A 57,671-nucleotide genomic window follows, 5' to 3' on the forward strand; every position below is an offset into this window, starting at 1 on the left:
AGAGTAGGACGTCGCCACGCTGGTGTTATTCCGGCATAGCTCAGTTGGTAGTAGCGCATGACTGTTAATCATGATGTCGTAGGTTCGAGTCCTACTGCCGGAGTTCTCATTTTGAGAAAAGAGTAATGAGCTTCTTTCACTCTGGAGAGTTGTCCGAGAGGCCGAAGGAGCATGATTGGAAATCATGTAGATGGTGAACGCTGTCTCAAGGGTTCGAATCCCTTACTCTCCGTTAGTAATATAACTGGCCCGTTGGTCAAGCGGTTAAGACACCGCCCTTTCACGGCGGTAACACGGGTTCGAATCCCGTACGGGTCATAACAATTGAATTTTGGAGGTTTAGCTCAGCTGGGAGAGCATCTGCCTTACAAGCAGAGGGTCAGCGGTTCGATCCCGTTAACCTCCATAATGAGTTGGTTCCGTGGTGTAGGGGTTAACATGCCTGCCTGTCACGCAGGAGATCGCGGGTTCGATTCCCGTCGGAACCGTCATTATTTATTCGATTGATTTAATTTCATTTGGCGCGGTAGCTCAGTTGGTAGAGCAACGGATTGAAGCTCCGTGTGTCGGCAGTTCGATTCTGTCCCGCGCCACCATGGAGGAGTAGCGAAGTGGCTAAACGCGACGGACTGTAAATCCGTTCCTTAGGGTTCAGTGGTTCGAATCCACTCTCCTCCATTTTTGTTAATAGGGGTATAGTTTAAAGGTAGAACAGCGGTCTCCAAAACCGTTAGTGTGGGTTCAATTCCTGCTACCCCTGCCATGGCGGATGTGGCGAAGTGGTTAACGCACCGGATTGTGGCTCCGGCACTCGTGGGTTCGATTCCCATCATTCGCCCTTTTTTTATTGGGGTATAGCCAAGCGGTAAGGCAAGGGACTTTGACTCCCTCATGCGTTGGTTCGAATCCAGCTACCCCAGTTCTATAAATTTTATAGATTGATAATCGTATAATGGCGGTATAGCCAAGTGGTAAGGCAGAGGTCTGCAAAACCTTCATCACCGGTTCAAATCCGGTTACCGCCTTAGTACAATTTATCGACATGCCGGCGTGGCGGAATTGGCAGACGCGCTGGACTCAAAATCCAGTGCCCGTTAAGGGCGTGCCGGTTCGACCCCGGCCGCCGGTATTACTAAGGTGTTTTCATCTTAGTTTTTTATTGGGTAATTAAATAACATATGTATGATGGCGGGTGTGGCGAAGTGGTTAACGCACCGGATTGTGGCTCCGGCACTCGTGGGTTCGATTCCCACCATTCGCCCTTTTTATTGGGGTATAGCCAAGCGGTAAGGCAAGGGACTTTGACTCCCTCATGCGTTGGTTCGAATCCAGCTACCCCAGTTGAATTAAATTAAGTTTCACTATGCCGGCGTGGCGGAATTGGCAGACGCGCTGGACTCAAAATCCAGTGACCGCGAGGTCGTGCCGGTTCGACCCCGGCCGCCGGTATCAATGAGACACCAACATGTTAAATATGTTGGTGTCTTTTTATAGAAAATTTATTTATTATACGTAGTGAAACTAAAAAGGATTGATGAGAAAATTCCTGCATCAATCCTTTTTGTATTATACGTTTATAAATTGTTCAACCATGTTTTAGCTGATTCTAGCTCTGCCATTCTTAATTCGTGACCTTGGTTGGAAGAATAGACAGAAAAAATGCTACCACTTCTTTCAAATTCATTCACTAGTTCATTAAAAGATTCTTTCGAAACAATCGGGTCCTGTTGTCCATAAGAAAGCCAGACCTTTTGTTTTTTTCCATCAATTGAATGATTGTTTACACCGAGTGACATAGGGTGAAAAAAGATTCCCTTCGATAGTCCATGTTCTCTTTCTAGTAATAGGTGGGCAGCAATGTTTGCTCCGTTAGAATAACCAAGTAGTATCCAGTTTTCTAAAGGAATCTTTTTTTCCGTACTAATTTCTTTAATTTGCTTTAATAAGTTATCTGTTTCTTTTTCTAAACTGTTGAGATCGAATTGGTTGAGAGCATGTCGCTTAAAGAAGCGATTCATTCCATTTTCTTGGATATTTCCACGAAAGGATAAAATTGTGCTGTCTGGATCAATAAACCTCGCAAGTTCGAGTAAAGAATGTTCATCTCCACCTGTTCCGTGTAGTAGAATAAATTTTGCTGCATTTTTTGTTCCTTGCTCAAAAATGTAGTCCATATTGCTCACCTCGAGTTATTGTTATTCTGTTAACGTTGTATATTCGCATCACTTGTATCAAAAGGACGAACGATTTCTTCGATGACTAGACGTTTTTCTTCAAAAGCGGGTGGTAAAGACAGCTTTTCTCCTGCATGTTTTTTTTCTTCATCTTCAAAAAAACCAGGACCATCTGTTGCTAATTCAAAAAGTACATGTGAAGAGGCAAAAAAGTATTCAGATTGAAAGTAAAAACGATCAACAAAACCGGAATCAGGTAATTCCACTTGTTGAATTTGTTGAATCCAATGACGTAAAGCTTGCTTGTCAGTAACTCGAAGTGCAAGGTGATGGATATTACCAAAACCTTCGATTGCATCGGGTAAATCATTGCGGACCTCAACAATGATAGTTGCACCATTTCCACCTTTACCAACTTCAAATTGATGGAAACTTCCTTCTTTAGCAGTTTCATGAAACCCAAGTAATTTCTTGAGAACTTGTTCAATACTTTCTAATTGTCTGACTCGAACAAAAACTGGTCCAAGACCGATAAGTGCAAATTGAGTAGGGACATTGCTTTTTGTCCAAGGAACGCCAGCAGCGACTCCTTGATTTTGTTGATCTGAAATCAATTGATAGGACTGGTTATCAAAGTCTTCAAATTCCAAGTATCTTTTACCAAAACGTTCCTTGATATCTGAGTGAGTGATTTTATACATTGATAAACGTTCATGCCAAAAATTTAGTGCAGAGTCGTTAGGAACACGGAAAGAGACACGAGAAATACTGTTTGTTCCTTTAGAGCCTTTAGATTGATAAGGAAAGTCAAAAAAAGTCATATCTGTTCCAGGTGCACCATTTTCATCGGTAAAATATAAATGATAAGTTTCGATATCATCTTGATTGACGGTTTTCTTTGCCAGTCGTAATCCCAAAACATCAGTAAAAAAACGATAAATTTTGGTTGCGTTGGAAGTCATAGCAGTAACGTGATGTATGCCTTTAATCTGTGTATCCATAATTGTTCCTCCAAAAAACACTTACGAAAAGTAAGTTAGATTTTTATAAGTATAGTAAGAATCCGCAGATAATGCAATTATTCTGTCCTTTTAACAAAATAAAAAACGGTACCCAGGTTGGGTCCGTTTTTAATTTGATTGAACATCTAAAATAGAATAGCTACGTACATCAAAACGATTGCGACTTGTTGAATATTCAATTGGTTGACCATCTTTTAAGTAAACGATTTGTTGAACTTCTAAAATAGGATCAATTGTTGAACAATTTAAATATTCTTGATCGAACGCTGTGCTTTTATCTGCAGAAATTGTTCGGTAAGCACCAGCAAAAAAAATATTTAGAGACTGATGTAAGTAATCATAGATAGAAGATAACAAGTGCTCACGTTTTAAACCGGGAACTAGATGGACAGGCATATAGGTATGCTCTAAAATATATGGTTCGTTTTCTAAAATTCGTAATCGTTGAATGTTATAAACAGGTTGTTCGGGTTGAATCATTAAATGCTCTTGTATTTGTTCATTTGGAAATTCAACGTCGAACTGGATAATTTGACTAGCTAATGACTGCTGACGACGCGCCATTTGATGACTAAGACCTTCGTATTCATTTGCTGGGGAAGTATCTTTTTTGAAAAAGGGATGGTTCAAAACTTTTGTTCCAGAACCTCTCTGAGAATAGACAAGCCCTTCCATTGCAAGAATATTGATTGCTTTTTTGATTGTCATCCGGCTAGCGTCAAATTCTTTTACTAGGTCAGTTTGATTTGGTAAAAAACTATCTGGTGGGTATTTTTTTGAGCGAATACGATCTCTTAATGTGTTCGCTATATCTTCATATTTTGGCACAACATTCACCTCTCTTTGAGTATAGCGAAAGTTGGAACAACGGACAACTACTAGAAGAGAGAAGTAAAAAGAAAAAGACCAAACTCATTAGAAACAATCCAATGTTTTGGTCTTCTTGTTGCTTTTTAAATGTCAGTCACTGGTTGTTTATCTAAAACTTTCAGGAACGGATACCAAATGAGTCCAACAATAATGAAATCAATCACTTGTAAAAGACCACCTAGCCATGAATTAGTTGCAAGAATACCACTAGCGATAATGGGGACAGTCCATGGCACAGAAACACCTGTTGGAGGAGGAACGATCCCAGCCGCCATTACTAAATAGTTTAATGTAGTAACCACAAGTGGTGCAATTACCCATGGTATCAAAATTGTTGCATTCAAAACAATTGGTAAGCCGAAAATAGCAGGTTCATTGACATTAAAAATACCAGGTGCGAGGGCAAGTCGGCCAACGTCACGGTATTGCTTTTTCTTTAAGAAAAACGCCATAATCAAAACCACGGCTAACGTCATTCCAGATCCGCCGAGACCAACAGTAAATGTTTCCATGAAAGGTTTTGTGATAATGTGAGGAAGTTCTTTACCAGCTTGATAGGCTTCCAAGTTATCTAACATTAATGTATTCCAAATTGGATCCATTACAGAATTGACAATAATTTGTCCATGAAGTCCGAAGAACCATAGAAATTGAACAAAAAATAAAGCAAGTAGGGTTGCAGGTAAGCTACTACCAAGTCCTGTTAACGGTTTTTGGATCACTTCGTAAACAACATCGTGTAAGTTAGTGTTAAATATACCAGTCACAAGTCCATTGATAAATAAGAAGACTGTTAATGTTACAACAGCAGGAATCAAAGCAGCGAAAGATTTCGTAACTGCAGGTGGCACACCGTCAGGCATTTTGATTTGCCAACCACGTTTTGTAATACGGCAATAGATTTCCGCTGCTAAGAAGGCAGCAATCATTCCAATAAACATTCCTTTTGCGCCAAGGCGATCAAGTGTAAGTACACCGGAAACTTCTTCGCCACTAGCTGTAGTCATAACAAATGGGGTCAGAATCAAGAAGCTAGCAAAAGAAACAGCACCACCAAAAATACCTTCGACGTCATAAGATTTAGATAAATAATAGCCAATACCAAATGTAACAAAGACGGACATGATACTCATTGTCGCATTCTGTCCATTTCCAAAGAGAGTCGATAGCGTTCCTTTGGTCGCGTCATTGAAAAAAGGAAGATTATTGATCACCACGACTATTGAACCAAACATTGTTAATGGAAAAGAAAGCATGAAAGCATCACGTAAAACGGTCAAGTAACGATTTTGCCCCAAAAGATTAGCTAAGGGCATGATTTTTTCGGAAAGTTTGTCCATAAATCCATTCATATTATTCACCTCTAATTTTTTTGCAATCGATTACAAACAAAATATAGCACCGATTTATATAAATGTCTAGTCATTTATATAAAAAGTATTGATTTTTGTTTGTCCGTCAGATAAGATAGCGTTATCAACTGAAAAGTGAGGATCTTTAAGATGAAAAAATATAATTTTCCAACTAATTTTTGGTGGGGATCTGCTGCAAGTGGTCCACAAACAGAAGGACGCATTGCTGGAGATGACAAAGGTGAAAATATTTGGGATTATTGGTATGCAAGAGAACCTGAAAAATTTTTTAATGAGGTTGGACCAGATAAAACATCGCAGGTTTACACAAAATACAAAGAAGACATTCAACTAATGAAAGAAACAGGCCATAATTCATTTAGGACATCTATTCAATGGAGTCGATTATTTCCAGATGGAACTGGCGCTATCAATCAAACAGCGGTTGCTTTTTATCGAGAATATTTTCAAGAATTACGAGAAAACGGGATAGCACCATTTGTGAATTTATATCATTTTGATATGCCTATGGCTTTGCAGAAAAAAGGAGGATGGTTGAATCGTCAAACAGTAGATGCATATGTGAACTATGCGAAAAGCTGTTTTGAGTTGTTTGGAGATCTTGTCCAAACTTGGTTCACACATAATGAACCGATCGTCCCTGTTGAGGGAGGTTATTTGTATCAGTTTCACTTTCCAAATCACATTAGTTTAAAGGAAGCAGTCCAAGTTGGCTATCATGAAAATATTGCGAGTGCTAAGGCAATTCAAGCTTATCATCAAATGGAACTAGCAGGAGAAATTGGAATAATTTTAAATTTGACACCAAGCTATCCAAGAGATAACGGTAATCCAGAAGATGTTAAAGCAGCAAAAATTGCGGATGCATTTTTTAATCGTTCCTTTTTGGATCCAGCTGTCAAAGGAGAATTTCCAGAAGATCTAGTTACAATTATTCAAGAATTAAATTTGCTTCCCGAAATTATTCCAGGGGATTTAACATTGATAAAAGACAATACCGTTGATTTGCTAGGAATCAATTATTATCAACCACGACGAATCAAAGCAAAAGAATCCACACCGGATAAGTTATCCTCACCGATGCCAGATGATTTCTTTGACAATTATGAAATGCCAGGTAGAAAAATGAATCCTTATCGTGGTTGGGAAATTTATGAAAAGGGAATCTACGATATTTTAACGAACACGCGAGAAAACTATGGGAATATCAAATGTTTTATTTCGGAAAATGGTATGGGCGTCGAAGGAGAAGAACGATTTGTGAATGAGTTTGGCATGATCGAAGATGATTATCGTATCGAATTTGTTAAAAATCATTTGAAATATGTTCATCAAGCAATTGAGGAAGGAACCAATTGTGTTGGTTATCATATGTGGACGTGCATGGATAATTGGTCTTGGACAAATGCGTATAAGAATCGTTACGGATTCATCTCTGTTGATTTAGAGAAAGAAGGAGCGCGTACAATTAAGAAATCTGGTCATTGGTTTAAACAAGTAGCTGATGAGCATGGATTTGATTAATTGATTAGATAAGTTATACATGTGAGAGACTGGAGGAACTGTCAAAAATTTTCTCCAGTTTTATTTTTTGCTGGGGTATTATTTCCCTTCTGAGAATATTCGCAGTAGACTAATACTAGAACGAATGAGAAAGAAGTGGAAAATATGCGAAACAAAGTAAAAAGTTCGTGTACAACGATTTTAGTTGGGAAAAAGGCGAGTATCGATGGATCAACGATGATTGCTCGAAATGAAGATAGTGAGAAAGCAATTGAACCAAAACGTTTTATTGTTGTTCAACCCGAAGCTCAACCTAAAGTTTATGAATCTAAGATTAGTCACGTATCAATACCTTTACCTGATAATCCTTTACGATACACAGCCACACCGAATGCCGATGATTCAATCGGAATTTGGGGCGAAGCGGGAATCAATCAAGTGAATGTGGCGATGACAGCAACGGAAACCATTACCTCGAATTCACGAATTTTGGGTGTAGATCCATATGTAGAAAATGGAATTGGAGAAGAAGATCTACTAACAATTGTCTTACCTTATATTTCTAGCGCCCGCGAAGGAGTTACACGACTAGGTAAGTTATTAGAAGAATACGGAACTTATGAACCAAATGCTCTCGCGTTTTCAGATAATGATGAAATCTGGTACTTTGAAACAATCGGTGGCCATCATTGGGCAGCAATCAAGGTTCCTGATGAAGCGTATGTGATTGCACCAAATCGAATGAATATTGATACTTTTGAGGTTGATTCAGAAAATACCATGTGCTCTGCAGATTTAGTCGAGTTAATTGAAAACTATCACTTGAATCCTGATCCAGAGGGAGCACTTAATTTGCGTCACATTTTTGGGAGTGCCACAATCAAAGATCATCATTATAATAATCCACGTGCTTGGTATGGCCAAAAGTATTTCACGCCAGAAATCGTACAAGATCCAATGGATGATAATTTGCCGTTCATTTGTTATGCAAATCGAAAAATATCAGTTGAAGAGATCAAATTTGTTTTGAGTTCACATTATCAAGATACTATGTTCGATGCGTATGGCACAGGAACAGAGCAACAAAGGAAAAGCTTCCGTCCAATTGGTATCAATCGTAATATCCAATGCCATATTTTACAATTGCGAAATGATGTTCCTAAATCAATTTCCGGTATTCAATGGCTAGCATTTGGACCGAATACATTTAACGTGTTGGTCCCTTTTTATACCAATGTTGAACAAACACCTGCACGTTATTCCGATACGTCGACTAGCTTTGATTTTAATCATCCTTATTGGTTATTCTGCATGGCAGCATTGATTGGTGACTATGACTATGACCGATTTACCGATATTTATGCGGACTATGAACAAGAAAGCATGGCTTCTTTTAGAAATAAACAATTGCTAGCTGATGTACAAGCAACAAAGAGTTTTAGCACCGACTATTTAGAAGAAGTCAATCAACAGCTTGCAGAAGAATGTTATGATCGAACAGTTGCCTTATTAGGTAAAATGCTTGAAAAAGGAGCTACACACATGACTTTGCGTTTTGATCTGGGAGATTAAATCATGACCACATTGGTTGTCCCCAGAAAAGAACAGTGATAAACTAAAGAAAAGGGAGGCGTTTACAATGACGGACACATATCAAAATATTTTAGTTGCAATTGATGGCTCAGAGAAAGCAGAAAAGGCATTTCTTGAGGCAATTGCGATTGCGAAACGAAACCAAGCAACTTTGCACATCTTATATGTTAATGAAGTAACAGGAAATTATTTTGGTGATTTTGCGTTTGTAACAACTAATTTACAAGCAGAGCTCGATGAAGTAGCAGAAAATCAAATGAAAGCTCATCGAAATTTAGCAATTGAAAAAGGGTGGACAGATATTGAAACGTACATCCTCTATGGCTATCCTAAGACACTCATTGCCAATTTCAATGAGTCAAAGGAACCAATCGACTTGATTATTATGGGATCAACTGGGTTAAATGCAGTGGAACGTGTCTTGGTAGGTTCGACTACCGCATACGTGGTGAACCATGCCTCATGTAATGTGTTAGTAGTAAAATAAAAAGTAAAGAAAAAAGCAATCAACAACAATTGACGAAGGTGAGCCAATCAGTGGCTTCACAATAAGATACGTCGATTTGTTGGATTGCTTTTTTTATTTTGTCTTTTTTATAAAATTGGTGATAATAGTCGGGAAATTTGTTGTTTGAATAACAGCCAGGTCGACATTTCTTTGACTGTTTCTGTCGTCATAGTAGAACAGTTTTCTTCATCTTCAAGAAACTTGTTCGAAAGTTGCTCTAAAAATTCATGATCATAAATGACTGCACTAGTTTCAAAGTTTAGACGATAGCTACGGATATCTTGATTGGCGGAACCAACCATACAGATCTCATCATCCATGATCAATGTTTTTGCGTGTAAAAAGCCAGCTTCATAAACTAAAATCTCAATGTTTTCTTTAATCAATTGGCGTGCATAGTATTGTGTAGCACGGTAAATAAATGGATGATCGGGTTTATTTGGAATCATAATCTTGACATGGACACCTGAAGCAGAAGCAATTTTTAACGCAGCAATCACACTCTCATCAAGTACCAAATAAGGTGTTTGAATCCAAATTCGTTTTTTTGCTGAAGTAATTAGTTTGATAAAAGCTAACTTGATTTGTTCACGTTCATTATTTGGACCACTTGAAACTAATTGAATATCAGCACTGCCATGTTGCTCGTTATTTTCGTCCACTTTCTTAAAAAAATAATCCAAATGATAGCCAACCTTTTTTTCTTCTGAAACAGAAACGTTCCAATCCATTAAAAAACGAAGTTGCAACAATGAAGTAGCGGCACCGAAAATTCGAATGTGGGTATCGCGCCAGTAACCGAACTTTTTGGTCGTATAGACGTACTGATTGGCAATGTTGAAGCCGCCGGTGTACCCAATTTTTCCATCAATCACAACGATTTTTCGATGATCATGATAATTTAAACGAAAACGAAGTAATGCTTCTTGAGAAGTTAAAAAGGTTTGCGCTTCTCCGCCATTAGCAATAAGTTGATTAAAATCTTTTGCTTTTGTACCATGTGAGCCAAATGCATCATACAGTAGGCGAACTTGAACTCCTTGAGCAGCTTTTTTTTCTAATAAACGTAAAACCTGATTGCCAATCTCGTCAGTTACAAATGCATAATACTCAATATGGATAGAGTGTTGAGCCTCTTCGATATCGTTTAACAAAGAAGTTAACTTTTCTTGTCCATCAGTTAGTAATGTAAGTTCATTTTTTCGAGTTAAAGGCATCTGATTCAAGGATGAAAAGAAGTCAACGAAGGCTTGTTTTTCGACTTCATTTGTCTGAGAATCGTAGTGTTCAATGGTATCATCTCGAAAGTTTTGGAAATTTTCCAGTTCCTTCAAATCACTTTGTCGCAAATAGAATTTTTTCTTGTCTGTTAAACCACGGCCAAAAAATAAATATAGAACAAAACCAACAACGGGTAGCGCAAACAGCACAAGTAACCACGCCCAAATTGCTGCAACATCGCGTGGCTTGATTAAAATAGTTATCAATGCAAAAATAGCATTAATTAAATAAATTGCTGAAACGATAGATCCTACCAAATAATTATCCTCCTTTATTTCAATAGTGATAGTATAACATGAGTCGAAAAATAAACCTATGTGTGACGACTGGTTTCAATCATGGAAAATCCAGCAAATTCGCTGAATAAATGGAATAAAATAGTTGCTTTTTGTCATTTAATACGATAGGATAATAATACAGTTGAATATCTCCTTAGGGGAGTAACCGGCAACAAATTGTTGCGATAATATCAACAGTAAGTTAACCGATGGTTTTCTGGTATTGTATGAAATGGTGAGACCTAAGACAAATGTTGATTTGTCTTGGGTCTCTTTTTTTTCAGGCAAATGATGCCAGAAGCAAAAAGATTAAATGGGGGATGAAATTTGGAAAACAAGGAACAAGCACAACGAGTGATTTATCAAGAACCAATTGATTCGTTGATGCAGCAAACAAACAGCTCAAATGATGGTTTGAGCACGACGCTTGCAAAAGAAAAACTAGAAAAAGACGGGCTAAATCAACTGAAAGAAGCACCAAAAAAACCGACTTGGAAGTTATTCTTAGAAACATTCAAAGATGCGATGGTAATTGTGTTACTGATTGTTGCGCTTATTCAAATGATCATGGGAGAATACGTTGAGTTCTTCGTTATTTTTGCAGTATTGATGCTTAACTCGGTTATCAGCGTGGTACAAGCGAAAAAAGCAGAAGGTTCATTAGAAGCATTAAAAAGTCTTTCGGCACCTGATGCGCGTGTCATTCGCGATGGCAAAGAAAAAACAGTCCCAGCAAAAGAATTAGTAGTTGGTGATTTAGTATTACTTGAAGCCGGGGACTATGTTCCAGCTGATGGTCGTTTAATCGAAGCTGGTTCGTTACAAGTAGATGAAGGTATGTTGACAGGTGAGTCGACTGCAGCTGAAAAAGAGGTTGTTGAAATCACAAATACTGTTCCAATAGGTGATCGTGTAAATATGGTCTTTAGTGGAACGATCGTGACCTATGGCCGCGGGAAATTCTTGGTTACTTCAACTGCAAATAACACTGAAATCGGACAAGTGGCTGGACTGTTAGAAAGTACAACAGAACAAACAACACCACTACAACGTGGACTAGACAAATTTAGTAAGAAGTTAAGTTTAGCCATTCTTGCTTTATCATTATTGATTTTAGGCATCCAATTATTACGTATTTTTCTTGGTGAAGGTACTGGTGATTTAACTGCTGATATTGTCAATGCTGTAATGTTTGCTGTAGCTGTAGCCGTTGCTGCAATTCCAGAAGCTTTGCAATCAATCGTTACGATCGTATTATCTTTAGGAACAAATAAAATGGCTAAACGTCATGCGATCATTCGTAAATTACCAGCAGTAGAAACATTAGGTTCAACAAGCATTATCTGTACGGATAAAACGGGTACTTTGACTCAAAATAAAATGACTGTTGTTGATTATTACTTAGCCAATGGTGATTCAGGAGACTTTACGGACAACCCAGAAAAATGGTCTGCTGATGAACGTCGCTTGATTGAAATCTCTGTATTAGCAAACGATGCGTCAATCAGTGAAGACGGAACAAAACTGGGTGATCCAACTGAGGTTGCTTTTATTGATTTTAGTGAAAAATTAAATCAGCCATATCAAGAAATCCGCTCAAACTTCCCTCGTGAAGCAGAGTTGCCATTTGATTCAGATCGTAAATTGATGTCAACGGCGCATACGTTTGATAATGAGAAATATTTGTTAGTTAAAGGTGGACCAGATATCGTCTTTAACCGTAGTAAAAAGGTCTTGTTAAATGGTGAAGTTGTACCAATGACAGATGAATTGATGACAAATTTCCAAAATCAAAACGAAGCGTTTTCTAATCGTGCTTTACGTGTGTTGGCTTTCGCTTATCGTCCAATCGATAACTTAGACTTAACATTTGATGATGAAAATGATCTGATTTTAGTCGGGATTTTGGCAATGATTGATCCACCAAGAAAAGAAGTAACACAAGCTGTTGAAGAAGCTCGTAGTGCAGGAATCAAAACAGTGATGATTACTGGGGACCACAAAACAACAGCCGTTGCGATTGCAAAAGAAATCGGCATTTTTGAAGAAGGAAACCAAGCATTAACTGGTACAGAACTAGATGCTTTATCAGAAGATGAATTGATGAATATCTTAGAAAATGTGACTGTTTATGCACGTGTTTCTCCTGAAAATAAAATCCGGATTGTTCGCGCTTGGCAAGCGAAAGGGCATATCTCTGCGATGACAGGTGATGGTGTCAACGATGCTCCTGCATTGAAACAAGCAGACATTGGGATCGCCATGGGAACTGGGACAGATGTTGCCAAAGATGCAGCGGCAATGGTCTTAACAGATGATAACTTTGCTTCAATTGTGAGTGCAGTAGAAGTTGGACGTAATGTATTTGATAATATCAAAAAAGCTGTTGCTTATTTATTTGCTGGAAACTTAGGTGCTATCATTGCAATCATCTTTGCTTTGGTTGCTGACTGGTCCAATCCATTCACGGCATTACAATTGCTTTTCATCAACTTGGTAAATGACTCTTTACCTGCAATTGCGCTAGGAACAGAAAAAGCGGAACCTGCAACAATGAGTCGTCCACCGAGAGATCCAAATACAGGAATCTTTACGGGCAGAACGTTGATTTCAGTAACTTATCGCGGAATCTTGATTGGTGTCGCTGTTATCTTTGCGCAGTGGTTAGGGATGCAACATTCACCTGGATTTGGCGTAGCAATGTCATTTACAACTTTGATTTGGTGTCGTACGTTGCAAACATTCCCAGCACGTTCAAATACACAAACTGCATTCCAAGCTGGCTTCTTCTCTAATAAAGTTGTCTTGATTGCGGTAGTTGTATGTAGTGCTTTGTTTAGCTTAACAATGATTCCAGGTCTCAAAGAAGTCTTTTCTATTCCAGCAGCCTTTGGTGTATCAGAAGTCTTGATGTGTCTAGGTATTGCAGTTGTAACAATTCTTTTAATGGAAATCACAAAATTGATTATTGTTCATGTCCAAAATGGAAAAGTAACAGAATAAGAATTGATTAGTCAAAAGTTAGTAAGGTAAAAAATAAAAAGAAGTGTGCTAAGTGATTAGCATACTTCTTTTTTGAAATTAAGGGTGAAAGAAATGGATGAAATAGCATGGGATGAATTTGCTGAAGAATATTACATTATTCAAGAAGAGTCACAGATTCCAATCGTTACAGATATTGTCGATTACTTATATAAGGAATCTGTTTTGCCTGCAGCTTCACTAGTAGATGTAGCAGGAGGAGCAGGCCGTTACCTACCTGTACTTGCTGAACAGGTAGACAAGTACGAGCTAAATGATTTTTCAGCAGTGATGTTAAAGTATGCGCAACAAAAAGCAAAACATTCTAAAGTGTCGAATGTGGTGTTCAAGAAACAAACGTTTACTGCGTTTTTGAATTCAACGGAGCAGTATGAAGTGATTTTTTCAGCGGCGAATCCAGCTTTTACTAAAACAGAACAAGTGGAAAAGTTAATGAAAAAAGCAAAAAAATGGTGCGTTATGGTACGAGTGATCAAATCAGAAGATGATCTTTTTACAGCAATTGATGACGAGTTAGGCTTAGCAGTAGAAGACCCAAACAGTACACCCACTATCAGTAATCGGATAGAAGCATTTTTACAGCGTAAGAAAATTTTAGTTAAGAAAAAAGACTTTACGTATCAAATCAAAGAAACGATTTCAAGAGAATTTTTGACTGAATACTACGAAGCAGAGATGACAGCTGAATTGAAAGAAAGAATCGAAAAGTTATTTAACAAAAAAAATGAACTTATCAGTACAACGACCGTAACTTATCGGTTGTTACTTTGGCAGATAACAGAGGAATCTTCAAAAGCTTAATAAGAATAGATCGTACGTTTTGCAGTAAGGGTAGAAAGTAAGTTATCTTTTTAACGTATATATGTAATTGAAGACAGAAAAGCCCCGTACAAATCTTTTTTGATTTGTACGGGGCTTTTGATGTTTATTCTGCTTCTTTATAATAACGAATATCGTTTTCTACTTTATAAATTGAAAATGGTACGTTACTGTTGTATTCTGCCTGTTGGCCATGTTCTGGTAGTGTTTCAGTAAAAATTTGTTCATATTCTGCTACAGAAACTTGTTGGCGATTATCAAATAAAGCTTGATGGTCTTCTTTGTCTAGGAAATCTTGGTAATTTTCTTCCAAAGTACCAGTGAAGAATTCACTGACAGCTCCAGAACCATAACTAAATAGTCCAACGCAATCACCGGCACGTAAAGATGTTGAATTTTCAAGTAAGGAAATCAAACCAAGGTAAAGCGAGCCAGTATATAAATTACCAACACGACGACTGTATTGGATACTTTCATCATAACGAGTCAACAAACGTGATTGGTTTTCTTCATCTGTTTCAGTTAGAACACTTTGCAATGCTTTTTTTCCCATTTTTGTATAAGGAATGTGGAAGCATAATGCTTGATAGTCTTCCAAGGTCAAACCAGTTTGTTTTTTATGTTGTTGCCAAACTTTTTGGAAAGATTCGATATAGGTCGCATTTGATAACGGACCATCAACAACAGGAAATTCGCTGTAATCTGGGCGCCAGAAATCATAGATATCTTCCGTTAAAAAGACACTGTCATCTTCAATTGAAAGAATTCTTGGATTTGCAGTGACCATCATCGCAACAGCTCCAACACCTTGGGTAACTTCTCCGCCAGTTGCTAAACCATAACGAGCAATATCACTAGCAATCACTAAAACTTTTCGTTCCGGATGATTGTGGACGTATTCCTTTGCCATATGTAAAGCGGCAGTTCCCCCATAACAAGCTTCCTTTACTTCGAAAGAACGAGCAAATGGTTGGATTTTTAATAAATGATGAATAATGACTGCACTTGCTTTTGAATGGTCGACGCCGGATTCTGTTCCGACGATGACCATGTCGATTTGTTCACGGTCTTCGACTGTAACCAATTTACTAGCAGCATTCGCTCCTAAAGTGATGATGTCTTCTGTTGCGCGGTTAACCGCCATTTGATCTTGCCCAATACCAATATGATACTTGGCAGGATCATCTCCACGACTTTCAGCTAACTCTGTCATGTCTAAATATAAATTTGGAATAAAAAAGGAAAGACGATCAATCCCGATTTTCATTTCAACACCTCTTCACTCATAATTAAAACTTACTTTAATAAAGTATCATAAAATGTTTAAAAGAAATATAAAAAAGACAATATTTAAGGATTGTTAAAATTTTTAAGTGGAAAAAATGATCGATAGTGGTGAGCTATTTGTTTTTACTTGAAAGAATGTTATATTTTTGTAGGAGGTGGCTTACTTGAAAGAAGTCGTAATTATAGATGCTGCAAGAACCCCCATAGGTAAATACCGTGGGAGCTTGAGCCGTTTTTCTGCTGTCGAATTAGGAACGTTGACTACGAATGAATTATTGAAAAAAACTGGTATCAACAAAGAACAAATTGATCAAGTCATTTTTGGAAATGTTTTACAAGCCGGTAATGGCCAAAATGTTGCTAGACAAATTTCTATCAATAGTGGGATTCCTACAAGTGTACCTGCAATGACTGTCAATGAAGTATGCGGTTCAGGAATGAAAGCAGTTATTTTAGCACGTCAATTGATCCAATTAGGTGAGGCACAAGTCGTTATCGCTGGTGGGACGGAAAGTATGTCCAGAGCACCTTTGCTTCAATCCTATGAATCTGAAACAAATAGTTATGGTGAACCAATTTCAAGCATGGTCAACGACGGATTAACCGATGCTTTTTCAAATACTCATATGGGATTAACAGCTGAAAATGTTGCCCAACATTATCACGTTACTAGAAAAGAACAAGATGAATATGCGCTTACTTCACAACTTAAAGCCGCTAAAGCAACAGAAGCTGGAATTTTTTCGGAAGAAATCATTCCAATCGAACTTGCGGAATCACAATGGCTAGCAAAAGATGAATCTGTTCGCGGAAACAGCACGGTAGAAAAATTAGGAACACTGCGTACTGTATTTGCTGAGGATGGCACCGTGACGGCAGGAAATGCTTCACCATTAAACGATGGAGCCTCTGTATTGATCCTGGCTTCAAAAGAATACGCTATCGCGAATAATCTTTCTTATTTAGCAACAATCAAAGCAGTAGCAGAAGTTGGCATCGATCCATCAATGATGGGCGTTGCGCCAATTACTGCCATCAATCATTTAATGGCTAAAACAGATGTTTCTTTAGCAGAGATTGGTTTATTTGAAATCAACGAGGCCTTCGCAGCTTCCTCATTTGTTGTGAATCAGGAACTCCAGTTGGAAAGTGATAAAGTAAACATTTATGGAGGTAGTATTGCTTTAGGTCATCCAATCGGTGCAAGTGGTGCTCGGATCTTGACGACTTTAGGTTATGGGTTATTAAGAGAAAAAGAGCGTTACGGAATTGCTTCATTATGTATCGGTGGGGGACTAGGATTAGCGATGCTGCTGGAAGCAAATTTAGAACTAAATGAGGAGCAGTCTTTGCAAAAAAAAAAATTCTATCAGCTGACACCAATGCAACGCCGGGCTCAATTAGTTGAAGAAGGAGCGTTAACGGAAAACACTGCTGACCTATTTGCTCAACAAACATTACCTGAAGAAATAGCGAATCATCTGATTGAAAATCAAATCAGTGAAGTTGAAATTCCTTTAGGAGTCGCACAACATTTTCAAATTAATGGAATTAAAAAATGGATTCCAATGGCTACAGAAGAACCTTCAGTGATTGCAGCAGCCAGTAACGGTGCAAAATTATGTGGCGATATCAAAGCAGAAACACCACAGCGATTGATGCGTGGACAAATTGTTTTGACTGGTCAATCAGAGTATCAAGAAATCATTCAAGCACTTGAAGAGCGCAACGAAGAATTAATTTTGTGCGCAAATGAGAGCTATCCCTCCATCGTGAAGCGTGGTGGGGGTGTTCGGAAAATTACAAGTCGCGAGTTTCAAGGTGAAGACCAAGCTTACTTGTCAATTGATTTCTTAATTGATGTGAAAGATGCGATGGGTGCCAACATTGTCAATGCTATTTTAGAAGGTGTGGCAACAAAACTTCGGGGATGGTTTCCAGAAAGAGAAATTTTATTCAGTATATTAAGTAATTTAGCCACTGAATCTTTGGCGACAGCTCGTTGCATCATTCCCTTTGAACATTTAGCTGCTGATCGTCAAATGGGCGAGCAAATTGCTAAAAAAATCCAACAAGCGGCAGAATATGCTCAATTAGATCCTTATCGTGCAGCAACGCATAACAAAGGAATCATGAATGGAATTGATGCAGTTATTTTAGCAACAGGAAACGATACTCGCGCAACAAGCGCAGCTATCCACGCCTATGCTGCTAAAAATGGTCACTACGAAGGTTTGACGCAATGGCGTGTAACTGAGGATGGTTTGGCTGGAGAAATCACGTTGCCATTAGCTGTTGCAAGTGTTGGTGGTGCATCAAAGGTATTGCCAAAAGCTGCAGCTTCTTTTGACCTACTAAAAGTGGATTCTGCAAAAGAACTTGCACAACTAATTGCGGCTGTTGGTTTGGCTCAAAATTTAGCGGCGTTACGTGCTTTAGTGACTGATGGTATCCAAAAGGGGCACATGGCACTTCAAGCAAGAACATTAGCGATGACTGTTGGTGCTAAAGGAATTGAAATCGAACAAGTTGCACAAGCGTTAAGAAGTAAGGAAAAAATGAACCAAGAAATCGCTAAAAATCTTCTGGCAGAGATTCAGCGAACAAAATAACAATTAGTTGAGTAAAACGATTCATACAAAACAGCAGAAAAAAACTGGGGGAATCAATTCCCCCAGTTTTTTCTGCTTTCTAATCTGTTATCTAATGTAGTAAGAAGAGTTTTACATTACTGTTATATAACCTTTTTATAACATCTATTTATTTTCTGGCTTTTCTGTAATGCTTAATTTGTCGCTTTGTTTATTGGATTTGTTGATGATAAAATAATCATGTGACAAAAATAAATAGGATTGGAGAAAGAAAGTGAAAAAGAAAATAGGAGGACTGTTCCTTCTCGGAATCGTTTGTCTCGGGTGTCTAATTCCAGTCATCCAAGTAAGTGCTGAGATGAGTGATTTTTATTGGGTAGGTCGAGAGAAAAATCGCTATTGGATGAGTAGTATCAGAGAGGATGCTCGCTTGTCTGAGTTGTCGATTCCAGGAACACATGATTCAGCAACAAACGGGATTAGAGATATTGTAGGGATGGGGTATGTGAAGACGCAAAGTATTGACATCACTCGACAGTTGAATAACGGGATTCGTTTTTTAGATGCGCGGGTGTGTGAAACAAATGGTTCTTTTGCTATGCACCATGATAGTTATTACTTGAATCAAATGTTTGGCGATGTTTTGAACAAAGTAACGAGCTTCCTGACGAAAAATCCAAGTGAAGTGGTTTATATGCGTTTGAAACAAGAAAATAGTTCAGTGAATGATCAAGTGTTTAATCAAGTTTTAAATGAGCAGTATCTAAAAAAGAGTTGTTGGAAAAATTTCTTTTATTATGGTGGAAGTAATCCAACTTTGGGTGAAACCAGAGGGAAAATCGTTATTCTACGCAACTTTTTGGGAAACAATGTTGGAATTCCTTATCCGGATCAATTTGATATTCAAGATTATTGGGAACCTGTAGACCCTGCAGATAAGCGCTGGGCGATTGAGCAACAATTGGTAAAATCAGCAAAAAATCAAGGAACAGATCAGATTAACTATATTAACTATTTAAGTGCGACGAATTTCTGGTATCAAATTAAAGGATTTGCACAAGAAATGAATCCATTTGCCTTAAACTATATTCGCAACAATCAAATAAAGCATGTGGGAATCGTAGTAGCTGATTATCCCAGCAACGAGTTAGTGAATACGATCATTGATCTAAATCATCGGCTTATCAAAAATCCAGATGAGCTTGGAAAATATGATGGCTCGATTGTAGCAATCCAAACCTTGTTGGATACAAATAAAGTTGTCGACTGGTACAAAGACTATGATTTGGGTATTATTTATCCAAATAAAAACGGAAATAATCAAAAATGGCAAATGTGGTATGACGCAAAAGCAAAAGCTTATCGCATCCATACGTATGATTTTGGTCATTTGGCATTGGTACAGGCAGCGACGCCTTATGATAACCCACGATACAAGGTCGTGATTGATCGCTCAAGTGAAGAGGATCGAGGGTTATGGCAGCTAATTCCAGTAAGCAAAAGTGGAGATAATAATACTTATTACTTAAAAAATTGTGCAAGCAATCTTTATTTGGATGTCAAAGAAAACATACATAATCCATCGGGTGACCTGATTACTTTTCCTTATACCGGGAGAACGAATCAACGATTTGTTCTAAACATACTTAGATAAACAAAGTTGTGGTGCAAAGCAATCAGCTCTGAAAAAATAATTCACACCTGGCAAAAATAGGTTTTCATATTTTTAGACAGGTGTGAATTATTTCGAGGAGTTGCTTTGGGAACACCGTTTATTCGGAAAAAGGGACTGTGACAGTATTGTCACAGTCCCTTTTTGATTAGCGGTTAGCGATTGGCATTGCCGCAAATTGTTCAATCAATGGTACAAGCGTTAATTTCACTTTATATTTTCTTTCAAGTGCTTTTTCAACTGTAAATTCATTTTCAGTAGTCATTGAGACCTCAGCTAGTTGACGTGGTTCATCTGCTGTTTTTTCAAAGATGATTGCAGTGTCTGCCGTTTTTTCGACATAAAATTTTGGGTATTCTGCAACAGCCGCTGTAAACTGATCAAAGGTCAAGTCAGAAGTAGTTGCTGGTGCTTCTTCAGTGACAGGCTCTACGTTGACTTCTTCAGCCGCAACTGATTTTTCTGTTGTTTCTTCTTTTGCTTCAGTAACAGGAGCCACTGGCGTTGAAACAACTTCAGCAGTTGGTTCATTATTTTTCATTCGTTGATCGTTCCAATAAGAAACGATTTCGATCAATAGGTTATCACGAAAACGTTCGAAGATATCTTTTTCGCCAGAACGAATACGTTTCAACACGCTCGTAAAGTTATCATCAATAGGTACATTGATACGGGTGGATTCATTTGAATTTCCAGCCAACCCGATTGTTAAGATCTGACGATTTTTTGGATCAAGCATTACTTGTAAAGGTAAGCCGTAACGACGCAAACTTTCTTCTTCTAATGAATTGAATAGTTGAGTTCTAATTCCATCTAAAGAGGGACGAAATTGATTTAATAATTTTTGTTTTTGTTTTTTCTTCATATTTTTGATTTCTCTCCTTCACTCATACCTTATCGATTATAAGAAAAATTTTGCCAATTGAAAAGGATTTAAAGGAAAAAACTTACGTAAGTACGCATAATGGTCCAATAATCGTTCATTTTTGTCGAAAATTTTTGGTTTTTTTAAGTTTAAGTGGAAAAACCAATAAAAAAGTTTTCTTAAAAAATAAGAGAAGAAGAGAAATGGTCAAAAAAGAAAGCTTGGACAATTTTTTGTCCAAGCTTTCTTTACTCTTTTGGTAGTACCGCAAAAACGTTTAGTTCTGGCGAGTAAATAATTTCATGATCTTTCCAGTAAGTCACCATCAGCGAATGATCCAAGCGTTTTTTGACTTCTTGGATTTTTTGATTATGTGACATATTTCTGGCTGGAAAATGTTGGATTTTATCTGATTCAATCAAAAAGATAAAATCTGGATGAAATGTTTGAAGAATCTCTGCGGGTAATTCTTCTAATCTTTGGATAGGGTTCATACGTTCACCTACTAAATTAAAATTCAGTTGTATCAGGATTTTTAGCTTTCCCCACGACGCCATTTAACGAATCGATTTGTGCCATTTCTGTTTCAGTCAATTCAAAGTCAAATAATTCTGTGTTTTCTTTGATTCGACTTGGTGTGACCGATTTAGGTAAAGGTAAAAAGCCATGTTGTAAAGACCAGCGTAACGAGATCTGTGCAATTGTTTTTCCATGTGCTTCAGCAATTACTTGCATTTCAGGAACATCAAAGATTTTTCCTGTTCCTAAAGGACTGTAAGCTTCAAGAATCATGTTATGTTTTCGTGCATAGTCAACGACTGCAGGTTGTAGTTCACCAGGTGCTAAGAAAATTTGATTCACCATTGGCATGATGTTTGCTGTTTTGGCTAAAGCATCTAAATGATGAGGCAAGAAATTACTTACACCAATTGCTTTGATTTTTCCTGCTTCGTATAACTCTTCAAAAGCACGCCAAGTTTCAGCATTTGCTTCTTCCCAGTTTTCACGGAAGGTGACTGGATTTGGCCAGTGAATAAGAAAAAGATCAAGATAGTCTGTTTGTAGTTTTTCTAAAGACTCTTCAAAAGAAGACATTACTAGATCATAGCTATGATTGGTATTCCACAATTTTGTTGTTAAGAAAATTTCTTCTCTAGGAATACCACTTTCTTTGATTGCTTGACCAACACTTTCTTCATTTTTATAGCCCTGTGCTGTATCAATATGACGGTAACCAGCTGCTAATGCTTCTTTTACGGAGGCAACAGCTACATCGCCATCCGGTGTTTGCCATGTACCAAAACCAACGACTGGGATTTCATAACCATTTGCTAAACGATACGTGCTTGTTAAGTTTTCCATATTCACATCTCCATTTCTCTTTTCTTTCTCTAGTTTAGCGCATTTTTTACAAAAAGTAAGGCATCGTGCTTTGATTTTTCTAGAGAAAAAGGAAAAAAATATGGAGAAAAATCTTTTTGGTGATGCTAGCTTTTTTTTATTTTTTCAGTAAACTAGAAAAGAAGGGAATGAGCACATGGATATTTATTTAAAGAAGGCAATCTTGCATATTATTGATCGCGAAACAGGTTCACCTGTTTTTTCACAAAAAGAATTAGACTTAACGAAGGACTTCATTCGTGATTTTTTACAAAAAAAAATTCAAAAAATTTCTTCTGCGCAAACTAAAACGGGACATTTGGCAGAAGACAGCCAATTTGCTAAAAGTATCCAACATTTTTCTGAGGATTTTATTGTAGCAAGTGAAGAAATCGTAACGCGCTGGTATGAAATTTATCAAGAAAGTGAAGAAGCACCAAGCGCTGATGTATTTGTTGTGATGTATGAAGTAGATACAGAACTATATGTAGCATTATTAAAAGTAAACTATCGTGAAGCATATACTCATTTTGTTGATGCAGATGAAACGGGGATTGAAAATAAATTGATCTTGAATCGTGCAATTTTAGGCTCTAAATCCCAAAAAGCTGATGAAGCAATTGCAGTCAATCTGCGGGAGTTATCTTATGAACTCTTGGAAAAAAAATATGAATTTTCTGGAAAAAAAGAGTGGTATTTCTCAGAAAAAGTAATCGAAAGTGTACCAGCACCTTCGTTGGAACAAAATGTCAAAGTAATCCAAAAAGTGGCGAAACAAATAGGTAAGAAATTTGAGACGGAAGAGTTTGATATGGTTGCAGACCTGAAAGAAGCTGTTTACGATACCATCGAAGAAAAAGGTCGTCTTGATCACGAAATGATTGCTGAAAAAGTATTCAAAGAAAATATCTCTGCTAAGATGGCTTTTAAAGAAGAGGTACAAGAGCATGGTTTTGTTCCAGAAGCAATTCCCGTGAAAGAAGTACAAGAAATCTCAGAGAAAAAATTTGGCAAACAAAAATTCAAGTTATCTAATGGAATTGAATTGATTGTTCCAGTAGACGTTTATCGTAATCCAGATTTGATCGAATTTGTGAACAATCCAGATGGAACGATTTCTGTCATGATCAAGAATGTCGACGAAGTTTTGAATCGACTATAAGGAAAGTTAGATCGATCCACGATAGCGGAAATAAAAAGCAGTTCAGATATATCTGAACTGCTTTTTATTTCAAGACCATGAGACGTTACTCCATTTTTTCTAAAGCTTCTTTAGGAATATCAGTTTCTTTGACTTCTTCCCAACTCATGACGCCTTTACGTGGATTGACCTTAAGTTTTAAATAAGCATTTAGTTTTAAAGGACGTTCTCGCGCTTCATTTAAAGTAACTCGTTTGGCTTCTCCGTTTTTATTGTAAGCATTTTGTTTATACGTATAGGTGGTATAAGATTCTCCGTTATCAGAGAGTTCAGTATGCTTTTCCCCATTTGTAGTAATTTCAGTATAGTAAGTTTCGCCACCATAAAAATAATTATAAGCGAACATACTTCCACCAATAAAGACAGCGAGTAGGGCAACTAGTCCAATTATTTTTTTCATATTTTTCACCTCTGTTCTCTATTATTCCTGAAAAATTATGATTCGTCTATTGAATCTTCTCAAACTAGTTTTATTTATAAAAAAGTATACAAAAAAGGGCATTGGAAAAGTGAATGTGAAGGAAAGTGTTCGTAGTTGACTTTGACCAATTTTGACGTATAATAATCATTGTTCCAACCTTACAAAAAGTAAGGAGGACATATTCGTTTTTATTTTATAAAAAAAGGACTATAATAAAAACGTGAGAGCTGAAAGTTCAGTGATCTATATTATTTAGGAGGTTTGTAAATTATGGCAAAAGAACATTATGACAGAAGTAAACCACACGTTAACATTGGTACCATTGGACACGTCGATCATGGTAAAACCACTTTAACTGCTGCAATCACAACAGTATTAGGGAAAAAAGGCCTAGCAAATCCTCAAGACTATGCAAGTATCGATGCAGCTCCTGAAGAACGTGAACGTGGAATTACAATTAATACAGCACACGTAGAGTATGAAACAGACAAACGTCACTACGCACATATTGATGCACCAGGACATGCGGATTACGTTAAAAATATGATTACCGGTGCAGCTCAAATGGATGGTGCAATCTTAGTAGTATCTGCTACTGATGGCCCAATGCCTCAAACTCGTGAACACATTTTGTTATCCCGTCAAGTTGGCGTTAAATATCTAATCGTTTTCTTAAACAAAACAGATTTAGTTGACGATGAAGAATTAATCGACTTAGTTGAAATGGAAGTTCGTGAACTATTAAGTGAATATGGATTCCCAGGCGATGATACACCTGTAATCAAAGGTTCAGCTTTGAAAGCTTTACAAGGTGATCCAGATGCTGAAGCTGCAATCATGGAATTGATGGATACAGTTGACGAATATATTCCAACTCCAGAACGTGATACTGAAAAACCATTATTATTACCAGTGGAAGATGTCTTCTCTATTACTGGTCGTGGTACGGTTGCATCAGGTCGTATCGACCGCGGTGCCGTTCGCGTTGGTGATGAAATTGAAATCGTTGGTATCAAACCAGAAACTCAAAAAGCAGTTGTTACAGGTGTTGAAATGTTCCGTAAAACACTTGATTATGGTGAAGCAGGAGATAACGTAGGTGTATTACTACGTGGGATCCAACGTGAAGATATCGAACGTGGACAAGTAATTGCTAAACCAGGTTCAATCACACCACATACAAAATTCAAGGCAGAAGTTTATGTATTAACAAAAGAAGAAGGCGGACGTCACACACCATTCTTCAATAACTACCGCCCACAATTCTACTTCCGTACAACGGACGTAACAGGTACAATCGTATTGCCAGAAGGTACAGAAATGGTTATGCCTGGCGATAACGTAACAATCGACGTAGAATTGATTCATCCAGTCGCAATTGAAAATGGTACGACATTCTCAATTCGTGAAGGTGGACGTACTGTTGGTTCAGGTATCGTTACTGAAATCGAAGCATAAAAACCTTCAGAAAACAATTTGATTACAACTAAAAAGGATTCCAGAAATGATTTCTGGAATCCTTTTTTTGCTATTTTTTAAACCATTTTTTAAATCCTTTTTGTAAAGGGCTCATTTTCCCATTTTTTTCAACAGGGGCATTGTCGATAATCAGTAACGCAATCATGACATACGCAATCCAACTGTCTCGAGAATAAAGCGTATATCGAGGGGTCCAATGTGTTGCATATTTTTCTTTGTATTCACGCAATCCGTGGAAAGAATAAAAATGGGAACCAAATTCATAAACCAAGTAAGCAATTCGTTCTTGAAGAAAACTTTTTCTCGACGTGCCCACATTCGAAAGAGGAGCCATTCCTAAGTTGAACCATTGAACCCCCTGTTCTTTCATATGATTGAACAAGTGGATGAATAAGAAATCCATGCTACCAGAAGGCGCCTTTTTTGGATCATAACGCATCAAATCGATTGTTCCAACTTTGTTATCCGTATAAGTTGGCATAATATTCGCAAAGGCAACGATTTCTTGTTCCGAATTTCGGACAACAGCAATAGGTCCACGTTGGAGATAATCTTCAGCAAAAAATCCTAGCGAAAACCCTTTTTCTTTGCGACTACCAAGCCAGTTATCGGAAATTTGTTTAAATGTTTGCATTTGTTCCGCTGAAAATGGAGGAGAGAGGACTTCAAATGTGTAGCCATCCCGTTCGATTCTGTTAATGACTGCCCGAGTTCCCTTCATTTTTTTCCCAGAAGTAGTGAATTCAGGTAGCTCAACGTACGCTTCTTCTCCCATTTTGATAAAATCATAGCCTACGTCATGGAGAATCATTACAAGTTCTTCACTTGACTCATAAAAAACAGGTAAGTAGCCAAGACGATCTGCTTCTGTGATAAATGCTTCAATTGCTTTTGGAAAGTCTTCTTTTTTCCCAGAAGGATCCCCCATAACAACACATTTATTATTATGGGAAGCAAACTGCAATAACACAGTTGGCTCACCATTTGATTCGTAAGTGAACATCCGTTTATCTTTCAAGAAAATCAGTTGACTATCGGAATTTCCTCCATAATTAGCCAACACAGCTGTTGCTTTTTCTTCATCAAAAACTTCACCAACTAATTTCTTTTTCCCTTGTAAGAAATGAACAAAGAGGATCATGATTAAACTAACGGTAACAATTGCTAAGAAACCAGAGAGCCAAATTTTTTCAGATGGAAATAAAAAGAATGAAATAAAGTGATGCTTCCGATGTGGAAATGTTGGCAGGTTATAGACGCCAATTACTAGATATAAAATAGTCAAAGTGCCAATTATCAAGCCGTCGACGGTTAACCATTCCCAAGAATAAACTAGTTGTTCTCGAAAGAGTTCATTTTTTGAAGCAATGATGATTACTAATAATAAGGTCAAGAAAATTGATCCAGTTAAGGTGAAATCGCCAAGGATAACGTACATTAATGCAAGACCTACAATGATAATTGTTGGTAAATAGGCACGAGTGACTCGTGCAGCAATTCCGCGTCCCATAATTAATAGTAAGAAACCTAAAATAATGCTTGGAAATTGCACGATAAAGTGGAACTTAAGTGGGTTCAATGTGTGCAGCCAATGAAACTCCGAAAAGGCTTGTGGAATTGTAGCTGATAAGACGAGCATGATTCCAGAAAAATAAAGTAAAACAACAACAATTTTGTGCGCAATTTCTGTCGCCAATTGTCTAGGGATACCAGAATATCGCTGATTGAAAGAGGCACCAATATTTTTGAAGAAAAAGACGATACCTAATAAAAATGGAATAAAGTAATAAAAAATCCGAAAGAGTAAAATCCAGACCACTACAATTTCACGAGGAATCCCGATTGCTGATAACCCGAGAATCATCATTACGTCAAAACTTCCAATCTCACCGGGGATCATCGACACGATCCCAATCACAGATGCCGCAATAAATAAAGGAATTGTCTGCCATAAATCAATCGGAATCTCCATTAAAAAACCGACCGAAAGAAAACTGAGCAGCACACCTGTCCATTCTAAAATAGAAACAAGAAGTAGTTGCCCACGCAATTTCCAAGTCAAACCACCCAAGTATCCTTCTTTTTTTAAGGTAGTGACTAACAAGACAACCGGGAAATAGAGCCCACCACCAATTAACCAAATCCAATATTGTTTGATGAAGGGAGTAACAGGGGTAAAAAGCACCAGCAAAAATGACAACAAACTATAGATAGAGAGTCCTGCCATCAAAAATAAGAAAATTTTCGAGAGGGCCTGCATGACTTTTTTTCCATCTTTTTTCTGCCCATAAAGTTCTGAACGAAGACCGATACTTACAAAACCACCAAAGCCTGCTACATTGTTAATCGTATTGATCAACCAACTAGTTTCGAGTAAATAGCTCCACGATAATTTTTGACCTAATAAACGATTTAAGATTACATCATAACCAATCATTGGTGCGACACAAAGTAACCCAATGATGAACATCAAAAATGTTTTCCAAATCGGAATATTGGAGAAAGTTTGAGCTAGCTGATCGACAGACAAAGTTTTACCGATTGATAAGAGTTCTCCAAAAATAATCACAACAACAGAAATTAAAAAAATTGTTTTAAATAGTCCTAAATGATTCTTAAACCATTGAAGGGCTGTTTTTAACACATAAATCACCTACTATTCTTCTAAAAAATTGAGTACTTCTTGATTGAATCGTTGTGGATCCTGGCGTGCTAATTGATGGCCACTTCCTTTTACAAGTACAAAGGAAGCATTAGGCAAAGTTTTTGCTAAGAAAAGCGAGTGCTTAAGCTTAATCACATCTTTTTTCCCAACTAAAATCAATGTCGGACAAATAATTTTGCTTAATTGTGTTTCAGTCAAACCAACATTATGTAACAGTAAAGAAATCACTGCTAATTTTTTTCGTAATTTTGGCCAAAACAAGGAAGCAATCCAAATTATGCCATAGTGAAGATAGCTACCAACCAATGGAAGTAGGCGGACACCCTGAACTAAGGTATTTCCGGAATTTAAAATCAAACGATGAACATTTTTTGGATACGTACTTGCGAAAACCAAAGCTAAATTAGCACCATCGCTAAATCCTAAAATATCCACTTGTCGAATATTTTCCAAAGCTAAAATCATCGCTAAGTCTTCTGCCATTAAATTGAAGCTCAAATTAGCTGATTCGTTGGTTGAATGTCCTTGACCACGACTATCAATTAAATAAACTGTGAAATGTTGTTCAAAGAGTGGAACTTGTTGTGAAAAAAAAGTTCCATTACCTCCATTACCGTGAAGTAAAAAAAGAGGGAATCCACTACCACTTTTTTCATAATAGATTTGACTGCCGTCTGCCATTTTTGCATATTTCTTTTCTTTTTTCACATTATCACCTACTGTTTAAAGTATAACGATTTTTTCTGTTTTTAGACAATTGTTTTTCTTGAAACTTATCGATCAATTTTGTAAGTTGACAAATTTTTATGGAAAAATTTCATTTTTTATTAAGTAATTTACAGAAAACAAATAAGAAATGGCGAATCTTGAAAAGAAATAGTAAGATAAAAAAAGATGTCTAAATAACTAGGTGATGTATGATGAAGAAAAAAAGATTTTCAATAGGGAAAGCTTTCTTTTTTACGATACTACTCGTGCTCGTTGGAGGCGCAATCTTTTTTGCTAATCGGACGTACCAATCTGTAAAAAAAGTAGAAGCTTATCAAACAGAAATAACAGAAGCTACACAAAAATACCAAATGGAAAATGACGAAACGTTAATCAAAGCGATTATTTTGACGGAATCAAAAGGTTCTGGGAAAGATTTGATGCAGAGTTCTGAAAGTGCGCATGGTGAAGCGAACGTGATTGATAGTCAGCAAGAAAGTATCAATCAAGGTGTGAGCTATCTGGCAGAAATGATCGCGGAAGCTAAAAAACAGGGATGTGATTTAGCAACCGCTATCCAAGCGTATAATTTTGGCAAGGATTATATTGCGTACGTAAAAGAAAACGGTGGTGAAAATACGGTTGAATTAGCTGAAAAATATTCTAAAACAATTTTGAGTCCATTGTTAGGAAATGAAGAACAGACACAATATCGCTATTGGCGAGTCCAATCTGTTTTGTACAATGGTGGCTATCTTTATCATAATGGAGGAAATATGTTCTATGCAGATATTGTGATGATGAATGAAAAAATAATCCAAGCGTACGAAAAGATAGTTAATTAAGTAAAGATGAAAGCATTATCTGTCTGAATTTTTATTTAGACAAATTTGAGAAACAGACTTTATTTTTTTAGTGGAGAATCTGTTTAAACCTTAAAAACAAGTTGTTTTTAAGTCAGGAAACCGCTAGACTTAAAGACGTGATTATTTTTGAAAGTTGGCGAAAAATGGAAAATAAAAAAATGATGGGTCTAACACAGGAAGAAGTTAGGCAAAAGCTGGCTTTAGGTCAGCAAAATGACTATCAAGAAGATGCTTCAAAAACAACTAGACAAATTTTCAGCGATAACATTCTGACATTATTCAATTTTCTGAACTTTGGGATTGGAGTCTGCCTACTTATGGTTGGTGCTTACTCCAATATGGCTTATATCGCAATCATTGTCATGAATATCGTTATCGGAATCTATCAAGAGATTCATGCAAGAAATCTTGTTAGAAAGTTGTCGATTGTTTCTCAATCTGAAGTAACGGTTGTACGAGAGGGAAAAGAGCAAGCGATTTCGACAAAAGAGCTTGTGCTGGATGATTTAGTGAAAATTGGTGCAGGAGAACAGATTCCTGCAGATTTGGAAGTGCTGAGTGGCCGAGCAGAAGCAAATGAGGCTTTATTGACGGGCGAATCAGATCTAATCGTTAAGGAAGCTGGAGCAGAATTACTTTCTGGTAGTTTCTTAACAAGTGGTTCAGTCTTTGCAAAAGTGATTCGGGTTGGGGCAGACAACTATGCAGTTCGTTTAACGAGCGAAGCTAAAAAACATAAAAAAATTCAATCTGAATTAGTTGACTCAATCAGAAAAGTATCAAAGTTTACCAGTTTTGTCATTATTCCATTAGGGATTATTTTATTCTTACAAGCATTATTCATTAGAGATGCGTCAATCAAATTATCAGTTGTTGCTTCAGCTGCTGCGTTACTAGGAATGTTGCCAAAAGGATTGGTTTTATTAATCAGTATTGCTTTGACAACTGGAGTTACAAAGTTAGCAAAAAAACGGATACTTGTTCAAGACATGTACGCAATTGAAACATTAGCTCATGTCGACACACTTTGTTTGGATAAAACAGGAACAATCACGGAAGGAAAAATGAGTATCCAACATGTAGAAGCATTAGATAAACGTTACGAAAAAGCAATTCCAGAAATTATTGGGACTTATTTAGCAGAAAGTAATGATAATAATGTGACGATGCAAGCGTTACGTAATTATTTTGCTATTTCCAATCGCTATCAGGTAGAAGACGTCTTAGCATTTTCTTCTGATCGAAAATGGGGGGCAATGGAATTCCCTGAATTAGGTGTAGTGTACGTTGGGGCACCAGAACGATTAGTTCCACAAAGTCAGTTGCCAGAACGATTAATGTCTGCACAAGCAAATGGTTATCGTGTCTTGATGTTAGGTGTTGCACCTAATCAGAAATTATCTGAGGATAAACCAACTGGCATTGAGCCCATTGCTTTATTTGAAATTGACGACCCTATTCGGAAAAATGCACCAGAAACATTGACCTACTTACATGAAGAAGGGGTGGATCTAAAAGTTATCTCTGGTGATAATCCTTTTACTGTTTCTAATATTGCGCGACGTGCGGGCCTACCTAACTACGATGCATATATTGATCTTTCAGATTTAATGAACGAGGAAGATGTTCGACAAGCCGCACATGACTATACAGTTTTTGGTCGAGTAAGTCCTCAGCAAAAGAAAACTCTTGTCAATGAGTTAAAAGAAAGTGGCCGAACAGTTGCGATGACAGGTGATGGCGTAAATGATGTATTAGCACTTCGTGAAGCTGATTGTAGTATTGCAATGGCAGAAGGAGATGGGGCAACTCGTCAGATTGCTAACTTGGTTTTACTTGATTCAGATTTCACCACATTGCCAGAAGTTTTGTTTGAAGGCCGCCGAGTGGTTAACAATGTGACTAAAGTTTCGGGAATTTTCTTTATCAAAACAATTTATTCTTTTATTTTGTCTATCTTATGTGCGATTACAGCAGTGGGATTCCCCTTCATTCCAATTCAAATCACACTAATTGATTTAGCTATCGAAGGGTATCCGTCATTCTTCTTATCTTTTGAGCAAGATAAACGAAAAGTGAATTATCGCTACTTGCCAACAGCGCTTATCAATGCGTTACCAAATGCAATTTTAGTTGTTTTAAATGTTGTGACGGTTTATCTGTTGGGACAACGATTGGATTGGTCAAGTGGCGAAACGACAACATTGATGTATTATTTATTGATCGGAATTAGTTGTTTAGCTGTAATTAAAGCATGTTATCCTTTCAATCCATTACGAATTTTCTTAGCTGTAACGACGATTGTTGGAATCTATGTGGCAGCGATGCTTTTCCATGGCATTTTAGAAGTAAACTTAGGCGTGGGAAATCAACTTGGTTTATTCGTCGGGTTCATGGTAATAAATATTGTTCTTCGTCTAGCGTATTGGCGTGCTAATATTCAAGAAAAGCTTTTGAATAAGTTTGCTTAAATGATTCATTAACTTGTTAGAACGTTATACTTGAAAAAGAACAGGAATATGATACAATCAAACATGTATAATTGTGTCCTTTAAAATCGCGCTGATTTCGGTTGGTGCGATTTTTTACCGGTTATTCTCCTGATAGATTTACTCGATTTTTATGGAGTATACAAATGAGGGGGTGGAAACAATGGTTCAGCGAATTCCTCAGGAAGTGATTGAAAATATTCGGAGTCAAACGAATATTGTTGAGGTGATTGGACAATATGTTCAATTAAAGAAATCTGGGAAAAATTATTTAGGACTTTGTCCCTTTCACGAAGAAAAAACACCTTCGTTTTCCGTAGCGGAAGATAAACAGATTTTTCATTGTTTTGGTTGTGGAAAGGGTGGAAACGTCTTTACTTTTCTTCAAGAACTTGAAGGATTGACTTTTCCAGAATCAGTTGTAAAGGTCGCAGAATTTGAACAAATTCCCTTAGCAGATCAATGGAAACAACAAACGTATGTTGCTAATGAAACAGATTCAGCTACTAGCAAACTACTTGCGGCACACGAAAAAGCTGTAGAAGTTTATCACCATATGTTGTTACACACGAAAGCCGGACAGCCTGCACTTGATTATTTACTGAAGCGTGGTTTAACAATGGAACTGATTGAAACGTTTAAGATTGGTTTCGCACCAAATGAACGTTCCTTTTTAGTTCAAGTGTTCAATAATGAATCTTTATCGAGTGATGTTTTTGAACGTTCAGGATTGTTTATCAAGCATGATGATGGTAATTTTTCTGATCGATTTTATCAACGCATTATGTTTCCAATCAATAATCCACAAGGTCGAACGATTGGTTTTTCTGGTCGATGGTTAGCACCAGAGAAAGGGCAAGAAAAAGATCAACCTAAGTATTTAAATAGTCCAGAAACAGAACTATTTAATAAGCGCCAAGTTTTGTTTAACTTGGATAAAGCAAGAAGTGACATCCGAAAAAGTAGTGAAATACTACTGTTTGAAGGATTCATGGATGTGATTGCAGCCTGGCAAGCTGGAATCAAGAATGGCTTGGCTTCAATGGGAACTAGTTTGACTGCTCAACAAATCCAGCAAATGGAGCGTTTAACAAAAGAGCTTGTGTTCTGTTATGATGGTGACCAGGCAGGGTTTGAGGCTACCAATCGTGGAATCGAACTTCTGCGTGAAAATAGTCGATTACAGTTATCTATCGTGGTTGTACCAGAAAAACTGGATCCTGATGAATATTTACGAAAATATGGTGAAGCATCCTTTCAGGAATTGATTCAACATGGTCGTGAAACAGTCTTTACATTCAAAACACGTTATCTGAAACAAAATAAGAATTTAGATAATGAAAAAGATAAATTAGATTATCTGCAAGAAGTGTTGATTGAATTAAGTAAAGTAGTCTCGCCAATTGAGCAAGATATGTATTTATCACAGCTGACAAATGAATTTCAAGTTAGTCGCGAAACGATTCAAAAACAATTACGTGAGTTGAAGCGAGCCAACCGGCAAGAACAGCAACGGACTGCCGAACCAAACATACCAATGGTCAAGCAGGAGTTACCGCAACAAAAACAACCGCTGACACAAGTTGAAAAAGCGGAGCAAATGTTGTTGTATCGTGTGTTCAAAGAAATCTCTGTTCGGAATCTATTAAAAGAACAAGAATTTCAATTTATTCATGATGAGTATGCAGAAATCTATTTTTTGTTCGATGCTTATTTATCACAATATGAAGAGTTTAACCTTGCAGATTTTTTAAACTTTTTGCAAGATGAAAAAATTAGGCGTTTAGTGGTTGAGATTGCTTATTTGCGAGTGGCTGAAGAAAGCTCTACGCGAGAAATTCAAGATTTACTGGCTGTTATCAGTAAATCTGGCTTAGCTGATAAAATAATCGAAAAAAAACAATTGCAGCAGGAAGCCAGGCGTACAGGTAATAAACAGTTAGAATTAGAATTGACAATCGAGATCATTAATTTAACGAGACAGTTAAAACAAGCCAAATAGCTACTTGAAGGGGGCCTTCTTTTATGGCAAATGTAACAGATAAGAAAAAATATGAAGCAGCAGTAACAGCTTTCATCAAAGAACACAAACCTAAAAGACAAGTTGTTTATGACGATTTATCAAACAAGCTTGCTACACCATTCACATTGAATGCTGAGGAAATGGACAAATTGATCCAAAAAGTGGAGGATGCTGGAATCAGTGTTGTTGACGAAAATGGTGAGCCATCCATCCACAGTCTAAAAAGTGGTGAGAAAAAAGCTGAAAAAGCAAAAACAGAAGATCTATCTGCACCAACTGGTGTAAAAATCAATGATCCAGTTCGTATGTATTTAAAAGAAATCGGCCGAGTTTCCCTTTTAACAGCTGAAGAAGAAGTAGCACTTGCCTTAAAAATCGAAGAAGGCGACCAAGAAGCCAAACAACGTTTAGCTGAAGCAAACTTACGTTTAGTTGTAAGTATTGCGAAACGCTATGTGGGTCGTGGTATGCAGTTCTTAGATTTGATCCAAGAAGGAAATATGGGCTTAATGAAAGCCGTTGAAAAGTTTGATTACCGTAAAGGATTCAAATTCTCAACTTATGCAACTTGGTGGATTCGTCAAGCAATCACACGTGCGATTGCTGACCAAGCGCGTACGATACGTATTCCAGTTCATATGGTCGAAACAATTAATAAATTGATTCGTATCCAACGTCAACTACTTCAAGATTTAGGTAGAGAACCAACGCCTGAAGAAATTGGAGCAGAAATGGACCTACCTACAGAAAAGGTACGCGAAATCTTAAAAATTGCTCAAGAACCTGTTTCATTGGAAACGCCAATTGGTGAAGAGGATGATTCACATCTTGGAGATTTTATTGAAGACCAAGAAGCTACAAGTCCTGCTGAACATGCGGCTTATGAATTGTTAAAAGAACAATTAGAAGATGTATTGGATACACTGACAGATCGGGAAGAAAACGTGTTGCGTTTACGTTTCGGTTTAGATGATGGTCGAACAAGAACTTTAGAAGAAGTAGGGAAAGTTTTCGGCGTAACACGTGAGCGGATTCGTCAGATTGAAGCAAAAGCCCTAAGAAAATTACGTCATCCTTCACGTTCAAAACAATTAAAAGATTTCTTAGAATAAAAAATAAAAAGCTGGCACAAAACGAACCAATGTTTTGTGCCAGCTTTTTTAGTTGCTCAAATAAAAAATTTTCACACAATATTTATTTTCTAAAACTTGTGCCAGAGTTTAAAAAAGATTTTTCAATACACAAAAACTTTTTAATTCTTATTTTTAACGTTCGATTTACTTATTTGTTAGAAAATCGTAAAGATAAACTATTGGCTGATAGGTCAGAATGTGATAGATTAAATGTTAGCGTTAAACTTAGTTAAAGGAGCCGATCACTAAGTGAAAAAAAAATGTCCAAAATGTGGATCGAAAAAGATTAAGGGCCAAAAAGTTTGTCCAGATTGTGGCTTTAGCCTTGAAGAAAATGATCAGCACATTCAAAATAAACGAGATGTTGTCGAATCAAAAGACCAATCTCTTGAACAACTTCCTGAAGAGAACAACCAACCGGATTTTCCAGATACAGAGTTAAATGACCCGATTGAATGGGCAGAACTAAAAGATTTACCACTTGAATCCGTTATGGAATTGTTTGATGCTTCGGAAAAGCCAGAAGCAGCAACGGAAAAAGAAACTGCGGATGAAAGAATGGAAGAAAAGAAAGAGAAAGCTGTCAAGCCTATGAAAAAAAATCGAGATAAGCAACCAAAGGATCAAAATGAAATCAACACTGAAAAAGGACTTTCAGTTGATGAAGTGGTTGAAAAAGAAAAACAAGAACGTATTACACAACTAAAAGAAAATGTTAAAAAAGAAGATGATCAATCAATTCTTGCAGCTTATATCCAAGCACATCGTGAAGACGTGGATGAAGAACAATCAAAAGAATTGATGCAAATGATCCATGAAAAGATTGCTGCTGATCAGACACCTGAGATTGCAGAAGGTGCAACCAACATCAAAGAAGAAAAAAGCACTGACACAGAAGCTGTCGTATCTGACTCTGTTAAAAGTGATGACGAAAAAGAGAAAAAAATAGAACGTCCAGAAGATTTGGCCACGAAAGAGAAAACTGTTGAGTCAGTTGTTGAAGAGCAGGAATCTAAAGTTGACGAAGCGGAAAAAACAGTAGAAGAACCAGTAACTGTTTCTCAGAAACAATCAGCAAAGGATGAATCTTTAAAGATTGCTAAAGAGGGTTCAAATGAGAATTTAAAAAAAGCTTCAAAAAAAGAAAAAGTGAATTCTCCCAAACGGGATGCTATCGTGAATCAACCAGCGGAAGCGGAAGAGCCGGCTGAACAAATGACTAAAAAGCCTGCTGTAACATCTGTTAAAGCAGATCAAAAAACTAGAAAAGAACCAGCAACGATAACTCCAAATCCAGAACAACCAACTGAAAAATCCAAAAGAGTTAAAAAAGGACCTTACCTACTGTTAGCTGCAGTTATTCTATTAGGTGTTGGCGGTTGGGCATATTATGACAATCAACAAAAAGTCGAAGCTGAACGAATTGCTGAGGTAGCCAGACAAGAAAAGCAAGTCTCTGAAATCAAAAAGGAACTAGCTAGTTTTTACGTTGGTGATACAAATGAGTTCATTCGTACAGACCACTTGAATCAAGATTTGTCGAAAATCAAACAAGAGTTAAACGAAGTGGATTCTACAAAAGATTATCAAGAATTAAATGAAACGTATAATGATATTCAGGCAAAGATAATCAATATCAAAAAAATAAATGATTTATTTATTGATCCAGTAATTGAAGAAGATCATTTAGCTGAAAAACCAGTGCTAAGAAGTACTGATAAAATCGAAGCAATTGAAACAGATGATTCAGATTTTGGGAAACTTATTCAAAAAGCACAACAAGAGGCGCAGAAACAACTCGAACAAATTGAAACAGCCAAAGAAAAGACAAAAGTTGTTTTTCAAGATGAAAAAGTCGTTGATTCAGCTACACGTGATCAATACAAAGTAGCGAAAGAAGCTGTTGATAAAATTGCAAACAAAGAACTTGCCGATCCTTTCAAGCAACAATTAACAAAAGTAGATCATCAATTAGCGGAGAAAGAAAAAGAAGCAGCTGAGAAAAAAGCCGCAGAAGAAAAAGCAAAACAAGAAGCAGAGCAAAAAGCAAAAGCAGAACAAGTTGCTGCGGCTCAAGCAGCCCAAGCAGAAAAAGCAGCTCAGGAAGCTGCGAAAGCGAACGCAGCTTCTAGTACCACGACTGTGGGTTCAGGATCGACAGCGAATCAACCAATCATGGGAACGAATGCAAGTGATGTGGCAGATAGTTCTAATGCTGCGTGGAACTGGGCGTCAGGAGTGAGAGAAAGCGTCATTGCTACTTGTATTCAACGAGGCTATATTGTTGAAGGCGGTTATAAGTTGGAAAAAGCACAAATCAGAAATGGCGAAGGCTATTACAATCTGTATGCAACTTCAACTAAATCGTCTCTAATGAACGGGATTGGGGAAAGTGCTTTACCATTTTATATCGTGACAATCAACTGTAAAACAGGTTGGTTTGGTGGAAATGGAAGTAACTAAAAAATTTACTAATTAAATAAATGAATGGCTTAGGCGAATCAAGATAGATAATCGCCTAAGTTTTTTTTATGCTGTACTGCCTGGAACATTGTTCTTGATGAAAGCTGTATGTTATGATAGCAGAGAAAAGTGATGGGAAAACATAGCCTTTCAATTAAAAGGAGATCGAAATGAATAATTTATTAGCAAATATATTTACAGGAATTATTATTGATGAAAATGAAAAAAATTATTTTGTCCAAAAAAATGGGCAAACTTTTGGTTTAAGTAAATCGGAAGGCGAGCATCAAATTGGTGAAGCGGTTGAAGGATTTGGGTATCAAAATCAAAAACATGAAAATCGTTTAACAACGTTGATTCCCAAAAGTCGTATTGGTCATTATGCCTTTGGAACAGTAACCGCAACTAGAAGAGATCTAGGTGCTTTTGTTGATATTGGCTTGCCAGATAAAGATTTTGTTGTTTCTTTAGATGAATTACCAACAATGACAGAATTGTGGCCTAAAAAAGGAGATCGATTAATGATTGCCTTGAAGGTGGATGCAAAAGATCGTATTTGGGGTGAGATTGCGGACGAAAAAATCTTTAAATCATTGAGTAAGCATGGAAATGAAGAACTAAAAAATAAAGATGTTTCGGGAACGACTTATCGTTTGAAATTAGCAGGAACATATGTCTTGACCGATGATTTTTATGTGGCGTTTATTCATCCATCTGAACGTTACCAAGAGCCACGCTTAGGTGAGCATGTGAGTGGGCGTGTTGTTGGTGTTCGGCCAGATGGTGTTTTAAACATCTCTCTGAAACCACGCGCCCATGAAGCAATCAGTGATGATGCACAAATGATTTTGACGATTTTAGAACGTTCAGTAGAAAAACAATTACAATTTACGGACAAATCAGAGCCAGAAGATATTATGAAAACTTTTGGAATCAGTAAAGGCGCTTTCAAACGTGCAATGGGAAATCTGATGAAGCAAGGATTGATCAAACAAGAAGACGGTGTTACAAAATTAATCGAAAAATCTAATTGAGAATACCTTGCATGTTTTTCTTAACTAGCTTATAATTATTATAATTTAACAGAGTATTATCATTTGCTTATTTATAATTATTATAAATTGTTGGAGTTGAATGGATGAATGAATGCTATATTGGCAATGAAGAAAACGAAACAACAATTACATGAATCGGGTTTTAAATTGACTCCGCAGCGAGAGGCGACACTGCTTGTGCTCTTAGAAAATGAAAAAGAGCATCTGTCTGCCGAAGAAATCTTCTTTTTAGTTAAGAAAAAAAGTCCAGAAATTGGTCTTGCAACGGTTTACCGCACGTTAGAAATTTTGACTGATTTAAAAATTGTCGATAAAGTGAGCTTTAATGACGGATTAGCTCGTTATGATTTACGAAAGGATGGTGCGAAACATTTTCACCATCATTTGCTATGCCTTAATTGCGGTGCTATTGAGGAAGTCGAAGAAGACCTTTTGGGAGAAGTCGAACAAGTTGTTGAAAAAAGATATCATTTTTTAGTGAAAGATCATCGTTTGACCTTTCATGGAATTTGTCATGATTGTCAAGAAAACGAAAAGAGAAAGTAGCCCGTCTGTTGAAAGACGGCTTTTTCTTTGTGCAGATAACGTAAATGGACTATCGAAATAAAGGTGTATCTGATATGATAGAGAAAGCATGAGGTGGGTTATAGTATGAAAGAAGAACTAAGTGAGTACCTTCATTATTTGAATATTGAACGTGGACTCTCTGCCAATACGCGTAAAAGTTATGAACGCGATTTGGAACAATATTTGCATTTTATGGAAGAAAAGAAGATTACCTCTTGGCAAATGGTCGATCGTTATTTAGTTATTCAGTATTTAGAAAAATTACATGAAGAACAAAAAGCGACTGCAACAATTACCCGAATGATATCTAGTTTAAGAAGATTTCATCAGTTTTTGCGACAAGAACGCTATACAGACCATGATCCTATGCAACATATTGATACACCAAAAAAAGCACAAAAATTGCCAAGTACATTGACGCTTAAAGAAGTCGAAACATTGATTGAGACCCCGGATACTTCAAAAACATTAGGAATTAGAGATCGGGCAATTTTGGAAGTAATGTATGCAACTGGCATGCGTGTTAGTGAATTGATCAATCTAAAACTTGGGGACCTTCATCTTTCTCTCGGTTTATTGCAAACAATTGGTAAGGGAGATAAGGAACGGATCATCCCTTTAGGAGATTATGCAATCCAATGGCTAGAACGTTATTTGGATGAGGCACGTCCTTTGTTGGTGAAAGATACTTCTGAACTACATGTATTTGTAAACAATCATGGAAAAGGACTTTCTCGACAAGGAATCTGGAAGAACTTAAAGCAATTAGTACAGCAAGCAGGTATTCGTAAAGATGTTACACCACATACTTTACGTCATAGTTTTGCTACGCATTTGTTGGAAAATGGAGCAGACTTACGGACTGTACAAGAATTATTGGGACATGCAGACATCTCAACAACACAAATCTATACACATATCACGAAAAAAAGAATGACAGATGTTTACAAGCAGCATTTTCCAAGGGCTTAATTAGAGGAAGGTGAAACAATGTTAACACATTACCGAAAAGAGAACCGAAAAATTGCAATGGGCTTGTTAAGCTTCCATAAAAAATTATCGGATCAAGCAGATTTGCTAAAAGAAATCGATGTTTATGAAGCAGAAAATGAGTATGAATTATTTTTCTTCACCCCAGAAGACTCGACGAACATCCAAGGAATCATCGGTATTGAATGGATAGGTAAGGATCAATTGATCATTCATGATATTTCGTTGAATCCTTCTTATCGCGGAGAGAATATGGGCTTTCTGATGCTGAATGAGCTTCAGGAAAAATACCCCGAAGTGACCTTTTTAGCGACCGAAGTGACGAAACCTTACCTATCTAAATGGCAATGAAGCATAACTAAGAAAGAGTGAAACATTTGACTGAAATCAATATTAAACTAGATATTTTTGAAGGACCACTGGATTTATTGCTTCATTTGATTCAGCAAATGGAAATTGATATTTACGATATTCCAATTGCGACGATTACGGAGCAGTACATGAACTATATTCATACGATGAAAACAATGGAGCTAGCTTTAGCTGGAGAATATTTGGTAATGGCAGCCACACTGATGGCAATCAAGAGTAAAACATTACTGCCCGTCCAGGAGCTAGCGATTGAAGATGATCTGATATGGGAAGAAGATCCACGTGACGAATTGGTTACACAACTTTTAGAGTATCGAAAATATAAGTATGCAGCGGAAAAGTTGGTTGAAAAAGCTGAAGAACGCAGTTTGTATTATTCGAAAGAACCAACTATGGTAGAAGACTTGGCAGAAAAAGAATTGCCTCTCAAACGAGGGCAAGTAAAAAAAGTCGATTTATTTCGAGCAATGCAGGCTATTTTGGAACGGAAACAATTTTCACAAAAAGTGGAAAAAACGATTGCCCCAGATGATACGACAATCGAAGAACGTATGAGTTTTATTAAGGAAAAGTTAGTGAACAGTCAATCAGGCTGTACATTTGAGTCATTTTTTGAAGCACCAACAAAAGCAGAAGTTGTGACGACCTTCATGGCGTTACTTGAACTGATGAAAAACGGGCAGATTTTTGCTGAACAGGCAGAAAATTATGATTCAATCATGCTTTATCCAGTAGTAGGAGATACAACGAATGACAAAATTAAGTGAGTTAGAAGCTATCCTTTTCGTTGCCGGTGAAGCAGGAATTGGCAGTGACGAGTTAAGTTATTTATTGAATATTGACAAACAAGAATTATCTGAATTGCTTGTGGCCTTAGAAAAAAAATATCAAGCGACTCTTGATTCAGCGTTACACATTTTTGAAACTGAGGACCATTTCGTTTTAACAACTAAAAAAGAATTAGCACCACTCTTAAAAAAATATGCACAGGGTTCATCAAATACGTTATCACAAGCAGCAGTAGAAACATTAGCAATTATTGCTTATAAACAACCAATTACACGTACAGAAATCGAACAAATCAGAGGTGTCCAAGCTTCTGGTCCCGTTCAGCGATTGGTTGCTCATAAATTAATTGAAGAAAAAGGGCGCGTGGAAGGACCAGGCCGTCCAATTTTGTATGGAACGACAGGCTATTTTCTTGATTATTTTGGGTTAAAAGACTTAACAGAGTTGCCAGATACACAAGAACTAGAAAACGCGTTAAAAGATGATGCATCATTGGATTTATTTTTTGATGGAGTGAGCGAAGGAGAACAAAAGTAATGGAAAGATTACAAAAAGTAATTGCACATGCCGGAATTACTTCTCGAAGAAAAGCAGAAGAATTTATTTTGGCTGGTCGTGTAAAAGTCAACGGCACAGTTGTAAGAGAATTAGGTGTAAAAGTTGGCAAACACGATGTTGTCGAAGTAGACGAAGTACCTATTTATCAAGAAGAATATGGTTATTATTTACTTTATAAGCCAAAAGGAGTTATTTCTGCAGTATCAGATGATAAAAATCGAAAAGTCGTTACTGATTTACTGCCGATGGTAAAAGAACGAATTTATCCTGTAGGACGTCTGGATTATGATACATCTGGTATTTTACTATTAACAAATGATGGCGAATTTGCACAACGCTTGACACATCCAAAACATGAGGTTGATAAAGTATATGTTGCAAAAGTAAAAGGGATTGCTACAAAATCAGGGTTATCTCCTTTAACGAAAGGGATCAAATTAGAAGGCCGAAGAACGGCACCTGCTAAAGTTCAAATCTTATCAGTGGATCCTAAAACGAACCATAGTATTGTTGAGTTAACAATTCATGAAGGGCGCAATCACCAAGTAAAAAATATGTTACAGGCAATTGGCTTACCTGTGCAAAAACTAAAACGAGAAAGATATGGCGATTTGACTCTTCAAGGGTTACGTCCAGGAGAATATCGTGAGCTAAACAAAAAAGAAATTAGTACGTTACTCAATCACTCAAAATGATAGCTTACTTTTTGTAAGAGATAAATGTTGCATTTTTTTCAAGGCTATGTATAATGTAAGTGTAAACAAAATAATATAAAAGGTTCGTCTTCAGGGGCAGGGTGCAATTCCCGACCGGTGGTTATAGTCCACGACCTATTTCTTTAGGAAATAGCTGAATCGGTGAAATTCCGATACCGACAGTAAAGTCTGGATAAAGAAGATAGAGCTTATTTGACTAATCATTTATCAGATAACTCTAACTCTATTTTCCCTGTGAAAGTAGAGTTTTTTTGTTTGAAAAAATTAGTTGGATAGTTCGCTGAAGAGGAGTCCTAACAGGAGGATTTCAAATGAAGAACACACGGGTACAAAAAATGGTCATGGTAGCGATGTTCGCTGCAATTGGATTGGTCTTGCAATTTATTGCTTTTCCAATTATGCCGGCATTTAGTTTTTTAAAAATTGATTTCAGTGATATACCTGTCTTGATCAGCATGTTTTTATTCGGTCCAGTAGCTGGTGTAGCCACGGCTTTCTTACGCTCATTGTTACATCTGGTGACAACAGGATTTTCACCAGACAATCTAGTGGGGGATGTTGCAAGTTTCTTGGCAACGACCATTTTCACATTACCGATTTTCTACTTCTTCAAAAAAAATAAAAAACATGCAAATAGAAATAAAATTTTCGGTGTTGTTTCCGGAACTTTAGCAATGACGCTTTTTATGAGTGTCGCAAACTATTTTGTTATTACACCCTTATATCTGATGTTCTTCGGATTGAACGCAAATCAAATGCTAGGTATGCCACTGGTTAATTATGTATTGATTGGGATTGTTCCATTTAACTTGATCAAAGGATTTATCGTTAGTGCCGCGTTCTTAGTTTTACACGCTAAGTTATTGCCTTGGTTAAGCCGTAAACAACATGCCTTAGAACAAAGACATACGATTTAAAAATGAATATTCAAAAGGACCAGTAATTTTTTGGTCCTTTTTTTTTGAAAAAAAATGCAATAAAACCGCAAATGTAAACGTTTTATTAGTTGTTACTGAGTATTTTATTTTTTTATGTATAAACATGAATTTGTAATAAATGAATGTGAAATTCTTCTCTTTTTGAATGACGAATAGGCTTGTTTACAAAACAAAGAGACAGGCTACAATTACTTTGAAAGAAGTATCTTAGATGAAAGGAGGCAACGATTCGTCACTATTAATGGATTTATGAACAAAAAGTATCATTTATTCGAGATATTATTTTTGTTCTGCCACTCTTTTTGATAAAATAACGATAGAACCAATATTACTTGATTCTAAAAAATGAAAAAGGGAAAGGAAGAAGAAAATGGAACAAAAAAAGAAAAAATTTCAGATGCCGTCAGCGTATACGGTCTTATTCATTATCATTGCAATTATCGCTGTCCTTACTTGGTTCATTCCAGCTGGTCACTATAGTGTAGATGATGCAGGCAATATCATCGCTGGATCGTATCAACGAGTAAAACAAAATCCACAAGGTCTTTGGGATATTTTTATGGCACCAATCAATGGGATGTTGGGGGTTGAAGCAGGTGAGCTAACAAGTGCGACGCCAGCAGCTATTCCGATTTCATTCTTTATCTTGATCGTGGGTGGATTTTTAGGAATTATCAATAAAACGGGTGCATTAGATGCTGGAATCGCTTCTGTCGTTAAGAAATTTAAAGGCAAAGAAAAAATGTTGATTCCTGTTTTAATGATTTTATTCGCTTTAGGTGGTTCAACTTACGGAATGGCCGAAGAAACAATTCCTTTTTATGCGTTACTAATTCCAGTTATGATGGCTGTTGGTTTTGATACTGTAGTAGCCGTTGCAATCGTTTTAGTTGGTTCACAAGTAGGTTGTTTGGCTTCGACAGTTAATCCGTTTGCCACTGGGGTAGCCTCACAAGCTGTTGGTATCTCTATGGGTGAGGGAATTGGCTTACGTTTCTTAATGTTTGTGATCTTATTAGGTATTTCAATCGTTTATGTTTATCGTTATGCTTCAAAAATCGAAAAAGATCCAACCAAGTCTTTGGTTTATAACCAACGACAAGAAGACATGAAACACTTCGATATCGAATCGATTGGCCGTCAAGAAACCATTACAAGCAAACAAAAATCTGTTAACATCTTATTCTTTATTACTTTTGGCATCATGATCATCAGCTTGATTCCTTGGACAACGTTGAATGAAAACTTTACTATTTTTGAATCATTAACAAACTGGTTAACAGGTCTTCCTGTAATTGGTACAGTATTAGGGATTGACATGTTACCACTTGGTGACTGGTACTTCCCAGAAATCACTATGTTATTCCTAGTTATGGCAATCGTTGTTGCATTCACATACGGCATGAAGGAATCTGAATTCATTTCAGAATTCTTAGCTGGTGCATCAGACTTGATTGGTGTAGCAATCGTTGTTGCTGTTGCTCGTGGTATTCAAGTTGTTATGAACAATGGGTTGATTACAGATACTATTTTACACTGGGGAGAACAAGGATTGAGCACATTATCTTCAAGCGTGTTCATCATTATCACGTTCATCTTCTATATTCCAATGTCATTCTTGATTCCATCAACTTCCGGTTTAGCTGCGGCTACAATGGGAATCATGGGTCCTATGGGTGAGTTTGCTGGCGTAGGTAAAGACTTAGTTATCACTGCTTATCAATCTGCTTCTGGATTGGTCAACTTGATTACTCCAACTTCTGCTATTGTTATGGGGGCGGTTGCGATCGCTCGTTTTGACATCTCAGTTTGGTGGAAATTTACCGGTAAGCTGATTGCTATTTTATTTGTAGCTATCTGTGTGATTCTCGGCGTTGCAGCAATGATTTAGTTTTGCCTAGACAAAATGAGCGGAAACATCTATCATTGAATAATAAAGTAAACAAAGCTAACTGAGTTGGCTTTAAGAAGACTCGGTAGGCAAACTATCGGGTCTTTTATCTTATTAGGAGGTAAGCGTAATGAAACAATTTGTTACAAAAGAACATCATGAACAAGCATTACAATCACTTAATGAACTAATCAGAATCCCTTCTGTATTAGATGAAGAGGATACTGGGAAAGGACATCCTTTCGGGACAAAAGTTGTTGAAGCATTAGATAAGGTTTTAGCAATCAGTGAAGAGTTAGGATTCCGTACATTCAAAGACCCAGAAGGCTATTATGGTTATTCAGAAGTTGGTTCTGGTGATGAATTGTTTGGTATTTTGTGTCACATGGATGTTGTTCCTGCGGGGGATGAAAAAAATTGGGATACAAAACCGTTTGATCCAACTGTAAAAGATGGTTGGTTGATTGGACGTGGATCACAAGATGATAAAGGACCATCGATCGCAGCAATGTATGCTGTCAAATCATTGATGGATGCTGGTATTGAGTTTAAAACACGAATTCGTTTTATTTTTGGGACAGATGAAGAAAACTTATGGCGCTGTTTAGATAAATACAATGAAAAAGAAGAAGGAATCACACAAGGTTTTGCACCAGATGCTGAATTCCCATTGATTTACGCTGAAAAAGGATTACTACAAGCCTATCTAACAGGTCCTGGTACTACTGATTTTTCTGTGAAAGCAGGTGGTGCATTAAACGTGGTTCCTGATGCTGCTCCATATTCTGGTGAAAAATTAGAAGAAGTGAAAGAAGCATTAAACAAACTTGGTTTTGATTTTGAAGATCATGGAGATTCAATTATTGTTCTTGGAAAAAGTATTCATGCGAAAGATGCACCGGAAGGCGTGAATGCTATTTCACGTTTGTCTATGGCTTTAGCTGAAGTCTTCGATTTTGCACCAATTGATTTCTTAGGAAAATTGGTGAAAGAAAATGCAACTGGTGAACATGTTGTTGGAAAAACGAAAGATGAACAATCTGGCGAATTAACAATGAACTTTGCTAGCTTAGAAATCACACCAGAACAAACAAAAATTGGCGTGGACATGCGTATTCCCGTAACATTCAAAAAAGATGATCTGGTAGCAAAATTAACTGAAACAGCGAAGAAATATGAATTAACTTATGAAGATTTTGACTTCTTAGATTCGTTATACGTGCCACTAGATAGTGAGTTAGTAAAAAATCTTTTGCAAACTTACCGTGACATTACTGGTGACATGACTGAACCATTTGTATCAGGTGGCGCAACTTTTGCTCGTACAATGAATCAATGTGTGGCATTTGGAGCGATGTTCCCAGATACACCAGATTTCATGCACCAAGCAAATGAACGTTGGGAATTAAGCAGCATGTATAAAGCAATGGAAATTTATGCTGAAGCTGTTTATCGATTGTGTGCAAAATAAGTAGCTTGTGAGTAATCTTATAGAAACATCTTAATTCTATGAGAGGAAATTTTTGTACAATGTTTAATCAAAGAGGTGTGACGATGCTGTCACATCTCTTTTTTTGAAGCAATTAAGAAATTTCTTTCGTCATTTTTTTGAAATACACGTATAATAAACTAAAAGATGATTGAAGGAGGATGGAAGCTTGAAAAAATTAGGGAAAATATTCTTAGGCATGCTGATTGTTTTAAGTTTGATTGGTATTGGAAGCTATTATTATTTAAAAGAAAATACTTATGAACCAAACCAAACAGCATTAACAACCAGTAAAAAAGCAATTGATAACAAGGAGTATCTTTTATTTGAAAGTCCAAAAAAGAAGCTTGCAAAACAACACCCAATCATTATTTTTTATCCAGGTGCTTTAGTTGAGCCAGCGAGTTACAGCGTTTGGGCAAGCAAACTTTCTGAAACTGGCTATGACGTGGCAATCGTCAAGATGCCACTTAATCTAGCGATACTAGATAAAAATCGCGCAGAAAAAGTGATTGAAGATTTTCCAGATCGTACCTTTGTTTTTGGCGGTCATTCGCTTGGTGGAGTAATGAGTAGTCGGTATGCTTCTCAAAATGTGACAGATAAGAATAAAGGTATCTTTTTCTTAGCAAGTTATCCTGACAAAAATGGGACATTATCTCAGTCAAAAATCCCGGTACTTTCAATTACTGCATCAAAAGATCAAGTATTAAATCATGAAGCATATGAAGATGCTAAACAATATTTGCCTACGCAAACAAAGTACGTGGTGATTAATGGCGGAAACCATAGTGGGTTTGGTTCGTATGGGGAACAGAAAAAGGATGGACAAGCCGAAATTACGAATGAGGATCAGCAAATTGTTCTTGTGAATACGATTGAAAATTGGTTAAAGCAAAATGGTTGGTAGTTTGTTACTTTTGACCACTAGTAAATAAAAACGTGAGCCTAGCGAAACAGTTTAAAAAAGTAGCAATTGAGCTAACTTTTTTGAGAAGTTTCTGACTGGACTCACGTTTATTTTGAGCAAAATTTTTGCTCATTCTATCTTGATAGACAAATCTTTCTATAAAATTCATAATTGATTTGTCGAAGGAATGATAAATTATGTTTGTTCTTCCAATAGTATTGCTCGAACGGGACACTTCTGATAGGCTTTCTTTACATGCTCAGTTTCTGCTTCGGTGACGAATTGTTGATGTGCTTCTGGTTCTTGTGCAAAGAGCACGATTCCTTCTTCATCGTAATCAAAAATATCAGGAGCCTCAATTTGACAAAGGCCGCAAGCGATACAACGTTCGGGTACAAGTTTACATAATAATGACATTTTTAACCATCCTAACTTAAGGAGAATTGCTATGCTTTTATTTATTCTATCTTTATTTCCCTCAAGAAACAAGTTGAGGATCAGTTCTTTTTATCAATTATTGACAGGCAAAAAAACAACCTCCGTATTGATTTTTGGGTTTTTAAATGAATTGTTGCCGGCCCACAACAGTTTACCAGAACTAACTCAGAAAACCTATCAAGAACGATTAACTGAGTTAGAAAAATCCGGTTTGATTCAGATTGAAGAAAATGAAGTTTTCTTGACATCTAAAGGGAGAGAACGCCAAAAAAAATTGAATGTCTTGTATCCAGATTTACATTTTGAGCGCTATGGTAGAAATTGGGAAGAGGCCTGGCGATTGGTAAAATTCGCTATTCAAGTCGTTTCTCATTTAAATGCGCATCAGTCAGAGTATTTACCAACAGAAACTAGCCCATTTTATACCACTAGAATCAAATCGTGGCTAGCTCATAGTGGCCGTTCAAAAGAACAGTTAGCTGATACTTTTTATCATGAATTATCGACTTGTTTAGGTAAGTTAACAAAGGAACAAGCTAATTTATTAGCCAATCAGTTTTCTGGGTATGAACAAATCGGGTTACTGCCCTATCAACTAATTGAGCCAAGTGAAGATGAAACGACAGTCTATTTGCAACAGGCACAAGCTGTTCACGCTTTTTTCAACCAATTGCAACAGTTTCCAGATTTTTTATTCAGTCAGTTGTTGTTACCTATTTTAGAACAAAATTACAATCAAAGTATGCTAATCACGCGACAACTTTTTCTGCAAGGGTATTCTCTCTCTGAAATCATGGTACGCCGTCATTTGAAAAAAGGGACAATAACGGATCATTTAGTTGAATGGGCATTGTTCTTAGACGATTTTCCATTTGACCAGCTGATTTCGAAAGAGACGAACCAATTATTAGCTAGTCAAACAACACCTGTCCAAACTTGGCGTTATCAAGAGGTAAACAAAATGGGTACACTTGATTATGGTGAATTTCGTTTTTACCAAATACGAGCTTTAAAAGGAGGCCGAAAAGATGAATTTAACAGCTGAGTTAAAACGTTATTTTGGCTTTTCAACTTTTCGCCCAGGTCAAGAGGAAATTATTCAAACATTGCTGAACAAAGACGATGTATTAGCTGTTCTGCCAACGGGTAATGGGAAAAGTTTATGTTACCAGTTAACAGGTTATCTATCCGAAGGGTTGGTCGTTGTGGTTTCACCATTGCTATCACTAATGGAAGATCAAGTTATGCAGTTGCAAAAAATGGGCGAAAAAAGAGTTGTGGCCTTTAATAGTTTACTGACCTTTTCAGAACGCAAATATGTTATGGATCATTTATCTCAATATAAATTTTTATTCTTAAGTCCGGAAATGTTATTGCAATCAGAAATGTTAACTCAATTAAAAAAGCAAAAAATCGGACTTTTCGTTGTTGATGAGGCACATTGTGTTTCACAATGGGGCATCGATTTTCGCCCGGAATATCAACGTTTGGGCGAAGTAAGAACACAATTGGCAATTCCAGTGACCTTGGCGCTTACAGCTACAGCAACAAGTGCAGTCCAACGAGATATAGAAACGGTTTTATTTACGAATAAACCTAAAATCGTTAAGCATTCAGTGAATCGAGAAAACATAGCTCTATTTGTCAGGGAAACGACTCAAAAGACGGAAGAGTTAGAGTCGATTATGAAAGAAATCAATGGTGCGACCATCATTTACTGTGCAACGAAAAAAGAGGTGGAACGTTTATATACAGAATTGCGTGGTCGATTCTCTATTGGCTACTATCATGGTGGTCTAGATGCGAGCCAAAGACGCCAATTACAGCAACAATTTTCTCAAAATCAATTGCAATTTTTAATTGCAACAAACGCATTTGGCATGGGAGTAGACAAAGCAGATATTCGTTATGTTATCCATTATGATTTGCCAGATAGTTTGGAAAATTATGTGCAAGAAATCGGACGAGCTGGTCGTGATCAAAAGCCAAGTACAGCCATTTTGTTGTACCAAACGGGAGATGAAGCGATACATCATTTTTTTAATCAATTAGCGAAAGAGCAACGTCAAGGATTTGAAGTTTATTTAGCACATCAGCAAGAGCTAGAACGACCCTCTGATGAACTTCAACAAAAATGGTTAGAAATTGTCAAAACAACAAATCAACCAGATCGATGGATGGAAAAATTAAAGCTTCAAGAAAAAGAGAAACAGTTTCGTTTGTACCAAATGTTACGATATATCCATGCAACTACCTGTCGCAGAGAATTTATTTTGAACTATTTTGGCGAAAAATTGACAGCGAAACCAAAAAATTGTTGTGATTTTGACGAAGCAGCATGGTTTCTTTCAGCGGAAACAAAAGTAAGAACAAGTCATTTTGAGAATAACTGGGAAGAGATTTTACTAAATTTATTTAAAAAAAACGTAGAGGGATAATTTTTTTCGGCATGGCCCATTTTCCTATGGTATAATACTCACGAAAGAATTTAGGAGGTAGCAAAGGTGAGCAGAAAAGATAGACATCAATCATCAGAAAATAACGAAACACAAGAACCATGGGAGCAACCGATTTATGATACTGAAGATGAAAATTCTTCAAGAAGCTCTCAAAGACAGCAAAAGAAAGGAAACACTGTTTTCTTATCACTCTTTTTGTTTTTATTAGTACTTTGTATCGCAATCCCGGCAGGAGCTTACTTCTGGATTAGAAATGGTTCAAGTAATAACGCAGCAAGTTCGTCTTCAACATCGACAACTTCATCAATCGTTGAAAGTTCAACCATGAGTTCAAAAGAAGAGTCAACAACCGTTTCTTCAACTGCTGAAACAGTTCAAAGCTCTGAAACTGTAGAATCAAGTATCGCTGAACCAGAGACTTCAAGTTCAGTTGCACCAGTTATACCACCAGCTTCAAGTGAAACAGTCCCACAAGAAACAGAAACAACACCTTCTTCATCAACAGAAGCAGCGGCTGGTTCAACGACAGTTGTTCAAGCAGGTGAAGGACCAAAACAAGTAGCTGAACGTGCTGGAATCACGATTGATCAATTATTCCAATTAAATGGAATGGATCCAAATAATTATATGTTATATCCTGGACAAGAATTACGAGTGAAATAATGTGAGCCGCATTTTGCGGCTTTTTTTTGAGGAGCGTTTTTATGACAAAGATTAGTATTGCAATTGATGGGCCGGCTTCTTCTGGCAAAAGTACTGTAGCAAAAATTTTAGCAAAAGATTTTCAATATATTTACACCGACACAGGAGCTATGTACCGAGCAGTGACGTATTTGGCAATCAAGCATCAAATTCCTTTTGCTGACGAAGCTGGATTAGTTACTTTGATTAAAGAAAATCCGATTTCTTTCCAACAACAAGCAGATGGTCAGCATGTGTTTGTTTCAGGACAAGATGTGACAGCTGAAATTCGACAACCAAATGTGACAAAAGCTGTTTCAGAAGTTTCTGCACACGGAAAAGTCCGAGAAGAGCTTGTTGCTATTCAACAACAAATTGGTGAAGATGGTGGCGTGGTAATGGATGGGCGTGATATTGGCACAGCCGTTCTACCCCATGCAGAAATCAAAATCTTTTTAGTAGCAAGTGTTTCTGAACGAGCACAACGCCGTTATAAAGAAAATCAAGAAAAAGGAATCCCAACTGACTTAGAAACCCTAACAAAAGAAATTCAAGAGCGTGATCATTATGATTCCACACGTGAAATTTCTCCGTTGAAACAAGCAGAAGATGCAGTACGAATTGATACAACGGGAAAATCTATTTTAGAGGTGGTAGCAATGATTAAAGAAGTTGTTTCCGAAAAAGGCTATCAATTATAAGTATTGGTTGGAAAAAACGATGAAATGAGCGGAAAGTCGAGAATTTTCAAATAAACCGGGCGAAATCGCTTTATTTTTTTTTAAGAATCAATTAAACTTAAATTAGTACCGTACTTACGGCATAATGTTGGTTAGGAGGACAAGTGTTATGACAGAATTTGATCAAAATCAAGCAGATAGCAATCAGTCAATGGAAGATGCAATGAAGAGCGTTCAAGAAGTTAGTGTTGGCGATGTAGTTAAAGGTGAAGTTTTAGCTATTGAAGACAAACAAGTAATTGTTGGAATTGAAGGTGCTGGCGTTGAAGGTGTCGTTCCAGCAAAAGAATTATCGACATTACCTGTAGATGACATTGATGAGCTTGTTCATGTCGGCGATCTTTTAGACTTAGTTGTTATTAGTACAATTGGTAAAGATAAAGAAAACGGAAGTTATTTATTATCAAAACGCCGTTTAGATGCAAAAAAAGTTTGGGAAGATATCGAGAAAGATTTCCAAGCTGGTAAAATTATCGAAGCACCAGTAACAAACGTAGTTAAAGGTGGCTTAGTTGTTGATGTTGGCGTACGTGGATTTGTACCTGCATCAATGGTTGAAGATCACTTTGTAGCTGATTTTTCAGATTATAAAGGTCAAACGTTGAGCTTCAAGATTATTGAAATCGAACCATCAGAAAATCGCTTGATTCTTTCTCATAAAGCAGTGGTTGAATCTGAAAAAGAAGAAAAGAAAAAAGAAGTGTTAACTGCTATTCATGAAGGTGATGTCATTGAAGGACGTGTTGCACGTTTGACTGACTTTGGTGCCTTTGTTGACTTAGGCGGAATTGACGGACTTGTTCACGTTTCAGAAATTTCTCATGGTCACGTAGCAAAACCAAGTGATGCATTAGCTGTTGGGGATGAAGTAAACGTAAAAGTTTTATCAATCAACCCTGAACAAGAACGTGTATCACTATCAATCAAAGATACATTGCCTGGACCTTGGACAGACATTGAAGCAAAAGCACCAGTTGGAGCTGTTTTAGAAGGCACAGTTAAACGACTAACAAGTTTTGGCGCTTTCGTAGAAGTTTTCCCTGGGGTAGAAGGTCTTGTTCATATTTCTCAAATTTCACATAAACATATTGCGACACCTCATGAAGTACTTCAAGAAGGTCAAACAGTTGATGTGAAAGTGTTAGAGGTTAATCCAGATGAACATCGGATTGCTTTAAGTATCAAAGCCTTGGAAGAAAAACCTGCTTCTGAAGAAGAACCAAAAAATATTGAATCCTATGAATTGCCAGAAGAAAATACTGGATTCACAATGGGTGATATTTTAGGCGATGCGTTAAAAGAAGAAGTGGAAGAAACAACAGGCGACGAATCAGATAAATAATTAAGTAACGTCAGTTTATGACTGGGACGAAAGTGAAAGCTTTTGTCTTGGTCTTATTTTTTTCGTTATTGATTACAGATAATCAAGAAAAATGTAAAATAGTTGGAGGAATTGAATAACTAAGCTTGAAAGTTTGGGGTTCATTCGTTAAACTAAGTAGGATTGGAAACTTGTGAGGAGGAAAAAATATGGCAAATCCAACAATTGCAATCGTTGGCCGTCCGAACGTCGGTAAGTCTACGATTTTTAACCGCATCGCTGGCGAGCGTATCTCGATTGTCGAAGATACTCCAGGAGTGACTCGTGATCGTATTTACGCAAAAGGCGAATGGTTAGGTCGTGAATTCAGCGTGATCGATACAGGCGGGATTGATTTAGGTGACGAACCATTTATGGAACAAATCAAGCATCAAGCAGAAATCGCGATTGATGAAGCAGATGTAATTATTTGTGTAGTTAGTGGACGAGAAGGTATCACTGATGCGGATGAAATGGTTGCAAAGATTTTATATCGTAGTAATAAACCTGTTATCTTAGCAGTTAACAAAGTAGATAATCCTGAAATGCGTAATGATATTTATGAATTTTACGCATTAGGACTAGGTGATCCATACCCTGTTTCTGGAAGTCATGGTCTGGGAATCGGTGATATTTTAGATGAGGCAGTCAAATATTTTGCCACTGATACGGAAGAAGAAGACGATGATACAATCAAATTTAGTTTAATTGGTCGTCCAAACGTCGGCAAATCTTCTTTAATCAATGCAATTTTAGGTGAAGATCGCGTAATTGTTTCAGACATTGAAGGAACAACTCGTGATGCAATTGACAACCATTTTGTATCGGAAAGTGGTCAAAAATTCTTGATGATCGATACAGCGGGGATGAGAAAACGTGGGAAAGTGTACGAAAATACTGAAAAATACAGTGTTATGCGTGCTATGCGTGCCATTGATCGTTCAGATATCGTTTTGATGGTCTTAAATGCCGAAGAAGGAATCCGTGAACAAGATAAACGTGTTGCGGGGTATGCACACGAAGCAGGTCGCGGAGTCATCATCGTGGTGAATAAATGGGACTTAGTGAAGAAAGAAACGAATACCATGCGTGATTTTGAACAAGAAATCCGTGATGAATTCCGTTATCTTGACTATGCACCGATTGTTTTCGTTTCTGCAGTGACAAAACAACGTTTGAATCGTCTGCCAGAAATGATTGAAGATGTTAGCATGAATCAAAATCTACGCGTTTCATCCGCAGTGTTGAACGACATCATCATGGACGCTGTAGCAATCAATCCAACGCCAACAGACAAAGGCAAACGCTTGAAGATTTTTTATGCAACACAAGTGGCTGTTAAGCCGCCAACCTTTGTGGTATTTGTTAATGAAGAAGAATTAATGCATTTTTCTTACGAACGATTTTTAGAAAATCAAATTCGTAAGGCATTTACTTTTGAAGGAACTTCGATTCGAATCATTCCAAGAAGAAGAAAATAGGCATTTTACCATAGTCATTCTTTTTTTTCAAAGGATAAAGGTACTTTCTTTTATTACGTTTTAATGACCAAAAAAAGCACGTTAAAATCAGTAAAAACCTTGCCATTAAGCGGTTTATATGATATCGTGATAACAGAATATTGAAGTAAGTCAATATTTCTATTAAACTTTCTGGACCACTCAGATTGTTTAATTGGTTGATGTTTTACATCATATCTCTTGTTGAGGAGGTGAATCTAATCCATGGCAAACAAAGCAGAATTAATCGAAAAAGTTGCTTCAGCTACTGATTTAACTAAAAAAGACGCAACTGCAGCTGTAGACGCTGTATTTTCAACTATTCAAGATGCTTTAGCTAACGGCGAAAAAGTTCAATTAATCGGTTTTGGTAACTTCGAAGTTCGCGAACGCGCAGCTCGCAAAGGTCGTAATCCACAAACTGGTGAAGAAATCGAAATCCCAGCTAGCAAAGTACCTGCATTCAAACCAGGTAAAGCATTGAAAGACGCAGTTAAATAATTGTGTAATAAAAAGCGCTTGTAGCCTTAAGGCTACAAGCGCTTTTTATTACACAATTACATTATTGATTAGTAAAAATAAAGAGTCACAAAAAATATTCAATTAATGTAATGTGTCTCCGAAACGTATTTTTTATTTCAGATGACACTCCCAACCTAACCCCAAATTAAATTCTTCTAGCACACTTGTGTAATTGAATTGCCCATCATTTTCTTGAATCAAATAATTGATCATCGAAGTATTCGCTTCGTTTTCCATTTTTGAGTGGAAGACAGGATTGCTATATAATGCATTGAATTCTGAATGGTTTAGTGCATGATAAAGTTCATGAAGAATCACTTGTTTTTGCTTTTCTTCTGATTGATTTTGATTGATGACCATTAGATTCAAGTCATCAAAATAATAGCCTCTTTTTTCTAATTCCATCACGACTAGCTCAATTCCATGACTAGCGAGTAGCTCCTTTACTTTTTCCATAAAAAAGACTCCTTACTTACTCATTCGCCCTTCTAAAAATGCACGAATGGCCTCTCTGTCATTGTCCGTCATCGGTTTTCCATCAAAGCTTTTCACATTGTCTAAGATTTTATTGAGATCCTCAGGTATCGTTTGTTTGGTGCCCAAAGAAGGTGTATCTGTTCGTCCAAGTAAATAATCTGTTGAAACGTGAAAGTATTCTGCGACTTTTTCAAGAGTTTCCGCTTTTGGACTACTTGTCCGCCACTGATAAATCACATTTTTTGACAGCCCAATATCTTCTGCAAGCTTATTTAAGCTGATTCCTTGTTTTTTTGAAAGATCCGAAACTCTTTCGTATAAACTCATTATAAAAACTCCTTTTTATATTTTTTTATAAAAATATTGAAAATTATAAAGTAATGGGATAGTATTATTTATAGATTATACATACAAAAACAAAGTGAACAAGAAGTGTTGTTTTTGTTACTTTTATTTTATAAAACTTTATGATTGAAGTCAATGTAAGTTTAGATTATTCAGTTAATTATATTTTTTTATGAAGATAGTAAGAGAATGATGTCAACAAAATATTTTACCTATATAAAATTAGTTAGGAGTGGAGCATTTTGCGAAAATCAACATTTAATTATATTAAGGATATTTTATCCGATTATTATCAAACAGATGCGTATATTAAACAAAGAGAAGAAGAATTACGCCATCCATTTATAGAAGCCGATTTAAATAACTCTATTCGTGGACAAGGAAACCATAGCATAGCGACTGAAAGGATGGCCATCACCATTGCAATGGATCGTCGACTTTGGAATTTAGAAAGAAACCGTGATGTAGTGAAAGATTGTTTGGTGCGCGCGGATGAAAATACGAGAGAAATCATCGAAAAACTCTATTTACAAAAAAATGCAACAGTCAATTTATTGGGAATGAGTCAGCGTTTGTTTATTAGTAAGAGTAAGGCTTACGAACTAAGAAATGAATTTTTTGAAGCTGTTGCAGATGAGCTAGGTTTGTAACTCTGGAAAAACTCAGGAATTTTTTTCGTAGTCAACAGGCTAAAATAATATCATCAAGAAAATCAACATTTCAGAATGAACTAACTTGCTTCTTTAAAAATGAAGAAAACTAAATTAGAATTGAAAAATTTTCTTGAAGTTATTACAAGGTGGTGGTTTCTACTTAGATCAACGTTTTTTGTTTCAAAAAATCTTCAAATAAGATAGTCAAAAACAGCTCTATTTTGTTTGAACCAAAAACAGGAGGAAGAAAAATGGAAGCATTAAAAGGAATCGATGTTATTTTGCTTTATCGTTTATTAAGTAAATCAAGTGAAGGGCCCGCATGGAAAATGGCGTTTCAAACAGAACATGAAAATGGCTTAACTCGTGAGTCAGAAGCAACTGTGACTAAGGATGGAAATGTTCATACTTTGAGTCCCGTTGAATATGATTTCTCTGCAACTTCGATTGTTGCCAAAGGAGATACACATGTTGACGAGATGAAAAAAGCATTGTTGGACGGCGAAATTGTTGAAA

At 36.9% G+C, this 57,671-nt stretch carries 49 protein-coding genes, 15 tRNA genes and 1 riboswitch (1 of these 65 running past the window's edge); of the genes, 49 read left to right on the forward strand and 15 right to left on the reverse strand.

Annotation, left to right across the window (positions count from 1 at the left end):
* Window positions 1–29: 29 nt before the first annotated feature.
* The 15 genes from JZO71_RS06405 (at window position 30) to JZO71_RS06475 (ending at window position 1,449) form a co-directional block, all read left to right on the forward strand.
* A tRNA-Asn gene (locus tag JZO71_RS06405) sits at window positions 30–103 on the forward strand.
* 40 nt (window positions 104–143) lie between these two features.
* A tRNA-Ser gene (locus JZO71_RS06410) sits at window positions 144–232 on the forward strand.
* 14 nt (window positions 233–246) lie between these two features.
* Window positions 247–318, forward strand: a tRNA-Glu gene (locus JZO71_RS06415).
* Window positions 319–333: 15 nt separating this feature from the next.
* Window positions 334–406 (forward strand) — tRNA-Val (locus tag JZO71_RS06420).
* A 9-nt stretch (window positions 407–415) separates the two neighbouring features.
* Window positions 416–488, forward strand: a tRNA-Asp gene (locus JZO71_RS06425).
* Window positions 489–520: 32 nt separating this feature from the next.
* Window positions 521–596 (forward strand) — tRNA-Phe (locus JZO71_RS06430).
* 1 nt (window position 597) lies between these two features.
* Window positions 598–678: transfer RNA gene (locus tag JZO71_RS06435), tRNA-Tyr, on the forward strand.
* A gap of 11 nt (window positions 679–689) precedes the next feature.
* Window positions 690–763: transfer RNA gene (locus tag JZO71_RS06440), tRNA-Trp, on the forward strand.
* A 2-nt stretch (window positions 764–765) separates the two neighbouring features.
* Window positions 766–838, forward strand: a tRNA-His gene (locus JZO71_RS06445).
* Between the two features lie 10 nt (window positions 839–848).
* Window positions 849–920: transfer RNA gene (locus tag JZO71_RS06450), tRNA-Gln, on the forward strand.
* Window positions 921–954: 34 nt separating this feature from the next.
* A tRNA-Cys gene (locus tag JZO71_RS06455) sits at window positions 955–1,025 on the forward strand.
* Between the two features lie 19 nt (window positions 1,026–1,044).
* Window positions 1,045–1,129, forward strand: a tRNA-Leu gene (locus JZO71_RS06460).
* 59 nt (window positions 1,130–1,188) lie between these two features.
* Window positions 1,189–1,261 (forward strand) — tRNA-His (locus JZO71_RS06465).
* 8 nt (window positions 1,262–1,269) lie between these two features.
* Window positions 1,270–1,341: transfer RNA gene (locus tag JZO71_RS06470), tRNA-Gln, on the forward strand.
* 24 nt (window positions 1,342–1,365) lie between these two features.
* Window positions 1,366–1,449: transfer RNA gene (locus tag JZO71_RS06475), tRNA-Leu, on the forward strand.
* 125 nt (window positions 1,450–1,574) lie between these two features.
* Here the strand turns inward: JZO71_RS06475 and JZO71_RS06480 are convergent.
* The 4 genes from JZO71_RS06480 to celB form a co-directional block, all read right to left on the reverse strand.
* Window positions 1,575–2,174 carry an alpha/beta hydrolase gene (locus JZO71_RS06480; protein WP_206898723.1) on the reverse strand — a complete coding sequence of 200 codons (600 nt, stop codon included), beginning with the start codon at window positions 2,172–2,174 and terminating at the stop codon, window positions 1,575–1,577.
* A gap of 29 nt (window positions 2,175–2,203) precedes the next feature.
* The gene (locus JZO71_RS06485) at window positions 2,204–3,175 is read right to left on the reverse strand and encodes a ring-cleaving dioxygenase (RefSeq protein WP_206898724.1); all 972 of its coding nucleotides are present in this window, start codon (window positions 3,173–3,175) and stop codon (window positions 2,204–2,206) included.
* Window positions 3,176–3,304: 129 nt separating this feature from the next.
* A complete protein-coding gene (locus JZO71_RS06490) occupies window positions 3,305–4,024 on the reverse strand; it encodes a UTRA domain-containing protein (RefSeq protein WP_206898725.1) in 720 nt (239 codons plus the stop codon).
* A gap of 125 nt (window positions 4,025–4,149) precedes the next feature.
* Window positions 4,150–5,418, reverse strand: coding sequence for a PTS cellobiose transporter subunit IIC (gene celB, locus JZO71_RS06495; RefSeq protein ID WP_206898726.1), 1,269 nt, complete (start codon window positions 5,416–5,418; stop codon window positions 4,150–4,152).
* 150 nt (window positions 5,419–5,568) lie between these two features.
* Here celB and JZO71_RS06500 point away from each other — a divergent pair, with 150 nt between their 5' ends.
* The 3 genes from JZO71_RS06500 to JZO71_RS06510 all read left to right on the forward strand — a co-directional run bounded on the left by JZO71_RS06500 (window position 5,569) and on the right by JZO71_RS06510 (window position 9,022).
* Complete coding sequence (locus JZO71_RS06500; protein WP_206898727.1) at window positions 5,569–6,963, forward strand: glycoside hydrolase family 1 protein; 1,395 nt, start codon at window positions 5,569–5,571, stop codon at window positions 6,961–6,963.
* Between the two features lie 144 nt (window positions 6,964–7,107).
* Entirely contained in the window at window positions 7,108–8,514 is a 1,407-nt protein-coding gene (locus tag JZO71_RS06505; RefSeq protein ID WP_206898728.1) for a C69 family dipeptidase, read from the forward strand.
* 67 nt (window positions 8,515–8,581) lie between these two features.
* Window positions 8,582–9,022: a universal stress protein gene (locus tag JZO71_RS06510; RefSeq protein ID WP_067484785.1), complete on the forward strand. Its 441-nt coding sequence runs from the start codon at window positions 8,582–8,584 to the stop codon at window positions 9,020–9,022.
* Window positions 9,023–9,129: 107 nt separating this feature from the next.
* On the opposite strand, the gene cls is transcribed toward JZO71_RS06510, so the two are convergent.
* Window positions 9,130–10,581 carry a cardiolipin synthase gene (cls, locus tag JZO71_RS06515; protein ID WP_206898729.1) on the reverse strand — a complete coding sequence of 484 codons (1,452 nt, stop codon included), beginning with the start codon at window positions 10,579–10,581 and terminating at the stop codon, window positions 9,130–9,132.
* A gap of 348 nt (window positions 10,582–10,929) precedes the next feature.
* On the opposite strand from cls, the gene JZO71_RS06520 reads away from it, so the two are divergent.
* A complete protein-coding gene (locus JZO71_RS06520) occupies window positions 10,930–13,605 on the forward strand; it encodes a cation-translocating P-type ATPase (RefSeq protein ID WP_206898730.1) in 2,676 nt (891 codons plus the stop codon).
* Between the two features lie 93 nt (window positions 13,606–13,698).
* Window positions 13,699–14,445 carry a class I SAM-dependent methyltransferase gene (locus JZO71_RS06525; protein WP_206898731.1) on the forward strand — a complete coding sequence of 249 codons (747 nt, stop codon included), beginning with the start codon at window positions 13,699–13,701 and terminating at the stop codon, window positions 14,443–14,445.
* Between the two features lie 124 nt (window positions 14,446–14,569).
* Here JZO71_RS06525 and JZO71_RS06530 read toward each other — a convergent pair whose 3' ends face one another.
* On the reverse strand, window positions 14,570–15,730 hold the full coding sequence (locus JZO71_RS06530; protein WP_206898732.1) for a hydroxymethylglutaryl-CoA synthase: 1,161 nt from the start codon (window positions 15,728–15,730) through the stop codon (window positions 14,570–14,572).
* A gap of 184 nt (window positions 15,731–15,914) precedes the next feature.
* Here JZO71_RS06530 and JZO71_RS06535 point away from each other — a divergent pair, with 184 nt between their 5' ends.
* The gene (locus JZO71_RS06535; protein WP_206898733.1) at window positions 15,915–18,362 is read left to right on the forward strand and encodes a hydroxymethylglutaryl-CoA reductase, degradative; all 2,448 of its coding nucleotides are present in this window, start codon (window positions 15,915–15,917) and stop codon (window positions 18,360–18,362) included.
* 253 nt (window positions 18,363–18,615) lie between these two features.
* The gene (locus JZO71_RS06540) at window positions 18,616–19,995 is read left to right on the forward strand and encodes a phosphatidylinositol-specific phospholipase C domain-containing protein (protein WP_347401338.1); all 1,380 of its coding nucleotides are present in this window, start codon (window positions 18,616–18,618) and stop codon (window positions 19,993–19,995) included.
* Window positions 19,996–20,161: 166 nt separating this feature from the next.
* Here JZO71_RS06540 and JZO71_RS06545 read toward each other — a convergent pair whose 3' ends face one another.
* The 3 genes from JZO71_RS06545 to JZO71_RS06555 all read right to left on the reverse strand — a co-directional run bounded on the left by JZO71_RS06545 (window position 20,162) and on the right by JZO71_RS06555 (window position 22,240).
* Complete coding sequence (locus JZO71_RS06545; RefSeq protein ID WP_206898734.1) at window positions 20,162–20,878, reverse strand: hypothetical protein; 717 nt, start codon at window positions 20,876–20,878, stop codon at window positions 20,162–20,164.
* Window positions 20,879–21,126: 248 nt separating this feature from the next.
* Window positions 21,127–21,372, reverse strand: a complete 246-nt coding sequence (locus JZO71_RS06550; protein WP_206898735.1) for a hypothetical protein — start codon at window positions 21,370–21,372, stop codon at window positions 21,127–21,129.
* Between the two features lie 16 nt (window positions 21,373–21,388).
* The gene (locus tag JZO71_RS06555; protein WP_206898736.1) at window positions 21,389–22,240 is read right to left on the reverse strand and encodes an aldo/keto reductase; all 852 of its coding nucleotides are present in this window, start codon (window positions 22,238–22,240) and stop codon (window positions 21,389–21,391) included.
* Window positions 22,241–22,415: 175 nt separating this feature from the next.
* On the opposite strand from JZO71_RS06555, the gene JZO71_RS06560 reads away from it, so the two are divergent.
* Window positions 22,416–23,420 carry a nucleoid-associated protein gene (locus tag JZO71_RS06560; RefSeq protein WP_206898737.1) on the forward strand — a complete coding sequence of 335 codons (1,005 nt, stop codon included), beginning with the start codon at window positions 22,416–22,418 and terminating at the stop codon, window positions 23,418–23,420.
* Between the two features lie 85 nt (window positions 23,421–23,505).
* Here the strand turns inward: JZO71_RS06560 and JZO71_RS06565 are convergent, their stop codons facing one another.
* Window positions 23,506–23,859 (reverse strand): YxeA family protein, encoded by a 354-nt coding sequence (locus JZO71_RS06565; RefSeq protein ID WP_206898738.1) that lies wholly within the window; start codon window positions 23,857–23,859, stop codon window positions 23,506–23,508.
* A gap of 291 nt (window positions 23,860–24,150) precedes the next feature.
* Between JZO71_RS06565 and tuf the strand changes: the two genes are divergently transcribed.
* A complete protein-coding gene (gene tuf, locus JZO71_RS06570) occupies window positions 24,151–25,338 on the forward strand; it encodes an elongation factor Tu (protein ID WP_206898739.1) in 1,188 nt (395 codons plus the stop codon).
* Window positions 25,339–25,408: 70 nt separating this feature from the next.
* On the opposite strand, the gene mprF is transcribed toward tuf, so the two are convergent.
* Window positions 25,409–28,003, reverse strand: a complete 2,595-nt coding sequence (gene mprF, locus JZO71_RS06575) for a bifunctional lysylphosphatidylglycerol flippase/synthetase MprF (RefSeq protein ID WP_206898857.1) — start codon at window positions 28,001–28,003, stop codon at window positions 25,409–25,411.
* A 12-nt stretch (window positions 28,004–28,015) separates the two neighbouring features.
* Window positions 28,016–28,732 carry an alpha/beta fold hydrolase gene (locus JZO71_RS06580; protein WP_206898740.1) on the reverse strand — a complete coding sequence of 239 codons (717 nt, stop codon included), beginning with the start codon at window positions 28,730–28,732 and terminating at the stop codon, window positions 28,016–28,018.
* A gap of 212 nt (window positions 28,733–28,944) precedes the next feature.
* Here JZO71_RS06580 and JZO71_RS06585 point away from each other — a divergent pair, with 212 nt between their 5' ends.
* The 16 genes from JZO71_RS06585 to JZO71_RS06660 all read left to right on the forward strand — a co-directional run bounded on the left by JZO71_RS06585 (window position 28,945) and on the right by JZO71_RS06660 (window position 47,981).
* The gene (locus JZO71_RS06585; protein WP_206898741.1) at window positions 28,945–29,577 is read left to right on the forward strand and encodes a lysozyme family protein; all 633 of its coding nucleotides are present in this window, start codon (window positions 28,945–28,947) and stop codon (window positions 29,575–29,577) included.
* Between the two features lie 179 nt (window positions 29,578–29,756).
* A complete protein-coding gene (locus JZO71_RS06590) occupies window positions 29,757–32,069 on the forward strand; it encodes a cation-translocating P-type ATPase (protein WP_206898858.1) in 2,313 nt (770 codons plus the stop codon).
* Between the two features lie 181 nt (window positions 32,070–32,250).
* Entirely contained in the window at window positions 32,251–34,089 is a 1,839-nt protein-coding gene (gene dnaG, locus JZO71_RS06595; RefSeq protein ID WP_206898742.1) for a DNA primase, read from the forward strand.
* A gap of 23 nt (window positions 34,090–34,112) precedes the next feature.
* Window positions 34,113–35,222 carry an RNA polymerase sigma factor RpoD gene (gene rpoD / locus JZO71_RS06600; protein ID WP_206898743.1) on the forward strand — a complete coding sequence of 370 codons (1,110 nt, stop codon included), beginning with the start codon at window positions 34,113–34,115 and terminating at the stop codon, window positions 35,220–35,222.
* Between the two features lie 270 nt (window positions 35,223–35,492).
* The gene (locus JZO71_RS06605; RefSeq protein WP_206898744.1) at window positions 35,493–37,706 is read left to right on the forward strand and encodes a cell division site-positioning protein MapZ family protein; all 2,214 of its coding nucleotides are present in this window, start codon (window positions 35,493–35,495) and stop codon (window positions 37,704–37,706) included.
* 170 nt (window positions 37,707–37,876) lie between these two features.
* Window positions 37,877–38,740, forward strand: a complete 864-nt coding sequence (locus tag JZO71_RS06610) for a CvfB family protein (protein ID WP_206898745.1) — start codon at window positions 37,877–37,879, stop codon at window positions 38,738–38,740.
* A gap of 108 nt (window positions 38,741–38,848) precedes the next feature.
* Window positions 38,849–39,307: a ferric iron uptake transcriptional regulator gene (gene fur, locus JZO71_RS06615; protein ID WP_277988603.1), complete on the forward strand. Its 459-nt coding sequence runs from the start codon at window positions 38,849–38,851 to the stop codon at window positions 39,305–39,307.
* A 105-nt stretch (window positions 39,308–39,412) separates the two neighbouring features.
* Window positions 39,413–40,300 (forward strand): site-specific tyrosine recombinase XerD, encoded by an 888-nt coding sequence (gene xerD / locus JZO71_RS06620; RefSeq protein WP_206898746.1) that lies wholly within the window; start codon window positions 39,413–39,415, stop codon window positions 40,298–40,300.
* 18 nt (window positions 40,301–40,318) lie between these two features.
* Complete coding sequence (locus JZO71_RS06625) at window positions 40,319–40,669, forward strand: GNAT family N-acetyltransferase (RefSeq protein WP_206898747.1); 351 nt, start codon at window positions 40,319–40,321, stop codon at window positions 40,667–40,669.
* 17 nt (window positions 40,670–40,686) lie between these two features.
* On the forward strand, window positions 40,687–41,457 hold the full coding sequence (locus JZO71_RS06630) for a segregation/condensation protein A (protein ID WP_206898748.1): 771 nt from the start codon (window positions 40,687–40,689) through the stop codon (window positions 41,455–41,457).
* Window positions 41,441–42,016 carry an SMC-Scp complex subunit ScpB gene (scpB, locus tag JZO71_RS06635; RefSeq protein WP_206898749.1) on the forward strand — a complete coding sequence of 192 codons (576 nt, stop codon included), beginning with the start codon at window positions 41,441–41,443 and terminating at the stop codon, window positions 42,014–42,016. Before JZO71_RS06630 ends, scpB begins: the two co-directional genes overlap by 17 nt.
* Complete coding sequence (locus JZO71_RS06640; protein WP_206898750.1) at window positions 42,016–42,732, forward strand: pseudouridine synthase; 717 nt, start codon at window positions 42,016–42,018, stop codon at window positions 42,730–42,732. The genes scpB and JZO71_RS06640 overlap by 1 nt, the downstream gene beginning before the upstream one ends.
* 82 nt (window positions 42,733–42,814) lie before the next feature.
* A riboswitch (FMN riboswitch) is annotated at window positions 42,815–42,940 on the forward strand.
* A 124-nt stretch (window positions 42,941–43,064) separates the two neighbouring features.
* Entirely contained in the window at window positions 43,065–43,670 is a 606-nt protein-coding gene (locus JZO71_RS06645; protein ID WP_206898751.1) for an ECF transporter S component, read from the forward strand.
* Between the two features lie 391 nt (window positions 43,671–44,061).
* Entirely contained in the window at window positions 44,062–45,582 is a 1,521-nt protein-coding gene (locus tag JZO71_RS06650) for a YfcC family protein (protein ID WP_206898752.1), read from the forward strand.
* A 130-nt stretch (window positions 45,583–45,712) separates the two neighbouring features.
* A complete protein-coding gene (locus tag JZO71_RS06655) occupies window positions 45,713–47,053 on the forward strand; it encodes a M20 family metallopeptidase (RefSeq protein WP_206898753.1) in 1,341 nt (446 codons plus the stop codon).
* Between the two features lie 187 nt (window positions 47,054–47,240).
* Entirely contained in the window at window positions 47,241–47,981 is a 741-nt protein-coding gene (locus tag JZO71_RS06660; RefSeq protein ID WP_206898754.1) for an alpha/beta hydrolase, read from the forward strand.
* Between the two features lie 195 nt (window positions 47,982–48,176).
* Here the strand turns inward: JZO71_RS06660 and JZO71_RS06665 are convergent, their stop codons facing one another.
* Window positions 48,177–48,398 (reverse strand): ferredoxin, encoded by a 222-nt coding sequence (locus JZO71_RS06665; protein WP_206898755.1) that lies wholly within the window; start codon window positions 48,396–48,398, stop codon window positions 48,177–48,179.
* A 31-nt stretch (window positions 48,399–48,429) separates the two neighbouring features.
* Between JZO71_RS06665 and JZO71_RS06670 the strand changes: the two genes are divergently transcribed.
* From JZO71_RS06670 to JZO71_RS06700, 7 genes are all read left to right on the forward strand, one after another.
* Window positions 48,430–49,464 (forward strand): helix-turn-helix domain-containing protein, encoded by a 1,035-nt coding sequence (locus JZO71_RS06670; RefSeq protein WP_206898756.1) that lies wholly within the window; start codon window positions 48,430–48,432, stop codon window positions 49,462–49,464.
* Window positions 49,448–50,857, forward strand: a complete 1,410-nt coding sequence (locus JZO71_RS06675; protein ID WP_206898757.1) for a RecQ family ATP-dependent DNA helicase — start codon at window positions 49,448–49,450, stop codon at window positions 50,855–50,857. The genes JZO71_RS06670 and JZO71_RS06675 overlap by 17 nt, the downstream gene beginning before the upstream one ends.
* A 66-nt stretch (window positions 50,858–50,923) precedes the next feature.
* The gene (locus JZO71_RS06680) at window positions 50,924–51,541 is read left to right on the forward strand and encodes an SAG1386/EF1546 family surface-associated protein (protein ID WP_206898758.1); all 618 of its coding nucleotides are present in this window, start codon (window positions 50,924–50,926) and stop codon (window positions 51,539–51,541) included.
* 41 nt (window positions 51,542–51,582) lie between these two features.
* Window positions 51,583–52,260, forward strand: coding sequence for a (d)CMP kinase (gene cmk, locus JZO71_RS06685; protein ID WP_206898759.1), 678 nt, complete (start codon window positions 51,583–51,585; stop codon window positions 52,258–52,260).
* A gap of 148 nt (window positions 52,261–52,408) precedes the next feature.
* On the forward strand, window positions 52,409–53,641 hold the full coding sequence (gene rpsA / locus JZO71_RS06690) for a 30S ribosomal protein S1 (protein WP_206898760.1): 1,233 nt from the start codon (window positions 52,409–52,411) through the stop codon (window positions 53,639–53,641).
* A 188-nt stretch (window positions 53,642–53,829) separates the two neighbouring features.
* A complete protein-coding gene (der, locus tag JZO71_RS06695; protein WP_206898761.1) occupies window positions 53,830–55,140 on the forward strand; it encodes a ribosome biogenesis GTPase Der in 1,311 nt (436 codons plus the stop codon).
* 243 nt (window positions 55,141–55,383) lie between these two features.
* Window positions 55,384–55,659: an HU family DNA-binding protein gene (locus JZO71_RS06700; RefSeq protein ID WP_002290178.1), complete on the forward strand. Its 276-nt coding sequence runs from the start codon at window positions 55,384–55,386 to the stop codon at window positions 55,657–55,659.
* Between the two features lie 132 nt (window positions 55,660–55,791).
* Here JZO71_RS06700 and JZO71_RS06705 read toward each other — a convergent pair whose 3' ends face one another.
* Both JZO71_RS06705 and JZO71_RS06710 read right to left on the reverse strand, forming a co-directional pair.
* Window positions 55,792–56,136 carry an ImmA/IrrE family metallo-endopeptidase gene (locus JZO71_RS06705; RefSeq protein WP_206898762.1) on the reverse strand — a complete coding sequence of 115 codons (345 nt, stop codon included), beginning with the start codon at window positions 56,134–56,136 and terminating at the stop codon, window positions 55,792–55,794.
* Between the two features lie 12 nt (window positions 56,137–56,148).
* Window positions 56,149–56,484, reverse strand: coding sequence for a helix-turn-helix domain-containing protein (locus JZO71_RS06710; RefSeq protein ID WP_206898763.1), 336 nt, complete (start codon window positions 56,482–56,484; stop codon window positions 56,149–56,151).
* Between the two features lie 260 nt (window positions 56,485–56,744).
* On the opposite strand from JZO71_RS06710, the gene JZO71_RS06715 reads away from it, so the two are divergent.
* A complete protein-coding gene (locus JZO71_RS06715) occupies window positions 56,745–57,152 on the forward strand; it encodes a DUF722 domain-containing protein (protein ID WP_206898764.1) in 408 nt (135 codons plus the stop codon).
* Between the two features lie 254 nt (window positions 57,153–57,406).
* A protein-coding gene (locus JZO71_RS06720) for a phage major tail protein, TP901-1 family (protein WP_206898765.1) crosses the window boundary here: on the forward strand, window positions 57,407–57,671 show its 5' portion. It continues 239 nt past the right edge of the window; only the first 265 of its 504 coding nucleotides appear in the window; the start codon lies at window positions 57,407–57,409; the stop codon falls past the right edge of the window.

This window comes from Candidatus Enterococcus courvalinii (genome assembly GCF_017315945.1).
Lineage (GTDB): Bacteria > Bacillota > Bacilli > Lactobacillales > Enterococcaceae > Enterococcus_B > Enterococcus_B courvalinii.

What these genes read in the sequence shown, in the direction of transcription:
- JZO71_RS06480 (WP_206898723.1), bottom strand. Translation starts at nt 2,174, where the DNA reads ATGGACTACATTTTTGAGCAAGGAACAAAAAATGCAGCAAAATTTATT.
- JZO71_RS06485 (WP_206898724.1), bottom strand. Translation starts at nt 3,175, where the DNA reads ATGGATACACAGATTAAAGGCATACATCACGTTACTGCTATGACTTCC.
- celB (WP_206898726.1), bottom strand. Translation starts at nt 5,418, where the DNA reads ATGAATGGATTTATGGACAAACTTTCCGAAAAAATCATGCCCTTAGCT.
- JZO71_RS06500 (WP_206898727.1), top strand. Translation starts at nt 5,569, where the DNA reads ATGAAAAAATATAATTTTCCAACTAATTTTTGGTGGGGATCTGCTGCA.
- JZO71_RS06505 (WP_206898728.1), top strand. Translation starts at nt 7,108, where the DNA reads ATGCGAAACAAAGTAAAAAGTTCGTGTACAACGATTTTAGTTGGGAAA.
- JZO71_RS06510 (WP_067484785.1), top strand. Translation starts at nt 8,582, where the DNA reads ATGACGGACACATATCAAAATATTTTAGTTGCAATTGATGGCTCAGAG.
- JZO71_RS06525 (WP_206898731.1), top strand. Translation starts at nt 13,699, where the DNA reads ATGGATGAAATAGCATGGGATGAATTTGCTGAAGAATATTACATTATT.
- JZO71_RS06530 (WP_206898732.1), bottom strand. Translation starts at nt 15,730, where the DNA reads ATGAAAATCGGGATTGATCGTCTTTCCTTTTTTATTCCAAATTTATAT.
- JZO71_RS06545 (WP_206898734.1), bottom strand. Translation starts at nt 20,878, where the DNA reads ATGAAGAAAAAACAAAAACAAAAATTATTAAATCAATTTCGTCCCTCT.
- JZO71_RS06550 (WP_206898735.1), bottom strand. Translation starts at nt 21,372, where the DNA reads ATGAACCCTATCCAAAGATTAGAAGAATTACCCGCAGAGATTCTTCAA.
- JZO71_RS06555 (WP_206898736.1), bottom strand. Translation starts at nt 22,240, where the DNA reads ATGGAAAACTTAACAAGCACGTATCGTTTAGCAAATGGTTATGAAATC.
- JZO71_RS06560 (WP_206898737.1), top strand. Translation starts at nt 22,416, where the DNA reads ATGGATATTTATTTAAAGAAGGCAATCTTGCATATTATTGATCGCGAA.
- JZO71_RS06565 (WP_206898738.1), bottom strand. Translation starts at nt 23,859, where the DNA reads ATGAAAAAAATAATTGGACTAGTTGCCCTACTCGCTGTCTTTATTGGT.
- tuf (WP_206898739.1), top strand. Translation starts at nt 24,151, where the DNA reads ATGGCAAAAGAACATTATGACAGAAGTAAACCACACGTTAACATTGGT.
- JZO71_RS06585 (WP_206898741.1), top strand. Translation starts at nt 28,945, where the DNA reads ATGAAGAAAAAAAGATTTTCAATAGGGAAAGCTTTCTTTTTTACGATA.
- JZO71_RS06590 (WP_206898858.1), top strand. Translation starts at nt 29,757, where the DNA reads ATGATGGGTCTAACACAGGAAGAAGTTAGGCAAAAGCTGGCTTTAGGT.
- dnaG (WP_206898742.1), top strand. Translation starts at nt 32,251, where the DNA reads ATGGTTCAGCGAATTCCTCAGGAAGTGATTGAAAATATTCGGAGTCAA.
- rpoD (WP_206898743.1), top strand. Translation starts at nt 34,113, where the DNA reads ATGGCAAATGTAACAGATAAGAAAAAATATGAAGCAGCAGTAACAGCT.
- JZO71_RS06610 (WP_206898745.1), top strand. Translation starts at nt 37,877, where the DNA reads ATGAATAATTTATTAGCAAATATATTTACAGGAATTATTATTGATGAA.
- fur (WP_277988603.1), top strand. Translation starts at nt 38,849, where the DNA reads ATGAATGCTATATTGGCAATGAAGAAAACGAAACAACAATTACATGAA.
- xerD (WP_206898746.1), top strand. Translation starts at nt 39,413, where the DNA reads ATGAAAGAAGAACTAAGTGAGTACCTTCATTATTTGAATATTGAACGT.
- JZO71_RS06625 (WP_206898747.1), top strand. Translation starts at nt 40,319, where the DNA reads ATGTTAACACATTACCGAAAAGAGAACCGAAAAATTGCAATGGGCTTG.
- scpB (WP_206898749.1), top strand. Translation starts at nt 41,441, where the DNA reads ATGACAAAATTAAGTGAGTTAGAAGCTATCCTTTTCGTTGCCGGTGAA.
- JZO71_RS06640 (WP_206898750.1), top strand. Translation starts at nt 42,016, where the DNA reads ATGGAAAGATTACAAAAAGTAATTGCACATGCCGGAATTACTTCTCGA.
- JZO71_RS06645 (WP_206898751.1), top strand. Translation starts at nt 43,065, where the DNA reads ATGAAGAACACACGGGTACAAAAAATGGTCATGGTAGCGATGTTCGCT.
- JZO71_RS06650 (WP_206898752.1), top strand. Translation starts at nt 44,062, where the DNA reads ATGGAACAAAAAAAGAAAAAATTTCAGATGCCGTCAGCGTATACGGTC.
- JZO71_RS06655 (WP_206898753.1), top strand. Translation starts at nt 45,713, where the DNA reads ATGAAACAATTTGTTACAAAAGAACATCATGAACAAGCATTACAATCA.
- JZO71_RS06665 (WP_206898755.1), bottom strand. Translation starts at nt 48,398, where the DNA reads ATGTCATTATTATGTAAACTTGTACCCGAACGTTGTATCGCTTGCGGC.
- JZO71_RS06670 (WP_206898756.1), top strand. Translation starts at nt 48,430, where the DNA reads ATGCTTTTATTTATTCTATCTTTATTTCCCTCAAGAAACAAGTTGAGG.
- JZO71_RS06675 (WP_206898757.1), top strand. Translation starts at nt 49,448, where the DNA reads ATGAATTTAACAGCTGAGTTAAAACGTTATTTTGGCTTTTCAACTTTT.
- cmk (WP_206898759.1), top strand. Translation starts at nt 51,583, where the DNA reads ATGACAAAGATTAGTATTGCAATTGATGGGCCGGCTTCTTCTGGCAAA.
- rpsA (WP_206898760.1), top strand. Translation starts at nt 52,409, where the DNA reads ATGACAGAATTTGATCAAAATCAAGCAGATAGCAATCAGTCAATGGAA.
- der (WP_206898761.1), top strand. Translation starts at nt 53,830, where the DNA reads ATGGCAAATCCAACAATTGCAATCGTTGGCCGTCCGAACGTCGGTAAG.
- JZO71_RS06700 (WP_002290178.1), top strand. Translation starts at nt 55,384, where the DNA reads ATGGCAAACAAAGCAGAATTAATCGAAAAAGTTGCTTCAGCTACTGAT.
- JZO71_RS06705 (WP_206898762.1), bottom strand. Translation starts at nt 56,136, where the DNA reads ATGGAAAAAGTAAAGGAGCTACTCGCTAGTCATGGAATTGAGCTAGTC.
- JZO71_RS06710 (WP_206898763.1), bottom strand. Translation starts at nt 56,484, where the DNA reads ATGAGTTTATACGAAAGAGTTTCGGATCTTTCAAAAAAACAAGGAATC.